This window comes from Salipiger pentaromativorans (genome assembly GCF_024721115.1).
Taxonomy (GTDB): Bacteria; Pseudomonadota; Alphaproteobacteria; order Rhodobacterales; family Rhodobacteraceae; genus Salipiger; species Salipiger pentaromativorans.
Map to the genome: position 1 here is coordinate 406,525 of NZ_JAMDHK010000003.1, position 56,433 is coordinate 462,957.

The 56,433-nt window shown below is 64.1% G+C and carries 54 protein-coding genes and 2 pseudogenes (2 of these 56 cut by a window edge); 10 read left to right on the forward strand and 46 right to left on the reverse strand.

Going from position 1 to position 56,433, the window contains the following annotated elements:
* Positions 1-167, forward strand: partial view of a hypothetical protein gene (locus tag M4578_RS07870; protein ID WP_073033773.1) — the 3' portion only. Its footprint begins 58 nt before the window's first position; the window shows 167 of its 225 coding nt (coding positions 59-225); the start codon falls outside the window, past its left edge; the stop codon is at positions 165-167.
* A gap of 42 nt (positions 168-209) precedes the next feature.
* On the opposite strand, the gene M4578_RS07875 is transcribed toward M4578_RS07870, so the two are convergent.
* The 6 genes from M4578_RS07875 to ftsH all read right to left on the reverse strand — a co-directional run bounded on the left by M4578_RS07875 (position 210) and on the right by ftsH (position 10,309).
* Positions 210-2,414, reverse strand: coding sequence for an amylo-alpha-1,6-glucosidase (locus tag M4578_RS07875; RefSeq protein WP_149884209.1), 2,205 nt, complete (start codon positions 2,412-2,414; stop codon positions 210-212).
* Positions 2,415-2,431: 17 nt separating this feature from the next.
* Positions 2,432-3,532, reverse strand: coding sequence for a glycosyltransferase family 4 protein (locus tag M4578_RS07880; RefSeq protein WP_149884208.1), 1,101 nt, complete (start codon positions 3,530-3,532; stop codon positions 2,432-2,434).
* A 322-nt stretch (positions 3,533-3,854) separates the two neighbouring features.
* Positions 3,855-5,000 carry a cation:proton antiporter gene (locus M4578_RS07885; protein ID WP_093412377.1) on the reverse strand — a complete coding sequence of 382 codons (1,146 nt, stop codon included), beginning with the start codon at positions 4,998-5,000 and terminating at the stop codon, positions 3,855-3,857.
* Positions 5,000-5,584 (reverse strand): NADH dehydrogenase ubiquinone Fe-S protein 4, encoded by a 585-nt coding sequence (locus M4578_RS07890; RefSeq protein WP_338054513.1) that lies wholly within the window; start codon positions 5,582-5,584, stop codon positions 5,000-5,002. The genes M4578_RS07885 and M4578_RS07890 overlap by 1 nt, the downstream gene beginning before the upstream one ends.
* A 59-nt stretch (positions 5,585-5,643) precedes the next feature.
* Entirely contained in the window at positions 5,644-8,424 is a 2,781-nt protein-coding gene (locus tag M4578_RS07895) for an ATP-dependent Clp protease ATP-binding subunit (protein ID WP_258092905.1), read from the reverse strand.
* Positions 8,425-8,476: 52 nt separating this feature from the next.
* Positions 8,477-10,309 carry an ATP-dependent zinc metalloprotease FtsH gene (gene ftsH / locus M4578_RS07900; RefSeq protein ID WP_149884206.1) on the reverse strand — a complete coding sequence of 611 codons (1,833 nt, stop codon included), beginning with the start codon at positions 10,307-10,309 and terminating at the stop codon, positions 8,477-8,479.
* Positions 10,310-10,496: 187 nt separating this feature from the next.
* On the opposite strand from ftsH, the gene M4578_RS07905 reads away from it, so the two are divergent.
* From M4578_RS07905 to M4578_RS07930, 6 genes and pseudogenes are all read left to right on the forward strand, one after another.
* The gene (locus tag M4578_RS07905) at positions 10,497-11,432 is read left to right on the forward strand and encodes a zinc metalloprotease HtpX (RefSeq protein ID WP_096804755.1); all 936 of its coding nucleotides are present in this window, start codon (positions 10,497-10,499) and stop codon (positions 11,430-11,432) included.
* 264 nt (positions 11,433-11,696) lie between these two features.
* Entirely contained in the window at positions 11,697-12,125 is a 429-nt protein-coding gene (locus M4578_RS07910) for an Hsp20/alpha crystallin family protein (protein ID WP_073033766.1), read from the forward strand.
* Positions 12,126-12,140: 15 nt separating this feature from the next.
* Positions 12,141-12,539, forward strand: a complete 399-nt coding sequence (locus M4578_RS07915) for an Hsp20/alpha crystallin family protein (protein ID WP_076625021.1) — start codon at positions 12,141-12,143, stop codon at positions 12,537-12,539.
* Positions 12,540-12,579: 40 nt separating this feature from the next.
* Positions 12,580-13,071, forward strand: coding sequence for an Hsp20/alpha crystallin family protein (locus M4578_RS07920; RefSeq protein ID WP_258092906.1), 492 nt, complete (start codon positions 12,580-12,582; stop codon positions 13,069-13,071).
* Between the two features lie 266 nt (positions 13,072-13,337).
* Positions 13,338-13,484: pseudogene (locus M4578_RS07925) on the forward strand (LysR family transcriptional regulator); the annotation flags it as partial.
* 117 nt (positions 13,485-13,601) lie between these two features.
* Positions 13,602-14,264 carry a LysR family substrate-binding domain-containing protein gene (locus M4578_RS07930; protein WP_258092974.1) on the forward strand — a complete coding sequence of 221 codons (663 nt, stop codon included), beginning with the start codon at positions 13,602-13,604 and terminating at the stop codon, positions 14,262-14,264.
* Here the strand turns inward: M4578_RS07930 and M4578_RS07935 are convergent.
* The 22 genes from M4578_RS07935 to iolE (M4578_RS08040) form a co-directional block, all read right to left on the reverse strand.
* Complete coding sequence (locus tag M4578_RS07935; protein WP_258092907.1) at positions 14,258-14,497, reverse strand: DUF2274 domain-containing protein; 240 nt, start codon at positions 14,495-14,497, stop codon at positions 14,258-14,260. The two genes, M4578_RS07930 and M4578_RS07935, sit on opposite strands and share 7 nt — an antisense overlap.
* 2 nt (positions 14,498-14,499) lie before the next feature.
* The gene (locus M4578_RS07940; protein WP_258092908.1) at positions 14,500-15,621 is read right to left on the reverse strand and encodes a TraB/TrbI/VirB10 family type IV secretion system protein; all 1,122 of its coding nucleotides are present in this window, start codon (positions 15,619-15,621) and stop codon (positions 14,500-14,502) included.
* Positions 15,618-16,595 carry a P-type conjugative transfer protein TrbG gene (gene trbG, locus M4578_RS07945; protein WP_258092909.1) on the reverse strand — a complete coding sequence of 326 codons (978 nt, stop codon included), beginning with the start codon at positions 16,593-16,595 and terminating at the stop codon, positions 15,618-15,620. Before trbG ends, M4578_RS07940 begins: the two co-directional genes overlap by 4 nt.
* Before the next feature lie 47 nt (positions 16,596-16,642).
* Complete coding sequence (gene trbF / locus M4578_RS07950) at positions 16,643-17,332, reverse strand: conjugal transfer protein TrbF (protein ID WP_258092910.1); 690 nt, start codon at positions 17,330-17,332, stop codon at positions 16,643-16,645.
* Complete coding sequence (trbL, locus tag M4578_RS07955) at positions 17,329-18,681, reverse strand: P-type conjugative transfer protein TrbL (protein ID WP_258092911.1); 1,353 nt, start codon at positions 18,679-18,681, stop codon at positions 17,329-17,331. Before trbL ends, trbF begins: the two co-directional genes overlap by 4 nt.
* A 3-nt stretch (positions 18,682-18,684) precedes the next feature.
* Positions 18,685-18,972, reverse strand: coding sequence for a putative entry exclusion protein TrbK-alt (gene trbK-alt / locus M4578_RS07960; RefSeq protein WP_258092912.1), 288 nt, complete (start codon positions 18,970-18,972; stop codon positions 18,685-18,687).
* Between the two features lie 17 nt (positions 18,973-18,989).
* Positions 18,990-19,772 (reverse strand): P-type conjugative transfer protein TrbJ, encoded by a 783-nt coding sequence (gene trbJ / locus M4578_RS07965; RefSeq protein WP_258092913.1) that lies wholly within the window; start codon positions 19,770-19,772, stop codon positions 18,990-18,992.
* Positions 19,769-22,279 carry a conjugal transfer protein TrbE gene (trbE, locus tag M4578_RS07970; protein WP_258092914.1) on the reverse strand — a complete coding sequence of 837 codons (2,511 nt, stop codon included), beginning with the start codon at positions 22,277-22,279 and terminating at the stop codon, positions 19,769-19,771. The genes trbJ and trbE overlap by 4 nt, the downstream gene beginning before the upstream one ends.
* A 6-nt stretch (positions 22,280-22,285) precedes the next feature.
* The gene (locus M4578_RS07975) at positions 22,286-22,579 is read right to left on the reverse strand and encodes a VirB3 family type IV secretion system protein (RefSeq protein WP_258092915.1); all 294 of its coding nucleotides are present in this window, start codon (positions 22,577-22,579) and stop codon (positions 22,286-22,288) included.
* A gap of 66 nt (positions 22,580-22,645) precedes the next feature.
* Positions 22,646-22,978 carry a TrbC/VirB2 family type IV secretion system protein gene (locus tag M4578_RS07980; protein ID WP_258092916.1) on the reverse strand — a complete coding sequence of 111 codons (333 nt, stop codon included), beginning with the start codon at positions 22,976-22,978 and terminating at the stop codon, positions 22,646-22,648.
* Positions 22,975-23,925: a P-type conjugative transfer ATPase TrbB gene (gene trbB, locus M4578_RS07985; protein WP_446276536.1), complete on the reverse strand. Its 951-nt coding sequence runs from the start codon at positions 23,923-23,925 to the stop codon at positions 22,975-22,977. The genes M4578_RS07980 and trbB overlap by 4 nt, the downstream gene beginning before the upstream one ends.
* A gap of 303 nt (positions 23,926-24,228) precedes the next feature.
* Entirely contained in the window at positions 24,229-25,023 is a 795-nt protein-coding gene (gene iolB, locus M4578_RS07990) for a 5-deoxy-glucuronate isomerase (protein ID WP_258092918.1), read from the reverse strand.
* Positions 25,024-25,033: 10 nt separating this feature from the next.
* Positions 25,034-25,930 (reverse strand): myo-inosose-2 dehydratase, encoded by an 897-nt coding sequence (iolE, locus tag M4578_RS07995; RefSeq protein ID WP_258092919.1) that lies wholly within the window; start codon positions 25,928-25,930, stop codon positions 25,034-25,036.
* An 18-nt stretch (positions 25,931-25,948) separates the two neighbouring features.
* A complete protein-coding gene (iolD, locus tag M4578_RS08000) occupies positions 25,949-27,802 on the reverse strand; it encodes a 3D-(3,5/4)-trihydroxycyclohexane-1,2-dione acylhydrolase (decyclizing) (RefSeq protein WP_258092920.1) in 1,854 nt (617 codons plus the stop codon).
* Positions 27,803-27,915: 113 nt separating this feature from the next.
* Positions 27,916-29,829: a bifunctional 5-dehydro-2-deoxygluconokinase/5-dehydro-2-deoxyphosphogluconate aldolase gene (locus tag M4578_RS08005; RefSeq protein ID WP_258092921.1), complete on the reverse strand. Its 1,914-nt coding sequence runs from the start codon at positions 29,827-29,829 to the stop codon at positions 27,916-27,918.
* Positions 29,830-29,928: 99 nt separating this feature from the next.
* Positions 29,929-30,717 carry an ATP-binding cassette domain-containing protein gene (locus tag M4578_RS08010; protein WP_258092922.1) on the reverse strand — a complete coding sequence of 263 codons (789 nt, stop codon included), beginning with the start codon at positions 30,715-30,717 and terminating at the stop codon, positions 29,929-29,931.
* Positions 30,718-30,719: 2 nt separating this feature from the next.
* A complete protein-coding gene (locus tag M4578_RS08015; protein WP_258092923.1) occupies positions 30,720-31,862 on the reverse strand; it encodes an ABC transporter permease in 1,143 nt (380 codons plus the stop codon).
* Between the two features lie 63 nt (positions 31,863-31,925).
* Positions 31,926-32,846: a substrate-binding domain-containing protein gene (locus M4578_RS08020; RefSeq protein ID WP_258092924.1), complete on the reverse strand. Its 921-nt coding sequence runs from the start codon at positions 32,844-32,846 to the stop codon at positions 31,926-31,928.
* A gap of 60 nt (positions 32,847-32,906) precedes the next feature.
* Complete coding sequence (locus tag M4578_RS08025; protein ID WP_258092925.1) at positions 32,907-33,689, reverse strand: SDR family oxidoreductase; 783 nt, start codon at positions 33,687-33,689, stop codon at positions 32,907-32,909.
* Positions 33,686-34,705 (reverse strand): inositol 2-dehydrogenase, encoded by a 1,020-nt coding sequence (iolG, locus tag M4578_RS08030; protein WP_258092926.1) that lies wholly within the window; start codon positions 34,703-34,705, stop codon positions 33,686-33,688. Before iolG ends, M4578_RS08025 begins: the two co-directional genes overlap by 4 nt.
* Before the next feature lies 1 nt (position 34,706).
* Positions 34,707-35,879 carry a Gfo/Idh/MocA family protein gene (locus tag M4578_RS08035; protein WP_258092927.1) on the reverse strand — a complete coding sequence of 391 codons (1,173 nt, stop codon included), beginning with the start codon at positions 35,877-35,879 and terminating at the stop codon, positions 34,707-34,709.
* Positions 35,880-35,901: 22 nt separating this feature from the next.
* Positions 35,902-36,828, reverse strand: a complete 927-nt coding sequence (gene iolE / locus M4578_RS08040) for a myo-inosose-2 dehydratase (RefSeq protein ID WP_258092928.1) — start codon at positions 36,826-36,828, stop codon at positions 35,902-35,904.
* Positions 36,829-36,940: 112 nt separating this feature from the next.
* Between iolE (M4578_RS08040) and M4578_RS08045 the strand changes: the two genes are divergently transcribed.
* Together M4578_RS08045 and M4578_RS08050 are read left to right on the forward strand one after the other, a co-directional pair.
* Positions 36,941-37,966, forward strand: a complete 1,026-nt coding sequence (locus M4578_RS08045) for a LacI family DNA-binding transcriptional regulator (RefSeq protein WP_258092929.1) — start codon at positions 36,941-36,943, stop codon at positions 37,964-37,966.
* Between the two features lie 162 nt (positions 37,967-38,128).
* Positions 38,129-38,600: pseudogene (locus M4578_RS08050) on the forward strand (IS5 family transposase); the annotation flags it as partial.
* Between the two features lie 345 nt (positions 38,601-38,945).
* Here the strand turns inward: M4578_RS08050 and M4578_RS08055 are convergent.
* From M4578_RS08055 to M4578_RS08120, 15 genes are all read right to left on the reverse strand, one after another.
* Positions 38,946-39,380, reverse strand: a complete 435-nt coding sequence (locus M4578_RS08055) for a CopG family transcriptional regulator (RefSeq protein WP_258092930.1) — start codon at positions 39,378-39,380, stop codon at positions 38,946-38,948.
* Positions 39,381-39,382: 2 nt separating this feature from the next.
* On the reverse strand, positions 39,383-41,368 hold the full coding sequence (locus tag M4578_RS08060; protein ID WP_258092931.1) for a conjugal transfer protein TraG: 1,986 nt from the start codon (positions 41,366-41,368) through the stop codon (positions 39,383-39,385).
* A gap of 27 nt (positions 41,369-41,395) precedes the next feature.
* Positions 41,396-43,150, reverse strand: coding sequence for a relaxase/mobilization nuclease domain-containing protein (locus M4578_RS08065; protein WP_258092932.1), 1,755 nt, complete (start codon positions 43,148-43,150; stop codon positions 41,396-41,398).
* Between the two features lie 243 nt (positions 43,151-43,393).
* Entirely contained in the window at positions 43,394-44,158 is a 765-nt protein-coding gene (locus M4578_RS08070) for a lytic transglycosylase domain-containing protein (protein WP_258092933.1), read from the reverse strand.
* Positions 44,159-44,160: 2 nt separating this feature from the next.
* The gene (locus M4578_RS08075) at positions 44,161-44,496 is read right to left on the reverse strand and encodes a DUF736 domain-containing protein (protein ID WP_258092934.1); all 336 of its coding nucleotides are present in this window, start codon (positions 44,494-44,496) and stop codon (positions 44,161-44,163) included.
* 66 nt (positions 44,497-44,562) lie between these two features.
* Positions 44,563-45,105 carry a S26 family signal peptidase gene (locus tag M4578_RS08080; RefSeq protein WP_258092935.1) on the reverse strand — a complete coding sequence of 181 codons (543 nt, stop codon included), beginning with the start codon at positions 45,103-45,105 and terminating at the stop codon, positions 44,563-44,565.
* A complete protein-coding gene (locus M4578_RS08085) occupies positions 45,102-45,623 on the reverse strand; it encodes a DUF2840 domain-containing protein (RefSeq protein WP_258092936.1) in 522 nt (173 codons plus the stop codon). Before M4578_RS08085 ends, M4578_RS08080 begins: the two co-directional genes overlap by 4 nt.
* Positions 45,623-46,795: a replication initiator protein A gene (locus M4578_RS08090; protein ID WP_258092937.1), complete on the reverse strand. Its 1,173-nt coding sequence runs from the start codon at positions 46,793-46,795 to the stop codon at positions 45,623-45,625. Before M4578_RS08090 ends, M4578_RS08085 begins: the two co-directional genes overlap by 1 nt.
* An 18-nt stretch (positions 46,796-46,813) precedes the next feature.
* A complete protein-coding gene (locus M4578_RS08095; protein ID WP_093412520.1) occupies positions 46,814-47,095 on the reverse strand; it encodes a helix-turn-helix transcriptional regulator in 282 nt (93 codons plus the stop codon).
* Between the two features lie 137 nt (positions 47,096-47,232).
* On the reverse strand, positions 47,233-47,742 hold the full coding sequence (locus M4578_RS08100) for a DUF2285 domain-containing protein (protein ID WP_258092938.1): 510 nt from the start codon (positions 47,740-47,742) through the stop codon (positions 47,233-47,235).
* Positions 47,684-48,007: a transcriptional regulator domain-containing protein gene (locus M4578_RS25770; RefSeq protein ID WP_420854801.1), complete on the reverse strand. Its 324-nt coding sequence runs from the start codon at positions 48,005-48,007 to the stop codon at positions 47,684-47,686. Before M4578_RS25770 ends, M4578_RS08100 begins: the two co-directional genes overlap by 59 nt.
* Positions 48,008-48,113: 106 nt before the next feature.
* A complete protein-coding gene (locus M4578_RS08105) occupies positions 48,114-48,383 on the reverse strand; it encodes a DNA -binding domain-containing protein (protein ID WP_258092939.1) in 270 nt (89 codons plus the stop codon).
* A 99-nt stretch (positions 48,384-48,482) separates the two neighbouring features.
* On the reverse strand, positions 48,483-48,731 hold the full coding sequence (locus tag M4578_RS08110; protein ID WP_009573769.1) for a helix-turn-helix domain-containing protein: 249 nt from the start codon (positions 48,729-48,731) through the stop codon (positions 48,483-48,485).
* A 194-nt stretch (positions 48,732-48,925) separates the two neighbouring features.
* A complete protein-coding gene (locus tag M4578_RS08115) occupies positions 48,926-49,249 on the reverse strand; it encodes a DUF736 domain-containing protein (protein WP_078527672.1) in 324 nt (107 codons plus the stop codon).
* A 555-nt stretch (positions 49,250-49,804) separates the two neighbouring features.
* Positions 49,805-50,242, reverse strand: coding sequence for a hypothetical protein (locus tag M4578_RS08120; RefSeq protein ID WP_258092940.1), 438 nt, complete (start codon positions 50,240-50,242; stop codon positions 49,805-49,807).
* 448 nt (positions 50,243-50,690) lie between these two features.
* On the opposite strand from M4578_RS08120, the gene M4578_RS25775 reads away from it, so the two are divergent.
* Positions 50,691-50,996 (forward strand): GNAT family N-acetyltransferase, encoded by a 306-nt coding sequence (locus M4578_RS25775; protein ID WP_420854803.1) that lies wholly within the window; start codon positions 50,691-50,693, stop codon positions 50,994-50,996.
* Positions 50,997-51,087: 91 nt separating this feature from the next.
* Here the strand turns inward: M4578_RS25775 and M4578_RS08125 are convergent, their stop codons facing one another.
* The 3 genes from M4578_RS08125 to M4578_RS08135 form a co-directional block, all read right to left on the reverse strand.
* Positions 51,088-52,014, reverse strand: a complete 927-nt coding sequence (locus tag M4578_RS08125) for a DUF2493 domain-containing protein (RefSeq protein ID WP_258092941.1) — start codon at positions 52,012-52,014, stop codon at positions 51,088-51,090.
* A 350-nt stretch (positions 52,015-52,364) separates the two neighbouring features.
* Entirely contained in the window at positions 52,365-53,411 is a 1,047-nt protein-coding gene (locus M4578_RS08130; RefSeq protein ID WP_258092942.1) for a DUF7146 domain-containing protein, read from the reverse strand.
* Positions 53,411-56,433, reverse strand: the 3' portion of a protein-coding gene (locus tag M4578_RS08135; protein WP_258092943.1) for a strawberry notch family protein. The gene runs 1,312 nt beyond the window's last position; the window shows 3,023 of its 4,335 coding nt (coding positions 1,313-4,335); its start codon lies beyond the right edge, outside the window; its stop codon occupies positions 53,411-53,413. The genes M4578_RS08130 and M4578_RS08135 overlap by 1 nt, the downstream gene beginning before the upstream one ends.

Here is a 56,433-nt window from a genome sequence, read left to right on the forward strand (position 1 = left end):
CTGATATTCTGCGCACCGGCGCTGACGCCTCCGAGCTTGCCCGTGCCAAGGCCTGGGTCGAGGCGGATGAAGCGCAGGTCGATGCCCATAGCCCCTTCCCATCGGGCCGGGTCGCCCGGTTGGTAGAATTGCTCGAAGCCGATCAGGAAGAAGACGATCTACTGTAACAGAAATCGGGCTGGCGCAGAAGATGGCGCCAGCCCGTCCCTTCAGGTGGTTACGATCACCCGAACCGGTCCGTCGCGACGCAGAACATCGGCAACCACGTGGGTGCCCGACCTGCGTAGAGCCACATCGACGGATCCACCATCAAGGCGCAGATTGCGCAGGACGACCTCTCCCAGAAACTCCGGAAGGATCGGTTGCTCGAAGATCACCTGACGCGCCTCAGCATCGAAGCGCAGCCCGAGACAGGCCTGAAGCAGCAACAGCGGCGCTCCCGCCGCCCAGGCCTGCGGCGTACAGGCCACCGGGTAGAAGGTCGGCCCTTGCGTCTCGCGGCGCGGAAAACCGCAGAACAGCTCCGGCAACCGTCTCAGATCGATATAGGTGGCGGCGGAGAAGATGCCCTCGAATATACGCGCGGCCTGTTCACGGAACCCGTAGCGCGCCAGCCCCGCCCCGATCAGCGCATTGTCATGGGGCCAAACCGACCCGTTGTGATAGCTCATCGGATTGTATCGTGCCTGACCCGCGGCAATGGTCCGCACTCCCCATCCGCAGAAAGACGTCGGCCCCATCAGGGCACGAATGACCGTTTCGGCGCGCTCCTCCGGGACGATTCCCGTCCAGAGCAGATGGCCCGCGTTCGAACTGCGTACTCGGCAGGGCCGTTTGTCACCATCGAGGGCAAGCACATAGGTCCCAAGTTCATCGTCCCAGAACGCCGCGTCGAAACGGGACTTGAGTTCCGAGGCCTTTCGCGCCTGCTCTTGCGCGATCCCGTCATGACCGAGTTCCCGTGCGATCTCGGCCGCGGCCAGCCGGGCGGCATAGACGTAGCCCTGCACTTCGCAAAGCGCGATCGGCCCATTGGCCAGCGTCCCATCGGCGTGAAACACCGCATCATGACTGTCCTTCCACCCCTGGTTGGCGAGCCCCTTGTCGCTGCGCCTCCCGTATTCCACGAAACCGTCGCCGTCCCGATCGCCATAGGTCTCGATCCAATCGAGCGCCGCACGGACATGCGGCCAGAGTGTTTCCAGCACCTCCCGATTGCCGGTGCGCTCGAAATACGCCCCGGCGAGCATCACGAACAGCGGTGTCGAATCCACGCTGCCGTAATAGCGCCGGAACGGAACTTCGCCGGTTTCCGCCATTTCGCCATAACGCACTTCATGAAGGATCTTGCCTGGCTCGGCATCGGTATGCGGATCGAATTCCGTCGCCTGGTTGGCCGCAAGATGCAGCAAAACGCCCCGCGCGACCGCCGGGTCGAGCCAGAGCATTTCCCGGGCGGTGATCAGAGCATCGCGACCGAACACGGTGCTGAACCAGGGCACGCCCGCATAGGGATAGGGCCCCTCCTCCGTATCGGTCATGAGCATGTAGAGGTCCGAGACCGAACGGCGCATGGTCTCATTGAAAATCTCGTTGGAGCTTTGCACCGTGGCTGCGCGGGAAGAGGAACGTCTGAGTGCGCGGCGCGCGTCCCGCAAGGAGCGGAAAAACAGGCGCGACGGAGGATCCTCGGCCCCATTCGCGTCGCAGCCGATCTCGATAAAGAGCGAACGCGTTTCGCCGGGGGCGAGGCTCAGACGATAGACGGCTTTCCCCGGCTCAAGCTGCGCAGGCGCAGGATCGAAACGCAGAGCGGTGCTACGTGGATTGTGGTCGAGCCCCCGGTACGACAAGAGTACGTGCGAGCCATCCACCTCCGGCAAGAGCGACGTTCCCCGGCGGGCCCGTACCCGGCCACGGACCTCAAAAATATCCGCAAAATCGGCCTCAAAGGCGATTTCCAAGGTAACTTCATGTGCGACCTCGTCAAAATTGCGTACCGCCAGCCGCTCATAACAGGTGCCTTGCCAGAGAAACCGCGTCCGGCGCATGTGGATGCGATCATGCGCAATCAGACAGCGACCGGTTTCGTCATTAAGATCGGGATTCGTCAGATCGCAGGTCAGCGTCGCGTTATCGTCGCGCAATGTGGACGAGAGCAGCATGGGCCGCTCTCCCCCGATGGTCAGATAGTAATGCGAGAGATACCTGGTGTCGCGATGGAACAGGCCCTCGGGGCTGCCCGGCCCCGAGAGCACATCGCCATTGTGATCGAACACGGCGAAGGTATCGCCGTGCTTCAGGGTTCGTGGCCGCCGTTCCTGCAAGGAGGCTGCCGCCGGGATGAAGAATTGCGCCAGCGGCGCGACCAGTTGCGACGCACGTAAGCCCGTTTGTTGCAGCGCCTCGGTCATCTTATTCTCCTTCGCTCTCATTCCGCTGCATGCAGGACCTGAGCCCCTTGGCCCCCGAGCATATGCGGGAGCGGCATCGTAACAGCGTCGACGCCCGGCAACCCACGATAGATTTCGACATAGTCGCGCGCCATGCGGTCCGCAGTGAAGCGTTCTTCGAACGTCTCGCGCACGATTCGTCTGCTGATTCGGTTCAGTTTCCCCACAGCTGCGGCGGCATCTTCCAGAGAATTCACTACATAGCCAGTCAGCCCAGGCTCTACGATCTCCGGCACGGAGCCATTCGCCCATGCGATCACCGGCGTGCCGCAAGCCATAGCTTCGATCATCACGAGACCGAAAGGTTCAGGCCAGTCGACAGGGAACAACAGCGCCCGCGCGTTCCCGAGAAACTCGGCTTTTTGTTCTTCGTTAATTTCCCCAATGAACTCGACATTGTCATGGGCATCGACCATCGGTGCTATGATCTCGTCCCAATACTTGCGATCCGCATCGCCGATCTTAGCAGCAATTTTCAATGGCATCCCCGCTCGCACCGCTATCTCGATGGCGCGGTCCGGCCGTTTCTCCGGCGAAATCCGTCCGAGAAAAGCAAGATAGTCGCCGTTCGGGCGTTCGGTGAAGGGCAGCAGAGTCTTGGGAAGTCCGTGATAGACGGTCCCTGCCCAGTTCACGAAGGGCAGCGGACGGCGCTGGTCGTCCGAGATCGAAACGAGCGGATAGTTCGGGAAGGTCGCATAGAAGGGACGAAGATCAGGCCCGTCGAGCCGGCCGTGCATGGTCGTCACCATGCGATCGGCGAATGCGCGCGCCATGGGATAATGCAGGAAGTCGATGTGAAAATGCAGCACGTCGAATTCATCGGCCCGCAAGCGGACTTCCTCCAGCATGGCGACATGCCACGGCAGCGAGTTCTTCACGTTCGGATCGAGCCGGAGCGCTTCCTTGCTGCACGGGACCAGGTGGGCCTTGGTCCGGCTGTCGCCGCTGGCGAACAGCGTGACTTCATGGCCCTGCCTGACCAGTTCCTCGGTGAGATAGGAGACGATCCTTTCTGTTCCCCCATAGAGACGCGGCGGGCAACTTTCTTCCAGCGGTGCGATCTGTGCGATCTTCATCGGCAAAACCTCCTCTTCTGAGCGAAGCCTCAACAATGGACGCGAGAAGGTCGTCTACGATCACCCCGCCTGGGCATGACCGCCGGATGTGGCATCTCGAATTCGGACAGTCGTGATACAAGATCACTGCCATCCGCCGGACCATCGTGCCGGAACGCGAGATGGCCTTGCCCGGCAAAACCTCCTGCGCAAAACAGCGATGTCAGATAGCAGGGAACCCCTGCAAAAAGTTCAGTTAGAAATCGGCTTTGGAGTTTCAACCCCTACGATGCCCAAAAATATTATGCGAAGCAGGCAACTGCTGAGTGTGCGTCGGTCGCATTTACGCTGCGCGACGAACCACAACCGCTCCAATCAGCATGCTCAGCCCCAACGCGAGGAACAGAGGCTCGGCGACCTTGGCTTGCAACAGGCCGGAGGCAGTCGTGACAGAGATGAGCATCAAGCTGAATTCGCCGCCATGGGCCAGGATGGCGCCCGCGCGAAGCGCAGTCTCGAGCTGTTCTCCGAACATGCGGGTCAGGGCAACAACAAGCGCGAGTTTCACCACCATGAGCACAAAAAGCCATGCCAACACCGTTGGCCATGTCGACCAAACCGCACCTATATGGAGTTGAGTTCCGATACCGATGAAGAACACCCCGACGAACAAATCCCGGAACGGCCTGATTTCCCGTTCGACAAATTGGCGAGCGTCGCACTCGGCGATCATCATGCCGGCAGTGAATGCACCGAGCGCCGGCGAAAGACCCGCACCCTGCGCAATAATGGCCGCGAGCAAGGCTACGGTCAGGGCCAGAAGCTGTGCGAGTTCAGCCTCGCCCTGGGTTGCGACCCATCCGGCAAGCCGCTGAAGCATTGACCGGGCGATGAAGAGCGCCCCGACGAGCACGCCCATGCCCCCAACCATCTTCAGGACGTCGTGCGCGCTTCCCACGGCTCCGGCTGCGGCGATGACATCGTGAAACGCCAGAAAGCCGACGGCCGCCAGATCCTGAAACAGCAGAACAGCGATCGCGACCCGTCCCTGAGGCGTTCCGAGCGCATCGCCGCCCGCCAGGACCTTGAGGCAAAGCGCGGTCGACGACATCGCGACCGCGCCAGCGATCAGAACCGCCGCCGCCGGCGCGATCTCGGTAAAGACGAGGAGCCCTACGGTGACTAACCCTCCGACTACGAGCACCTGTGCCAGACCGAGCCCGAAGATCAGTCGCCGGAGCGACACGAGCTTGTCGAGGGAGAATTCCAGACCAAGCGCAAAGAGAAGCAGGATCACCCCGACCTCACCGATAAGCGTCAGTGTTGCACCCTCCGCGATGAGCCCCAGACCCGACGGCCCGATCACAATGCCGGACAGCAGGAAACCGACCAGTGCGGGGATGCCAAGCCGTGCGCAGATTGCGACATGGCAAAAAGCCATCATGGCGAGCAACGCGGCGGCCTCCAACAGCCCCTGGTCGGCGTGCATCAACGTCGCCCGCTTCCATAGACAGTCGCCCCGATCCACGCCGGTGGGTCGGACGCGGGGAAGGACTCAGCACTCGCTTCACTGACCGGGTCTGCAGCCGTCGCGAGTTCCGCTGAGAGATCACGAACGCTGGCCGCGTCGATGCCTCGGTGAAGCTGGTGCCCGGAACTCGGTCGGTGGCCTGTCTCGATGCGATGGGCGCCAGGAGCATCGGCTCCCTTGCTGGTTGGCACGGTTTCCCACCAGAAGCGGCGCGGTGGCACGGATCGACGTTTGTCCGGCTCGTGGCGCACGATATACTGCCAGTCGTTTCGTTCCGCGAAGGCGATGGCGCTGTCGAGATCAGGGAATGTCAGGCGGATCGGACGATAGGGATCTTCGGTTGCGGTCCAGCCCATAAGAGGCTCGATGACCGGCGCCCGGGCCGGCTCAAACTCGAGTATCCAATGCTGCCGCCTGATTGGAGCGGAGGTGTGGGACGAGCGAGCTGGCCTGTAGATCAACGCTGTCGGCACGTCTGGAGATGTCAGGTCAGTTCCGGGGATCTTCGGCCGGAATGGGGGGCGGTTATGTCCTTTCATCATGATTTACCTCTCTTCGGATTGCGGCACCGGCGGCGTTACCGTCGCCGGTGCACGGGCCGTCATTCGGCGGCAGGCTCGGTCTCTTCGCTATCGCTATTGCCCGGCTCGCCGAGGGCCTCGGTTTCTCCTGCGCTCTCCAGCTTTTGGAACGTGATCTTCTGATCATCCGCGGTCCAGGCGACGCGCACCTTGTCGCCGTCCTCGATCCGGCCCGAAAGCATCTCGCGGGCGAGCTCGGTCTCCAGCTCCGACCGGATTAGCCGTCGCAACTCGCGGGCGCCGAACTCTGGCCGGAAACCCACCGCTCCGAAATGCTCCGCAACGCTTCCGTCATAGTCGAGCTCGACGCCCTGGGTCATCGCCGTGCGGGCGACGCGGGCCAGCTGCAGCTCGACGATCTGCCGGATTTCCGACTGGTTCAGAGAATGGAAGACGATGATTTCGTCGATCCGGTTGATGAACTCGGGCCGGAAATGAACGCGCAGAACGTCCATCAGTTCGGCCTTCTGCCCGGCCTCGTCGAACTCCTTGGTTCCGCGCTTGCGAAGGTTGCGCTGGATGATGTCGGAACCGAGGTTCGACGTGGCGATGATGATGGTGTTGGTGAAATCCACCACGCGGCCCTTGCCATCGGTCAGGCGGCCATCGTCGAAGACCTGCAGCAGGATGTTATAGACATCCGCATGCGCCTTCTCGATCTCGTCGAGCAGCACGACAGAATAGGGCCGGCGCCGGACCCGTTCCGTCAACTGGCCGCCCTCGTCGTAACCGACATAGCCCGGCGGGGCGCCAACCAGCCGCGCGACCGCGTGACGTTCGCCATATTCGGACATGTCGATGCGGATCATCGCATCCTGATCACCGAAGATCGTCTCCGCCAGAGTCTTGGCCAGCTCGGTCTTGCCAACGCCGGTCGGGCCGAGGAACAGGAAGGTCGCGGTCGGGCCGGAGCCCTCGCGCAGCCCGGCGCGCGCCAGTCGCACGGCGTCGGCAACGGCATGGATGGCCTCTTCCTGGCCGATTACCCGCTCATGCAACTTGTCCTCGAGTTTCAGCAGCTTTTCGCGCTCTTCTGTCGTCAGTTCGCTCACCGGCACGCCGGTCAGTTTCGAGACGATCTGCGCCACGTGATCGGCGCGCACTTCAGCCGTCGCAGAGGCCCGGTCGCGCTTCCAAGTTTCCATCAACTCGTCAAGCTCGACCTGTTTCGTTTCAAGCTCTTTCTTGAGTTCAGCAGCACGGTCGAACTGCTTCCTCCCCGCGGCGTAGTCCTGCTCGCGCCGGATCTGGGCGACCTCAGCCTCGAGCTCCTGGACATCGACGGGACGCGCGGTAGCGCTGATCTTCACGCGCGCGGCAGCCTGGTCGATCAGGTCGATGGCTTTATCGGGCATGAAGCGGCCGGTGACGTAGCGGTCGGAAAGCTCGGCCGCCGCGACGATGGCCTCGTCGGTGATCGTCACCTTGTGGTGGCTTTCCAGCGTGTCGCGCAGGCCCCGCAGGATCATGATCGTCTGCGCCACCGTCGGCTCATCGACATAGACCGGCTGGAAGCGGCGCTCCAGCGCGGCGTCCTTCTCGATGTATTTCTGGTACTCGTTCAGGGTGGTCGCGCCGATCAGGTTCAGCTCGCCGCGGGCCAGCGCCGGCTTGAACGTATTGGCGATGTCGAGCCCGCCTTCGCCGCCGCCCTGTCCGGCTCCGACGATGGTGTGGATCTCGTCGATGAACAGGATCATGTCGGCCTTGTTGGCCTCGATCTCCTTGAGGATCTTCTGGACCCGCTCCTCGAACTCACCGCGATATTTCGATCCGGCCACCATCGAGTTGATGTTGAGTTCGACCAGCCGTTTGTCGCGCAGCGCCTCGGGCACCTCGCCCGCGACGATGCGCTGCGCCAGCCCCTCGATGATCGCGGTCTTGCCGACACCCGGTTCGCCGATCAGCACCGGGTTGTTCTTCTTGCGCCGCGCCAGAACCTCGATCGTCGTTTCGATTTCACGCGCCCGGCCGATCACCGGGTCGAGCCTGCCCTCGCGCGCCAGCTTGGTCAAATCGCGGCTATATTCATCCAGATCAGGCGTGCTCGACGGGGTTTCGACACGGCCTTCCTCGGCCCCCTGACCGACGACCTTCGTCACCTGCTGGCGTAGCGCCTGCGGCGTCAGGCCCAGCCGGTTCAAGATGCTCGACGCCACGCCCTCGCCCTCTTCGGCGAGACCGATTAGAAGGTGTTCGGGGCCGACATAGGAATGGCCCAGCTCGTTCGAGGCGATGAAGGCGCGGTTCAGCGCATCCTTCACCCGCGGGCTGACGCCGATCTCACGGTCCTCCCCCGTTGCGTTGCCCTTCTTCGCTTCGCTCTCGATCTGGCGGCGCAGATCGTCGGCGTCGATCTTGACCTGCCCCAGCACCGTGCGGACAACATCCGAGCCGGTCAGCGCCAGCAGAAGGTGTTCCGTATCAACCTCGGTCCGGCCGAATTCATGCGCCTTCTGGCCCGCCTCCTGCAAAAGCCGGTTGGCCTGTTCGCTCAGGCGGTCAGCGATATTGATGCCGCCGCGCCGCGCGGTGCGCCCCGCCTGTCGGATCGGGACGGGTTGCCCCTGATCTTCGCCAAACCGATCGAAAAGGCCACCGGCATCGCCAAAGAATTCATCGAAGAGCGAGCGCCCTCCGAAAAGCGATTCCAGTGGCGATGCGCTACGCCCCTGCCGTCGGGCGATCCTGCGGTAGTCCTCGTCGCAAAGCTCCATCACCTTGCGTTCACCGTTGACAGAGACCTGCGCACGAAAGCTGGCAGGTCGGGATTTGCAGATATCACAGATGCCGTTTGCCATTTTTCACCTCCGTCATGCTCCCAGCCGGAACGTCCGGACTGGGTCTCTATATTCAGGCCGCCTCGACCTCCTGAGTGCGGACCTTTTCTGCGATGGCCCGAAGGTCGGGCTCGTCCAGCGTCTCGCGGTCGAGCAGATCGCGGGACGTTTCCTCCAGCAGCGCCCGGTTCGCGTCGAGAAGCGCGACCGTACGTGCGAAGATGTCGTCGATGATCGCCTTGACAGCGGTATCCATCCGCTCGGCCGTTGCCTCGCTGTGGCGGCGGTTGAGCCAGGCGGATTGATCCCCCGTGCCAAGGAAGCCGGGCCGCTCGGTGTCATAGCTGACATGGCCCAGATCGGGGTCCATGCCGTAGCGCGCGACCATGCCCCTGGCGATGTCGGTTGCCTTCACCAGGTCGTCGGCGGCACCGGTCGAAAGGTGATCGTATATGACCTTCTCGGCCGCACGCCCGCCCAGAAGAACGGCGATCTTGTTCTCCAGTTCCTCGCGGGTCATCAGGAAGCGGTCTTCGGTCGGGCGCTGGATCGTATAGCCGAGCGCACCGATCCCGCGCGGGATGATCGAGACCTTGTGCACCGGATCGACCCCCGGCAGCGCCATCGCGACCAGCGCGTGCCCCATTTCGTGATGCGCCACGATTTCCCGCTCGCGCGCGTTCAGAACACGATTGCGCTTTTCCAGCCCGGCGACGATACGCTCTACCGCGTTGTTGAAGTCTTCCATGGTCACCGCATCGGCCTTTCGGCGGGTTGCCAATAGCGCCGCCTCATTGACCAGATTTGCCAGGTCCGCTCCGGAAAAGCCCGGGGTCAGCGCGGCGACCTTCTCGGCATCCACATCCGGTGCGAGCGTCACCTTCTTCATGTGTACCCCGAGGATCTGGATGCGGCCCTTCTTGTCGGGCTTGTCCACCAGCACCTGCCGGTCGAAGCGCCCGGCCCTGAGCAGCGCCGGGTCCAGGATTTCCGGCCGGTTGGTGGCCGCCAGCAGCACGATCCCCGACGACGGGTCGAACCCGTCCAGCTCAGTGAGAAGCTGGTTCAGCGTCTGCTCACGCTCGTCATGCCCGCCGGCCATCTGACCGGAGGCGCGGGCGCGACCAAGCGCGTCGAGCTCGTCAATGAAGATGATCGCGGGTGCGTTCTTGCGGGCCTGCTCGAACAGATCGCGCACCCTTGCGGCGCCGACGCCCACGAACATCTCGACGAATTCAGAGCCGGAGATCGAGAAGAAGGTCACGCCCGCCTCGCCCGCCACGGCCCGCGCCAGAAGCGTCTTGCCGGTACCCGGCGGGCCGACCAGCAGGATACCTTTCGGGATCCGCGCGCCGAGCTTGCCGTATTCCTCGGGCGTCTTCAGGAAATCGACCACTTCCTCCAGCTCGGCCTTGGCCTCGTCGACCCCGGCCACATCGGCAAAACTGACGCCGGTTTCCTTCTCCATGTAGACCTTGGCCTTGCTCTTGCCGACCTGCAGGAAGCCGCCAAAACCCTGACGCTCGGCGAACTTGCGAAAGACGAACATCCAGAGACCGAAGAAGACCACTGCCGGCACCACCCAGGAGAGAAGCGCCCCGATCCAGGTGTTTTGCGGAATGCCGGTGATCTCGACATCCGCGTCGTCCAGCCGTTCAAGAATGGCGGGATCGACGATCGTGGTGACGAAGCCCGAGCGCCCGTCGATGGGAGCTCCGAATGTACCGGTGATCGTATCGGACCCGACCGCAACCGAAGCGATGTCGCCGTCGGCTAGATACTGTTCGAATTGGCTATAGCTGATCGGCGCGGTGCTGCGGTAGCTGGCGATCAGATCCTGAATAAAGATCACCGCAAAAAATGCGACGATCCAGTACCAGATATTAAATTCGGTTCTCTTTTCCATCCCCTTATCTCCTCGGCGCCAACCCGTAGAGATGTTGCTGGTTTATCACACCCGGCCAGATTGGTATTGCTTGAGCCGAGTTCAAGAGGGATCCGACATGAAGATCGAAGCTGGCAACGATGCCCAAAATTCTTACATCCCGTGGTGTGCCACTTCCCGTTAGCTGCGAGTGAAGTTTATTGCGATCATGACTGCAACGCCGCGCCACCAATTCCTGAACCTGCTTCAATCCATCCTGCTTTTGGCGGGTATGGCGGTTATCGCCTGGTTCATCGTTTCGGCGATTGCGGGACAGGGCTTGGCGATTGCGATCGTCATCGGATCCTTGCTGGGATTGCTGCTGTCACCCGGCATCCCGAAACGCCTGTTGCTGAACGCCTACGGCGCACGCAGGCTCAGCGGGCGGGAATTTCCAGAGGGCATGGCGATACTGGCCGAACTCGCACGCCGCGCCGGGCTGCCGCGTGTACCGGAACTCTACTATGTACCGAGCCAGATACCGAACGCCTTCGCTATGGGCTCTCCGGATGAAAGCGCCGTCTGCGTCAGCGATGGTCTTCTGCGATTGATGAACCAGCGCGAACTGGCCGGGGTCCTGGCGCACGAGGTCGCTCACATCGCCAACCGCGATCTCTGGATCATGGGTCTGGCCGACGCGATGTCGCGCGCGGTGTCGCTCGCGTCCTGGGTTGGGCAACTCATCCTGCTGCTGAACCTGCCGCTCATCCTGGCCGGCGCGGCTTATGTGCCCTGGCAGGTACCACTTGTCCTGATCTTTTCACCCACGATCATGGCCCTTCTTCAGCTCGCGCTGTCGCGGGCCCGGGAATACGATGCCGACAGGGGCGGCGCCGAGCTGACCGGCGATCCCGATGGCCTCGCTTCGGCCCTCCTCAAGCTGGAACGCCGCATCGGGCGGGTCTGGGAAGAGATGTTCCTGCCCGGCCGCCGCATCCCCGAACCCTCGATCCTGCGCACGCACCCGCCCACCGCCGATCGAGTCCGGCGACTGCGTGCACTTTCCGGACCCCGCCGACCGGTCCCACCGTCCGTTCCCCTGAACGCACCGCGGGCTGTGCGCGTCTCCACGCCGCGTTACGGGCCCTGGGGCGTCTATCGATGAGTACTTTTTTGCGCTGAGGCCTTGAAGTTGCAAACAAGCAACACTTTATCCGCAGCGGAATGCCCAGTTGGGGTTTCACGGATACGCGACAGGTTCGGCTGATTCAGCGGACCGCCTGACGTTCGCCTGAGAGGAACGCATGGCAGACGCGAACGCACCAGACCGCCGCCGAAATGGCGAACCTTGAAGCATGTCCGTTCTCCGCGGGCGTTCAGTGGCGTGGTGACAAATCCACGCCGTCAACTGAAACGACGGAGGCGAAACATGCTCTATCCCACCTACACACGTCGCAGCGATCCGTTTGCGCTGATGCGCTCGATGCTGCGCGATTTTGACAGGACCTCTCCTGGCCGCGTGACCCAGCCCGTTTTCCCCGCCGTGAACGTCTGGCAGGGCGACGAGGCAGTCGCGATCACTGCAGAACTCCCTGGCGTTGACCCGGCCGACATCGACATTTCCGTGAAGGAAAATGTCCTGACGCTCTCTGGCGAGCGCAAGGCGCCCGAAATTCCGGAAGGCGGCCGCTGGCACCGCAACGAACGCGGCTTTGGCAAGTTCGCTCGTTCGGTTCGGCTGCCGTTCGTGGCCGCAGAGGACAAGGTCGAGGCGCGGATGACCAACGGTGTGCTGCGCATCGTGATCGGCCGTCCCGAAGAGGACAAGCCGCGGAAAATCGAGATCAAGGCTGCGTAAGAGGAGGACCGATCCATGACCAACGATGTGACACATACTGCCGACAAGACCGCGGCCGAGACACCGGAAACCACCACCGGCCGTCGTATCTACAGGCCGCTGACCGACATCGTCGAAACGACTGACGGGGTGACGCTGATGCTCGAGATGCCGGGCGTCGCCGCCGAAGACGTGGATATCACGCTCGAAAAGCGCGTGTTGACGATCCGAGGTAAGGTCCATGCCACGCAGCCCGAGAAGCTGCAATTGGCCTATGCCGAATACGGCGAGGGCGATTTCGAGCGAGCCTTCACCATGTCCGACGACTTCGACCCCGACAAGATCGGCGCGCAGGTCTCGAACGGTGTGTTGACCCTGACGCTGCCGCGCGCAGCGGAAGCCCAACCCAAAAAGATCACGGTAACGGCTTCGTAAACCCGACATGTCGCACCCAAAAGAAGAAAGGAGAACTCACATGCAGATCAAGGACCTGATCCCTTGGGCGCGGAAGGATCATGCGCCCGACCCGAAAAGTGATGACCAGAACCCCATCGCCACCCTTCAACGCGACATGAACCGTGTGTTTGAAGGCTTCTGGAACCGCGTCGGCGATTTCGACTGGCCCTGGGGAGGCGGCGACGCGAAATCCGACGTGGTCGAGACCGAAGATCACGTGGAGGTATCGATCGAACTGCCCGGGATGGAAATGAAGGACATCGAGGTCACCGTGACCGACGACATGCTGACCATCAAGGGCGAGAAGAAGATCGAGCGGCAGGAGGAGAAGAAGGGCTATTATCTCTCCGAACGCAGCTATGGCGCGATCTATCGCACGATCCCGCTACCGCCGGGAGTGGACGGTGAGAAGGCCGATGCCAGCTTCAAGAACGGCGTGCTGACGATCAAGCTGCCGCAGACCCCGGAGGCGCAGGCCAAGGTCAAGCGCATCGAGGTGAAAAACGCCTGATGCCAAATGGCGTGCCGGCGGCACCGTGCTGTCGGCACGACGACCTACACTTCTCCAGTCTTGGACGGCTAAATCCAATCGGGAGAGAGCGATGCAGGTCCGGTTGGAACTTCAGGCAGTTGCCCGGGACTGGTCTTCCGCAAAAGTACTTCCTAGCAGTTCACATAGCTAAAATGGACGAACGATCTCGTAAAAAGCACGGCACCAGAACCCTGCACGATCGAGTGCGAGACCCACCTATGGGGGCATCGAGCGGATGACACACGATGAAAAGGAGAGCACGTGACATTGAGTTTCGGCACCTGCGGTGCTTCGTTAATGCAGCCGATCATGGCAGTTTCCGAAAGGCTGGAAGCACGATGGGTGTCCCGCAGTCATCAATCAGTCGATGCATCTGCGATCTCGAAGATCGCCTCGGAACATCCTTGTTCCACCGTCATCGACGCGGTGTGGCCCTAAACCGCGCCGGGCAACAATTTCTACCTCGCGCACGTCAGATAATTCGCGGGCTTGATGAGAGCTTGCACGCGATGGCGGCACTTGGCAGATCGGAAAACGGCCGTATAAGAGTTGGCATTTATTCATCGATTGCCTCGGGCTTTCTGGCCGAATTGCTGCGCTCCTTCGGGGAGCAGCACAATCATGTGCAGATCGAATTGATCGATGGAAACCCGGAAGAACACGTCGCTGCCATTCGCGGGCTCAAACTCGACGTCGCTTTCCTAACCGGAACCCGAACCTGGCAAGATTGCGACAGCGCATTGATGTGGTCGGAAGGTGTTTTCGTTGTCCTGCCTGAACGCCATGAGTTAGCCATCCGGACAGCAGTCGACTGGCGCGAGCTTAGCGGCGAGGCTTTCATGGTCAGCGAAACAGCGCCGGGCCAAGAGATCTATGACTATCTGGTGAGGAAGCTGGCAGACCTCAGTTGGCACCCTGACATACACGTGCAATCCGTAAGTCGAGATAACCTGCTGTCATTGGTTGCCATTGGGCGAGGTTTGACCGTGGTCAGCGAGGCGATGACGGTGACGAACCATCCGGGAGTGGTCTTTCGCCCGATCAAGGGCGAGCGCCTTCCATTTTCTGCAATCTGGTCGCCGAATAACGACAACCCCGCGTTCAGGCGTCTTCTGAGCATGGCGAGGACAAAAGCAGGGTCGGAAAGCGGAAAGAAGCGCGGCTATCAGTGAGCATCTCTGTGGATTTGAGCCGCACGCCTCGCCTTCGCGAACCCGCGATCCGTCGCCATGAACCGCTCCAGCATCGGCACGATCAGCCGGACAGGATCGGCTACAGGCTGGCCTGTCTCCCGCCCTAACACCTCCGCATAGGCGACCAGATCGCGATGAACGGACGCGGGTAATTCCACTGTCACCTTCACCGGCTTGTCATCGGGCAAAGGCCCAAGCTTGAGTTTCGACATGATCAACCTCCTGCCGGTTCGAATACCAGATCGCGGGTGACGATGATCCTGACCGGGAACCCCGGACGGATGGTCAGTGTCGGCGCGACCTGCAACTGACGCTGTACGATCTGCTGACCGGCCTGGTTGATCGTGTCCACCGCGCCATCGCGGATCGCCTGGACCAGGCGGTCTTCGTCATCGGTGGCGATGTCCGCGCCGATCGCGAGCAGTGTGGACAGACCCGCCGCGCGCATCAGATCCCACCAATGGTAGTTGACGCCATCTTCGAGGCCGGCATAGCCGCTCGCATCCGCGCCTGGCAGACGTTCGAGAACGATGGATTGACCACCCGGCAGGATCAGGCGGTTCCAGACCAGCAGAACGCGGCGTCGGCCGAACGTCACACCGTCATCGTATTGGCCGATGATGCGGGTTCCTTGTGGGATCAGCAGCAGCGATCCGGTCGGGCTGTCATAGACATTCTCGGTGACCTGCGCGGTGATCTGCCCCGGGAGATCGGAGCGAATGCCGGTGATGAGCGCGGCGGGTATCACCGCTCCCGCCTGAAGGATGTACGGCGAGGCTGGCGGCTGAATGCGATCCGATGCGACGGTTTGCCGGTCCACCGGACCGTTGAGGAAAGCCGTATGCCGGCTCCCCTCAGGTTGCTCGGAGCCCCCCAGGCCCGGAAGACTCACGCCGACCCCGGCCGTCGCTGCCCTGCCAGACGCCGTCTGGAAGAAGACACCGCTCAGGCGCGCGGTTTCCTCCTCTGCCCGGCGGCGCTCCGCGTCCGGATCGACGGTCGGTCCCACAATCGGCGGAGGGCCTACGGGCACTCCCCGCTCCTGCGCGTCGAGGATCGGCCGCCCGAGGTCACCGGGCAGTGCGGGTCCCAGAACCGGTCCGGTATAGTCGGACGGCAACCCTTCCAGCCCGTCCGCGGCCGGTCGGTTGTCGATGGAATAGAGTTCTCCACCTCCCGGCCCTGCCTCACGGGTCTGGAGAGCATAGATCAGCGCACCCCCAATGCCGAACAGCGCGACCGCTCCGACACCGGCCAGAACCTTGCGCGACAGCCTCGTCACGCGCGGCGGATCGGGGCGCAGACGCATCGGCGCTGCAGGATTGGTGTCACTCATGACGCCCCTCCCCTTTGCGCATCCCCCTCCGTCCGCGCATCCGCCTCGCGCTCCTCCATGCGCACGATCCGGATCACCTGCTGGCGGTCTCCTGCCCCCAGACGGAGCTCCGCCGCACCGAAGAGGCGATCCACGATCAGCACGTTCCGGTGGATACGGCTGTTGACGATCTGCGGTTCTCCGTCGGCGCCGAGCACGAAGAGTGGCGGCATCTCGCCCTGGGCGATGCCAGCCGGGAAGACGACATAAACGCGACGGCCATCGTCGAACACGGAAACCGGGCGCCAGGGCGGGCTCTCCCCCTGGATCTGCAAGCCGTAGCGATGATTGCGGGCAGAGGGCGCCGGAATGGTCGGCGCGGTTGCTACAGCCTGTCGCCCACCACGGGGCGCTGCCGGATAGGCCCAGGCGACCGAGGGCATGTAGAGCGCCTCGCGTGCACGCAGCTCGATCGTATACACCCGCCTGTCAGTGCTGATCACCAGATTGGTCGAGATATCGTCCCGCGTCGGTTTGACGAGGATGTGGACGCGGGCGGTGGATCCGGACCCGCTCTCCGTGTCGCCGATGATCCAGCGCGTGGTATCCCCTGCGGCGATCGGGCCTGCGCCGGTTAGGCGCTCGCCCGGCTCGAGTGCGATATTGGTGATCTGACCCGGCGCGGCATAGACCTGATAGAGAGCACCTTCCGACCAGGGATAGATCTGGATCGCATTGTAATAACCCTCGCGGCGCGGCTCGACTCGGGCGGCCGCATTGGCGTTTTCGATACGGCCAGTCGGTGTGCCTGCCGCCGCTCCGCCATGCGCCACTGTCCAGGCCGGCGGCCTATGCAGCGGCCGAGGACGTTCCTCGGCAGCCGAGGCGGGCGGAGTGGGCAGCGGCGGCACGGACTCGTCGTAGCTGAATTCCGGCACCCGGTTGCTGGCACATCCCGCCAGCACGGATGCGGATAGCAGCAGGGCCACCAACATCGGCCTCCTGACGCTCGAAGACCTGATTGCACGAACATGAGTTTCAGTCATTGGCTCATCTCCCGCGACCAGGAGATCGCATTGACATAGATTCCGAGGGGATTGGCGCGCAGGCGCTCGGCGCGGCGCGGGGTCTGGATCACGACGGTCAGGATCGCGGTCCAGCGCTCGGTCGTGGAAAGCTGACCGTTCTCGTAGTGACGCTCGGTCCAGGCAACGCGGAACGATCCCGGCGAGGCCCGGATGACCGAGGACACCTCGACAGCGATCTGTTGACGACCGACGCGTGTGAACGGGTCGTTCGCGCGAGCGAAGTCGTTGAGCGCGGCCGCCCCTCGATCCGTGGTGAACTCATAGGCGCGCAACCAGTTCTGCCGCACGATAATCGGATCGGCGGGGATCGACCGGACCTGTTCGATGAAACGACCCAAATGGAAGGCGATCTGCGGATCGGTCGGCTCGTAATCGGCGGAGGCCGGAGCGACGGTCTGGGCCTCGCCGAGCGCGTCGACCTGAACGACCCAGGGCACTACCGTGCCGCGTGCGGATTGCCAAACCAGGGCGCCAGCAAAACCCGCCGCGAGGATCAGGCTGCCGAAGGCCATGTAGCGCCAGTTGCGGGCCTGAACACGGGCGGAGCCGATACGCTCATCCCAGACCTGCGCAGCCCTCTGGTAAGGCGTCTCTGGTTGAGGTGTCTTGCCATAATGCGTGGCGGAGCGCCTGAAGAGGTTCATGAGCGATCCCTTTCGGAGAGATTGACGGAGGAGCCCGAGCCGTGGCTGTCACCCGACCGGACGGCGTGGGCGGCAGCGCGCACGCCATGGCTCACGGCCTGGCTATGGCGCATGCGCTTCGCCCAAGCTGGCGGGCCCTCGGAGGCGGACGGGCTGGAGCTGCCAAGCTCAGGTGCCGCGTCGCCGACCGTGCCCATCGAGGTGGTTCCGCCCGTCGCCGCAACACCGCCCTTGACGCCCTCGGCGTAGCTGGACTGGATCCCGCCAGCCGCGCGAGAGGAGGCCTTCTTGAGCGGTGATGCCGCAGCGGCGGCCCCGGCGCGCGCTACACCAGCCATCCCACCGGAGAGACCACCTCCACCCATCGAGCCGAGCGTGTAGGCGCTCGAGGCAGCGCCCGCCGCGGTGGCGCCGCCGCGTGCGAGGGTGGCACCTCCGGAGAGCGCGGACCCGGCCCCGCGCGCTGCGAGCATGGTCGCCCCTCCGGCCCCGATCGCAGCACCACCAACGACAAGGCCGGTGCCTATGGCCGCCCCCGCGCTAAGTTGCGGCCCGCCGGACACCAGACCTGAGGCAATGCCGGGGCCGAAGATACCGAGGCCCAGCAGAGACAGGGCGGCCAGCACAATCGCCATGGCGTCATCGATGGTCGGCGTCACGCCTCCGAAACCCGCGGTGAACTGACCGAAGAGCGTCGATCCGATGCCGATGATCACGGCGAGGACCAGAACCTTGATGCCTGAGGAGATGACGTTGCCCAGCACGCGCTCGGCCATGAAGGCGGTCTTGCCGAAGAGGCCGAAGGGGATCAGCACGAAGCCCGCGAGGGTCGTGAGCTTGAACTCGATCAGGGTGACGAAGAGCTGCACCGCGAGGATGAAGAAGGCGAGGATCACCAGCGCCCAGGCGAAGAACAGGCAGAGGATCTGGACGAGGTTCTCGAAGACAGCGACCCAGCCCATCAGATCGGAGATGCTTTCGAGCAGCGGTCGTCCGGCCTCGAGCCCGGTCTGGGCGACGCGGCCGGGGCGCAGAAGATCAGCAGTTGAGAACCCGGTGCCCGAGGCCATCAGACCGAGGCCCGCGAAGCTCTCGAAGACGATCCGGGCGAGGTTGTTCCAGTTGGAGATGATATAGGCGAAGACGCCGACGAAGAGTGTCTTCTTCACCAGTCGGGCGATGATGTCGTCATCGGCGCCCCAGGCCCAGAACAGCGCGGCCAGCGTCACGTCGATCACGATCAGCGTGGTGGCGATGAAGGCCACCTCGCCCCCGAGCAGGCCGAACCCGCTGTCGATATAGCTGGTGAAGATGCCCAGAAAGTTGTCGATGACGCCGATTCCACCCATGGCTCACTGATCTCCCGGACGCTGCTGCGCTTCGGGTGCAGGCGTCCGGCCGAGGAACCGGTCACGGCTTTCGGCCCAGGCGGCGAGGCAATCGGCATCGCTGGAAGCGGCCACGCCAAGCTGCTGGCACCGGCGCAGCGTCGCGCGGAGAGGATCGGCAGACGGCTGGAGCGCGTGCGCGGTGCTGGCCGGCACGGGAGCTTCCTCGCGTGTGATCTCGATCACCGTGGCGGTGATCGCGATCGCCACGAACACGATGGCCGCGATCCGGGCCAGCGCCTTCCCCTCCATCGTCTCCCCTCCCGGCCTCAGTTGAACATTTGCGCGTTGCCGGGCTGGTAGCCCGCGCCCGGCGTCAGGAAGCGCTCGCGCTGGATGCGGCCCTGTTCCGCAGCGGTGGCGCGCTCGGCCTCGGTCAGCGCATTGGCGCGACCGTTTGCCGAGATCACCGCGATCAGATCCGAGAGCTGCTGCGATTGCAGGGCGAGGAGCTGGTTGCCCGCCTGCGTGGCCTGCAGAGCACCGACCGCGTTCTGGCTCTGCCCCACGAGCGCGGACATCTCGGCACGGTTGGCATCGATGTTGCCGACGACACCGGCCTGCACGCGCATGGCATCCTGCAGGCCACCGACGGTGTTCTCCCAACGGGACCGGGCCTCGGCGATCAGCTGCTGGTCGGTCGCCGTCAGGGAAAGGTTGCCATAGTCCTGCTGGAACATCTGGTCGATGCTCTGCACGTCGAAGGCGATGTTCTGCGCCTGGGCCAGGAGTTGCTGCGTGCGGCTGACGTTCTGCTGGATCTGCTGGAGCGCGGAATACGGCAGGTTGGCGAGATTGCGCGCCTGGTTGATCAGCATCTGCGCTTCGTTCTGGAGCTGTGCGATCTGGTTGTTGATCTGCTCCAGAGCGCGCGCCGCGGTCAGGAGATTTTCCGCGTGGTTGGTCGGGTCATAGACGATGAAAGGCCCGCCGCCGATGCCGAAGAGCGCGTGCGCGGGCGGCGCTGCGATGGGCGACATGGCCATGGGCATCGCCAGCGCGAGGGCGAGCAGCGACGGGCCGGCAAACCGGGGCGTGATCTTGCGTGTCATGGTGTGACTTCCTCTTCTTCAAGGTCGATGTCGGCGTCCTCAACAACAGCGGAGGCCGGAGATGCCCCGTCCGCGTCGATGGCGAGATTGGTGAGGTCGGGGATCAGATCGGCGGCCCAATCGAGGCCATGCGCCTTCAGCCAGGCGGCGAGGAAGCCGTCTTGGCCGTGCCCGGCGCAGATCTCGGCAATCAGCGCCTGATCCGATTTGGACGATGCCGCGCAGAGCGCCAGCCCGACTTCGCTGAGACCCAGCTCGAACAGCCGATTGCCGCGCCGCGACTGGCAGTAGTAGTCGCGTTTGGGCGTCGCCCGCGCGAGGATCTCGATCTGCCGGTCATTGAGGCCGAAGCGGTGATAGATAGCCGTGATCTGCGGCTCGATAGCCCGCTCGTTCGGCAGCAGGAGCCGCGTCGGGCAGCTTTCGATGATAGCAGGCGCGATGGCGCTGCCGTCGATGTCGCTGAGGCTCTGCGTCGCGAAGATCACCGAAGCATTCTTCTTCCTCAGCGTCTTCAGCCACTCGCGGAGCTGCTCCGCGAAGGCATCGTCATCGAGTGCGAGCCAGCCCTCGTCGATGATGAGCAGCGTCGGGCGTCCGTCGAGCCGATCACCGATCCGGTGGAACAGGTATGAGAGGACGGCGGGCGCCGCGCCTGTTCCCACCAGCCCCTCGATCTCGAAGGCCTGCACATCCGCCGAACCCAGCTGTTCGGTCTCGGCATCGAGCAGCCGGCCATAGGGTCCACCCACGCAGTATGCGCGGAGCGCCTGCTTGAGGTCGTTGGACTGCAGCAGGACCGCGAGACCGGTGATGGTCCGCTCGCCCACAGGGGCCGAGGCCAGCGAGGTCAGTGCCGTCCAGATATGTTCCTTCACATCCGGGGTGATCTGGATGTTCTCGCGCGTCAGGATGGCGACGATCCAGTCGGCCGCCCAGGCACGCTCTGACGTCTCGTGAATGCGGGCCAGCGGTTGCAGCGAGACGGAGTTCTCGTCCGCGTCGGTCAGTTCTCCGCCGAGGTCATGCCAGTCGCCGCCCATGGCGAGCGAAGCGGCGCGGATAGAACCGCCGAAGTCGAAGGCGAAGATCTGGCTGCGAGGATACCGGCGGAACTGAAGCGCCATCAGCGCCAGCAACACGGATTTGCCCGCGCCGGTCGGGCCGACGACCAGGGTGTGCCCGACATCCCCCACATGCAGAGAAAACCGGAACGGGGTGGAGCCTTCGGTCCTGGCGTGGAGCAACGGAGCGTCGCCGAAATGCTCATCCTTTTCCGGCCCCGCCCAGACCGCCGAGAGCGGGATCATATGGGCGAGATTCAATGTGCTGATCGGTGGCTGGCGGACATTGGCATAGGCATGGCCGGGCAGACTTCCGAGCCACGCATCGACGGCGTTGACCGTCTCGACCATGACGCTGAAATCGCGGGACTGGACGATCTTCTCGACCAGCCGCAGTTTCTCGTCAGCGCGGCGGACGTCCTCGTCCCAGACCGTGATCGTGGCCGTGACATAGGCCATGCCAGCCACATCAGCCCCAAGTTCCTGCAGGGCTAAGTCCGCATCGGCCGCCTTGTTCGCGGCATCGGTGTCGACCAGCGCGGATTGCTCGTTGGTCATCACCTCCTTGAGGATCGCGGCGATGGACTTACGCTTGGCAAACCACTGGCGGCGTATCCGGGTCAGAAGCTTGGTTGCGTCCAGCTTGTCCATGAGAATGGCCCGGGTCGACCAGCGATAGGGAAAGGCCAGCCGGTTCAGTTCGTCGAGCAGGCCCGGGGTCGTGGCGCCGGGAAAGCCGGTGATCGTCAGGACGCGGAGGTGATGATTACCCAGGCGCGGCTCCAGCCCGCCGGCCAGCGGCTGGTCGGGCAAGAGCGCGTCGAGATAGACCGGCACCTCGGGCACGCGCACGCGGTGCCGGTTGGTCGAAATCGTCGAATGCAGGTAGGTCAGCGTAGCGGCGTCATCGAGCCAGTGGCAGTCCGGCATGAAGCCTTCGAGCAGCGCCAGCACGCGATCGGTACGGTCGATGAAGCCGCGCACCTGTTCCCAGGGGTTCACACCTGAGGTCTCGCGGCCCTCGTAGAGCCAGGACTCCGAACGCGCCGCGTCCTCGGCAGGCGGAAGCCAGAGGAGGGTCAGGAAATAACCGGATACGAAGTGGCTCCCCTCCTCCTCGAAACCGGCCTTGCGCTCGGCATCGACCAGCGCCGATGCCGCATCCGGGAAGGTGCTCACCGGATAGGTCGCGGCCTCAGAGCGCTGTGCTTCCACAAAGATCGCCCACCCGGAACCGAGGCGACGGAAAGCGTTGTTCAGCCGCCCGGCGACCGCGACCAGTTCGGCCGCGACCGCGCTGTCGAGATCGGGCCCCCGAAACTTCGCCGTTCTCTGGAACGAGCCGTCCTTGTTGAGGACCACGCCCTCCCCGACCAGCGCGACCCAGGGCAGGTAGTCGGCAAGGCGCGAGGCGGTGCGGCGGTATTCTGCGAGATTCATCATGGGAGTTCACACCGAGAGATGACCGGAAATGCGCAGATGGCGGCGCGCGACCTCGACGAAGAGCGGATCGCGCCTGGCCGCCCAGACGGCAGCGATGTGGCCGACAGCCCAGATCAGGATCCCTAACAGCCAGAGCTGAAGTCCGAGGCCGACCGCACCGGCGAGCGTGCCATTCAGGATGGCGACCGAGCGCGGGGCTCCGCCGAGGAGGATCGGCTCGGTCAGCGCGCGGTGAACCGGCACGCTGAACCCCGGCACCGTGTCGAGGGCCTCGAAACTCTGCCATTCGCTACCGCTCATGGCGTTCCTCCCTCGAAACGCTCCCCCGGAGCCTTTCGTGTCCCTGCGGGCCAACGGTCGTCACCATCAAATCAGCGCTCCGCCACCAAAGCTGAAGAAGCTCAGGAAGAAGGACGAGGCCGCAAAGGCGATGGAAATCCCGAAGACGATCTGGATCAGCCGCCGGAAGCCGCCGCCGGTATCGCCGAAGGCCAGCGTCAGACCGGTGACGATGATGATGATCACCGCCACGATCTTGGCCACCGGCCCCTCGACGGAGTCGAGAATGGATTGCAGAGGCGCTTCCCAGGGCATGGAAGACCCGGAGGCGTGCGCAGCCGGAGCGATGAACAGGCTGACGTAAGTAGTGGCGGCTGCCGTGGCGATGTGGCGGCGAATGCGCAAGGCGTGACGGATCATTCGAGATCTCCTGGTTCGTGAGGGATGGCGGGTTCTGAAATGGCAGGTGAAATCCTGTAGTCGCCGTCCGACCCGAGGCCCTCGACACAGGCCAGTTCGGCCAGACGGCGTGCGGAACCACGTCCGGACAGGACGGCCACGAGGTTGATGGTCTCCGCGATCATGGCACGGGGCACGGTAACGACGGCTTCCTGGATGAGCTGTTCGAGACGGCGCAGCGCGCCGATCCCGGATCCGGCATGGATGGTGCCGATGCCGCCGGGATGGCCGGTGCCCCAGGCTTTGAGCAGGTCCAGCGCCTCGGCGCCACGCACCTCGCCGATCGGAATACGATCGGGGCGTAGACGCAGCGAGGACCGGACCAGATCGGACAGGCTTGCAACACCGTCCCTGGTGCGCATCGCCACGAGGTTCGGCGCTGAGCATTGCAGCTCTCGGGTGTCCTCGATGATCACGACACGATCGGAGGTCTTGGCCACTTCGGCGAGCAGCGCATTGGTCAGCGTGGTCTTGCCGGTCGAGGTGCCACCGGCGACGAGGATGTTGGCGCGGGTGGCGACCGCCAGGCGCAGCGCCTCGGCCTGCGTCGGGGTCATGATTCCGGCGGTGACGTAATCTTCGAGGGTGAAGACGGCGACGGCGGGTTTGCGGATGGCGAAAGCCGGAGCGGCGACCACGGGCGGAAGCAGCCCCTCAAAGCGTTCGCCTGTTTCCGGCAGTTCTGCGGAAACGCGAGGGGACAGGCTATGAACTTCGACGCCGACATGGTGCGCGACCAGTCGAACGATGCGCTCGCCGTCCGCTGCGCTCAGCATCTTGCCGCTGTCGGCCAGCCCCTCAGAAAGTCGGTCGACCCAGAGCCGCCCATCGGGGTTGAGCATCACCTCGACGGTCATGGGGTCGTCCAGAAACCCGGCGATCGCCGGCCCGAGCGCGGTGCGCAGCATCCGCGCGCCTCTCCGGATCACCTCTGGTCTCTGATCGGTCTTCGCCATGCCGGCCCCGTTCCCTTGCGGGCGCCTCCAACAGGCCGCCCTGGATCGGGGTCGATTAAGAAAGACGTAAAAGCCTAGGACTCAACAGGGTTCCGAGGGGCTTAGTAGCGTGGCGTGCAAAGACAGGGAAACGGCGAGGGTCGTGACGTTCCCGCGCCCCGCCCGCAGGGCCCCGGCTGGCACACTTTGAAGGAGGGAAAGGAAAAAGCCACGCCTTGCCGCCACGTACCGTGCCAAGGCGGATCACTTGCGCGCCTACAACAAATGCTCCACCGGCGGAGCGGCGACAAAGCGCCATTTGCGAAGTGGCCCGGCCATCACATTCAGGTAGTACATCTCAAACCCGTGCGGCGCGCCGCAGGGATGGTGGCCACGCGGCACGCAGACGACATCGCCATCATGCACCGCCATGGTCTCGTTCAGTTGCAGGTCGTCAGTATAGACGCGCTGGATGCCGAAGCCCTCCGCCGGGCTCAGCCGGTGGTAATAGGTCTCTTCGAGGTAGGTGATGCGCGGGAAGTCATCCTCGTCGTGACGGTGGCTGGGATAGGACGACCAGTTGCCCGCCGGGGTGAACACCTCGGTGACCAGCAGGCTGTCGCAATAGTCCTCGTTCTCCATCGCGATATTGTTGATGAAGCGCGTATTACCGCCCTCGCCCCGCTGGGTCAGCGCGATGCCCTCCGGGCCGATGCGCCGTGCCTCGTGGCCGCCATTGCCGGGGGCTGCACAGACCGCGATGGTACAATCGGTCGTGGCCTCCGCGCTCCAGTCGCTGCCATTGGGCAGGTAAAGGCAATGTGGCGAGGTCTTTTCGAAGACATCCATGCGCTCGCCCAGCTCACCCCAGTCGCGCCCTGCGCCTTGTAGCCAAGCCTTGCCTTCGACGATGACGAGAATGACCTCGTTGCTGCCGGTGGCCTCGGAAACGCGCTCCCCCGCCCGCAGCTGATAGAGGCCAAAACCGACGTAGCGCCAGCCAACCGACGTCGGGGTGATCTCGTGTACCTTGCCATGGGTGCCGAAGGGGCGGTGCAGAAGATGGCTCATGTCGGGATCCTCAGATCAGGCCGCTCTCGCGGGCAATGCGTTTCAGGGTGTGAAGCCCAAGGGTTTGGTACAGCAGCGGATTACGAACGGCCGGGTCCTGTTCGGCCTCGATCACGATCCAGCCGTCATAGCCCTGCTCTGCCAGCAGGCGCAGCAGGGGCGCGAACTCGATCGCGCCTTCCTGGTCGCCGGGCACCGTGAACACACCGGCACGGACCCCGTCCATGAACGAGAGGCCCTCATCCGCGACGCGCGCCCGGATCGCCGGACGCAGGTTCTTGGCGTGGAAATGCCTCACGCGCTCGATATGGCGCGCCAGGACATCGGCCGGTTCGCCACCGCCGAACAGGCAGTGCCCGGCGTCGAACAGCAGCGCCGTATCGGGGCCGGTCGCCGCCATGAAGGCGTCGATCTCTTCCGGGCTCTGGACGACGGTGCCCATGTGGTGGTGATAGACCAGTGTGATCCCCTGCGCCGCACAATGGGCCGCGATGTCCTCGACCTTCGCGCCGAAGGCGGTCATCCCGTCACTGTCCAAAACCGGTCTCTCGGACAGCGGCACGGCCAGCCCCTGGATCGAATTCGACGTCTCGCAGACGATGCAGACCTCGCAGCCATTGTGCTTCAGCCGGTCCAGGTGCCGCTGGATCGCGCACTTCTCCTCCTCGACCGACTGCGCCAGCAGGTTCAGCGAATGCCAGCCCGAGATGAAGGCCAGCCCGTGGCCGGCCAGCATCACGCGCAGCGCCTCTGGGTCCTGCGGCCAACGATGCCCGTTCTCGATCCCGTCGAAGCCGACAAGGCGCCCCGCCTCGTCGAGGATCCGGTCGGTCGGTATGTCCGCGCCAAGGCTCTGGTCATCGTCATTGGCCCAGGCGATGGGGTTGGTGCCGAATCTGATCATCATCTTCTTCCGTTCGCCGGCTCAGTTCACCAGCCGCGCACTGGCGATCTGGCCAAGGTATTCCTCGAAGCGGTCGCGCTGCTTCGCGCGCACCGAAACCTCGGGCACGGCGACGTCCCAGAAGAACCCGTGCTCGCCCGCCGAGGTCTCGAGCCCGGTGCCGGGGAAGTCCTTCGCGACGGTCTCGATGACGATGACGGTCGGGATGTCGCGGGACCGCGCCGCCTTCAGCTCCGCCTCGAGCTGGTCGGTGCCCGACGCCTTGACCGCATGCGCGCCCATCGAGGCCGCGTGCATCACGTAGTCGATTTCGGGCTGCACCTCGACGTTGCAGTCGACGTACATGTTGTTGAACGGCTCGCCGCCGCAGCCCATGGTCTGCAGCCGGTTGATGCAGCCGTAGCCACGGTTGTCGGTCAGCACCACGGTGAAGGGAATGCGCCGCATCACCGCCGTCGCGAGCTCGGAGTTGGCGAGCATGTAGCTGCCGTCCCCCACGAAGCAGATCACGTCCCGCTCCGGCGCGCCGAGCTTGAGGCCCATGGCGCCCGCAACCTCGTAACCCATGCAGCTGTAACCGTATTCCATGTGATAGCCGCCCTGGCTCGGCTTCCACAGCAGCTTGAGCGCCCCCGGCATGGTGCCCGCCGCACACATGGCCACGGCGTCCGCGCCGGTGGCGCGCTGAACCGCGCCGATGACCTGCCCGTCGGTGGGCTTGGCAGCCTGATCGTCGGGCCGCGCGCAATAGACATCGACTGCCCGCAGCCAGTCCTCGCGGGCGCCGGCGTCGGGCGCCTCGGCGTGGTAGTCCCCCAGCAGTTCCGACAGCGCCTCGAGCGTCACCTTGGCGTCCCCCACGAGGCTCTCCGCGCCGTGCTTGGCGGCGTCGTAGCCGTGGATATTGATCGAGACGAGCTTTGCCCCGGCCCCGAACAAGGTGCGCGAGCCGGTGGTGAAATCCTGGAACCGCGTGCCCACCCCGATCACCAGATCGGCGGCCTGCGACGCGGCGTTGGCCGCGGCAGAGCCGTCCACGCCGGAAGCGCCGAAATTCATCGGATGCTCCTGCGACAGCCCCGACTTGCCCGCCTGCGTCTCGGCCACCGGGATGCGGTGCTTGCTGGCGAAGGCGCCGAGCGCCTCTTCCGCCTGCGAATAGACCGTGCCGCCCCCGGAGATGATCACCGGGCGCTTCGCGGCGCGCACCAGCGCCGCGACCCTACCCAGCTCATCAAGGTCGGGGCGCGGTCGTCGGATGTGCCAGACGCGCGGCTCGAAGAATTCCTCGGGGTAGTCAAAAGCCTCGCACTGCACGTCCTGGCAGAAGGCCAGCGTCGCGGGGCCGCAATTGGCCGGGTCGGTCATCGTCCGCAACGCACGCGGCAGAGCATAAAGAATGTGTTCCGGCCGCGAGATCCGGTCGAAATAGCGCGACACCGGGCGGAAGCAGTCGTTGGCCGAGACCGTACTGTCGTCGAAATCCTCGACCTGCTGCAACACCGGATCGGGCCGCCGCGTCGCGAAGACATCACCTGCCACGATCAGCAGCGGCAGGCGGTTCACATGCGCCAGCGCCGCCGCCGTCACCACGTTGGTCGACCCCGGCCCGATGGACGAGGTCACCGCCATAGCCCGGGTGCGCCTCGATGCCTTGGCATAGGCGATGGCCGCATGGGCCATGGTCTGCTCGTTCTGCCCGCGCCAGGTCGGGAACACGTCGCGATAGGCGTGCAGGGCCTCGCCGATGCCCGCCACGTTGCCGTGGCCGAAGATCGCCCACATCCCGTCGATGTACCTGTCCCCCTCCGGGGTCATCTGCACCGAGAGCCACTTCACCATGGCCTGCGCTGCGGTCAGCCTGATCGTGCTCATTCCGGCACCCTCCCATTCGAATGGCCAAGGGGTTGCTGCTTCCTCTGGCCAGAAATATCCCGGGGGAGTCCGCGTCAGCGGACGGGGGCAGCGCCCCCTCTCCCCGTCACGTGTCAGGCGGCGGTCCGCCGGGCCTCTGCCCGCGCCGCATCCCAGAGGCCGCAGAGCCGGGCAAAGCGCCCCGCCATCTGTTCCACGGCCTCTGCGTCTTCCATCTCGCCCTTCATCCACGCACGCGCCGCGTCGCCGAAGATCGTGCGGCCCACCGCGAAGCCCTTCACCAGCGGCTGCTGCGCCGCCAGCTCGAAGCTCTGCGCCAGCTCCGCCTCGGGCGCGTCGAGGCCCAGCACCACGATGCCGCGGGTGCGCGGGTCGTTGCGCTCGATGGCGTCGACCGCCCTGGCCCAGGCCGCCTCGGTCTTGAACGGCTCCAGCTTCCACCAGTCGGGGTAGACGCCCGCGTCGTAGAACTGCTGGATCAGCGTCGCGGTGGTGTCGTCGTCGACGGGGCCGACCTTCGAGGGGATGACCTCGAGCAGGAACTCCAGCCCGTTGCGCCGCGCCGCGGTGAAGAGCCGCTTGACGCGCTCCTCCTGCAGCTCGCGCGTCGCCGCGTCGTCGCCCGGGTGGCAGAAGACCAGCAGCTTCACCACGTTCTCCCGCGCCCATTCCCGGAACTGGCCGAGATCCTCGCCGAGCTCGGGCTCGAACCGGATCGGGCGTGCGCCCGGAAGCTCGGTTGGCCGCCCGATCCAGAGCCCGCTGCCGCTGGCCGCATGCAGCGCGGACCGCCCGATGCGGTTGTCGCAGAGGATGCCATAGCCGCCCTGCCCGTCCTGCACCTTGAGCGCCGCCTGCAGGCACAGCTCCTTGAACGCGCCGCCCTTTTCGAGCGTGTAGCCCTGCATTTCCTCGAGCTGCATCCGATGGTCGAAGGCGAAGGTGCGCACCGTCGACCAGTCGCCGTGGCGGTTGGTGGCCCAGTGCACCTGCTCGAGCTCGGCGTCGTTGCGCAGGTCGGGGCGAACGATGCCCCGGTCGAAGAAGAACTGCAGCTCGTCCCAGCTCGGGTAGGCCGGCGTGCAGCCATGGCGTGACACCGCGAAGGCGCCGCAGGCGTTGGCGTATTTCAGCGCCACCGGCCATGTCTCGCCATCGAGCCAGCCCTTGAGCAGACCGGACATGAACCCGTCGCCCGCGCCCAGCACGTTGAACACCTCGATGGGGAAGCCGGGGCCGGTCTGGCCGTCGTCGAGGCTGTCGGGGATCTCGCCCTCGAAGGCCACCGCGCCCATCGGGCCGCGCTTGCAGACCAGCGTCGCGCCCGAAACGGCGCGGACTGCGCGCAGGGCCTCGATGGTGTCGGTCGAGCCGCCCGCGATGTGGAATTCCTCCTCGGTGCCGACGATCAGGTCGAAGAGGTGCAGCACCTCCTGCAGGCTCGCGGTCACCCGCGCGCTCTCGACGAAACGGCTCTCGCCTTCGCCGTGCCCCGCCACGCCCCAGAGGTTCGGCCGGTAGTCGATGTCGAGCGCCGTCTGTCCGCCGTGCTTGCGCGCGAGCGCCAGCGCCTTGAGCACCGCCGCGCGCGGGGTGTCATGCGCAAGATGGGTGCCGGTGGCGACCACGGCGCGGGCCGAGGCCACGAAGGCTTCGTCCACGTCGTCCTCGCACAGCGCCATGTCGGCGCAGTTCTCGCGGTAGAAGATGAGCGGGAACTGCTCCTGATCCCGGATGCCGAGGATCACCAGCGCGCTCAGCCGCTCCGGATCGGTCTTCACGCCCGCGACCTCGACGCCGTGGCGCACCAGCTCCTCGCGGATGAAGCGGCCCATGTGCTCGTCGCCGACGCGCGAGATCAGTGCCGACTTCAGCCCCAGCCGTGCGGTGCCGCAGGCCATGTTGGTGGGCGAGCCGCCGATGTACTTGTCGAACGAGCCCATGTCCTCGAGCCGCCCGCCGATCTGCGCGCCGTAGAGGTCCACCCCCGCGCGGCCGATGGTGATGACGTCCAGTGTCTTTCTCATTTGCGGCTCTCTTTTCTGGTGGCGCCGGAAGGGTGGAAGAAATCCCCTTCCGGCGCTTGCGACCCCTCACTGTGGGAGGAGGTTCGGGGTCATTCCGGTTCAGCCGACCGAAACGGCTGCAAGTTCCTTCGCGAGATCACTGATCTCGGCACCGCCCGCCATCAGGCGGCGGATCTCGTCATGCTCCAGCTCGTCCTTGCCGCCACGCCCGATGACTTCGCCAAGCGCGAGGAAGGTGAAGCTGTCGGCCACAAGCTGAGAATGGATCTCGTTGTGGGTAATGAAGATGATGGCGATGTCGCCTTGGGCGCGCACCTTCATCATCGTCTTGAGCACCCCCATCTGCTGCTTCTGCCCCAGAGCTGAAGTCGGCTCATCAAGGATCAGTACCTTGGCGCCAAAGTAGATTGCCCGCGCGATGGCCAGCGTCTGCCTCTGGCCGCCCGACATGGTGCCGACGGCCTGGCGCGGATCGGACACGTCGATGCCGATCTTGACCATCTCGGCATGGGCAATCTCGTCCATAGTCTTCATGTCCAGCAGCCCGAAGGGACGCGGCCCCTTGTAAAGCTCCCGGCCCATGAAGAAGTTACGTGTCACACTCATCAGCGGGTTGATCGCAAGATCCTGATAAACCGTGCCGATACCCGCTTCGGAGGCATCTCGTGGGGAGTTGAAGGAGACCTCCTTGCCCTCCACGAAGATCTTGCCCGAGGTCGGCTTGTGCACCCCCGACAGGATGCGGATCAGCGTCGACTTACCGGCTCCGTTGTCGCCCAGAAGCGCCAGAACCTGACCTTTCTTCACCTCGAGGTCGATGCCGTTGAGCGCGGTGAATGGCCCGAATTTCTTAACCAGTCCTTCGGTCCGGATGATAGTCTCGGTCATGATCACAACCCTCCTGTGATGCGCTTGCGGACGCTTTCATTGAGGAACACCGCCGTCAGCAGCACCACACCGACGAAGACGCGGTAGTACGAGCCGTCTATGGACGGAATGAAGAACACGGCGTTGGCGACGAGTCCGAAGGTAATTGCGCCGAACACCACGCCCAGCACAGAGCCGAAGCCGCCGGTCATCAGCGTGCCGCCCACGACGGCGATGGCGATGGCTTCGAGCTCCTTAAGGTTGCCTTTGGCGGCGTCTGCAGTGTTGGTCTCGAACACCTGGCAGGCGGCGAAGAGCGTGGCACAGAAGGCGGTGAACATGAACAGCGAGATGCGAACCCGGTCGACCGGAACACCGTTGGCGCGGGCGCTGTCGGCATTGTCACCGGTGGCATAGATCCAGTTTCCGGCCTGGGTGCGGGACAGTACAATATAGGCGACGAAGGCGACGATGATCCACCACAGGAAGCGCGCATCGAATCCGGTGACCCATTGGTTGCCCGCCCGGTTGAGGTTACCGCCCAGCATGAACCAGATGTCATAAGCCCAGCCGAAAACCTCGCCTCCGAAGAGGTCGGCGAACCACGAGGTTTCCTTGAAATCCGGCAGGCCGGAGATCTGCGTCGACTTGTTGATGACCCGGAAGCAAACCTCGGTCAGGCCGCGCAGGAAGAAGAGGAAGGCCAGCGTGACGATGAAGCTCGACAGGCGCGAGCGCACCACGATTGTGCCGATCAGCCAGCCGATGGCCAGCGTCATAACCAGCGTCAGCGCGAAGGCGGTGAGCGGTGTCGCCGGGCCGAGGCCAAAGGGCAGTCCCCATTTCAGCATCATCGACATCGACATGCCCGCAAAGCCGATCATCGAGCCAATCGACAAGTCGAAATCTCCGGCGATCATCAGCAGGCAGGCGCCCGTCGCGATGATCCCAAACTGAGCGATAACCGAGAAGTTGTTCTTGAGCCCCAGCGGGTTGAAGGCATTGCCGTTCGAAGCAAAGGCGATGGCGACGATCACCACCAGCATCACCACGAAGGCACCGATTTCCGGGCGTCGGACCAGCCTCGACAGGCGGCTGCCCTTCTGCAACCGGTCTGCCTCGGTCCGACCGGTGGTACTTCCGGCGGGTGTTGTCGTATCTGTCATGATTTCCTCCCGACCCTGAAACGGGGGGCATGTGCCGCCCCCCGGCGAGTGTGCTCTGCTGGATCAGCGATAAGTGCCGGCCTGTGCCTGCACTGCGGCGGCGTTGCCTTGGTCGACGAATCCCGGCCCTGACGGCACGTCGATCGGCGGCATCATGCCCGACCGCGTGTTATAGAGGTTGAGGAAGATTACCCCGAGATAGCCCTGCATGTACGGCTGCTGATCGATAGTGAAATCGACCTTCCCCGCCTCGATAAGATTGATGACGCCGGTGCTGAGATCGAAACAGACGAGGTTCACATCCTCAGCTCCCACTTCCTCGATTGCCGTTGTGGCCGCTTCGCAGGTGTGAGGTGCCACCGCCAACAGCGTATCGATCTCGGGGTCCGACTGTAGCGCTGCCGCCGTCCGCGTCGTGATCTGTGCGACGTCGTTGGAGACGTCAATCATATTCAGATCCTGGCCAATGGCGTCGAAGAATCCTTCGCAGCGGGTTACGAGATCGGTGTTGAACGCCTCGTGGTTGAGGCAGAGCGCCCGGCCAATCTCCCCTTTTTCCTCCAGCAATCGCTCGCCCGCACCGTGCCCGGCGACGGCTGAACTCTGGCCGATATGCATCATGGCACCGAACTGCTTGGAATACTCCTCGCCCGAGTTGATCGTTATCACCGGAATGCCGGCCTCGGTCGCAGCGGTCACCGCGCCCCCCAGAGCATCGGGGTCAGGAAGTGACACGATTATCCCGTCAGGCTGCGTTGCGGTGGCAGATTCGATCAGCCGTGCCATATCGGCCATGTCGCCGGACGGAGCAAAGTTGTGCTCGAATTCCGCTCCGATCTGTTCGGCCGCTTCACGCCCGCCGGTCTCAACGATGGGCCAGAATGGGTCAGTGCCCATGGTGTGGGTGATCAAGACATAGCGGTCGGCGGATGCTGCCCCCGCGACGAAGGCCAGTGCGGCCGATGCAAACAGAAGTTTCTTCATGGTTCAGGTCTCCTCCCTGGTTATGGAGGCCCCGCTCGCCGGGGCCGGTGATCGCGGGGCCTATTCGGGATAGGCGCCCGGGATGTTCTGGTCATAGTCGATGAGCGCCCCCGTCATGACGCCGCTTTCGGCGCTGAGCAGGTAGGCCGCCAGTCCGGCGAGTTGGTGCGGCTTGGCAAGCTGCCTCATGGGCTGCCCGGCCTCTGCCCGCTCCAGCCAGCCGTCCGTCGCGCCATGGTACTTGCGCTGGGTGCCGTTCTCGCCGGGGGTGTCCATCCAGCCCGGCAGGATCGCGTTGCAGTGGATCCTGTCGAAACGGTGCGCGTTGGCGACGTTCTTGGTCAGCGTCGCCAGCGCCCCCTTGGACGAGGAATAGGGCGACAGATAGGACTGCCCGCAATGGGCGCAGTTCGACAGGATGTTGACGATATGCCCGCCGCCGCCAGCCGTCAGCCGATGCCGCACAAAACCCTGCATCAGGAAGAACGGCCCGCGTACATTTGTGTTGAACATCTCGTCGAACAGTTCGGGCGACGTATCGGTGATGCTGCCCCGCGCCCCCAACGCCGCAGCGTTGACCAGCGCGGTGACATCGCCGAAACGTGCCACGGTCTTTTCGACCAGCGCAAGGCAGCCCGCCGGATCCTGAAGGTCGAGCGACGTGAACTCGGCCTCGACCCCGCGCGCGGCAAAGCCTTCGACGGCCTTCGCGCCCTTGGCCTCACTGCGCCCCGTGAGCATGAGCCGGGTGCAGCCCTCGTCCACGAGGCGCGAGGCGATGGCATGGCCCACGCCCTGCGCGCCGCCGGTGACGATGGCAATGGTGTCTGCGTGGCGGCTCATGCGTCGAACTCCTGATCGAGGCCGGTGAGATGGATGGTCTTGCCCTGCTTGAGCGAGGCGGTTGCGGCCTCGGCCAGATAGGCGGCCATGTGACCATCCAGGGCGTTGACCGGCATATCGCGGCCCTCGCGGGCGCAGTCGAGGAACAGTTTGATCTCGGCCGTGTAGGACGGGCCGTAACGTTCCATGAAGAACTCGAGGATCGGCGCGTCAGTGCCCGGCGCCTCCTTGCTGAAGCTTCGGAAGCCGGACTGGCGCGGGTTGTCTGACATCACCATGCCAAGCGCCCCGAAGGCCTCGATGCGCTGATCGAAACCAAAGGCGCAGCGGCGGGAATTGAGGATCGTCACGATGGTGCCGTCCTCGGCCAGCATGGTGACCGAAGCCGTGTCGACGTCGCCCAGCTTGCCGATTTCGGGATCGACCACCGAAGAGCCATGCGCGGTGACCGACACGATCTCGGATCCGACGATGGAGCGCGCCATGTCGAAATCGTGGATCATCATGTCCCGGAACAGCCCGCCCGAGCGCGGGATGTAGTCGAGATGCGGCGGGAACGGATCGCGGCTGGTGATGGTCAGCTGCTCGAGCCGGCCGATCTGCCCGGCCTTCACCGCCTCGCGGACAGAGGCATGGCCCCGGTCGAAGCGGCGATTGAAGCCAAGAAACACCCGGCGCGCCGCGTCTTCGCCCGCGGCCTCGATAAAGGCCCGCGATTCCGCATAGGAGGCCGCGAGGGGTTTCTCGCACAGTACCGGTTTGCCGGTCAGCCCTGCCAGCGTCAACAGCGCGACATGGGTGTCCGACGAGGTGGCGATCATGATCGCATCCACCGCCGCATCGCCCATCGCATCCTCGGGGGAGGCGGCGACGCGCCCTCCGGTCTCTGCGGCCAGCGCCTCGGCCGAGGCGGCTACGGGATCGTAGATCGTCGCCACATGCGCGCCCGCCTCGGCGATCGAGGCTGCGTGTACACGAGCCATGCGGCCCGCCCCCATGATTGCAATTCCGGTCATCTCACTCTCCCAAAGTGACGCGGCGGCCCTCGGCCACGGATTGTTCCATCGCCGCGATGATGCGCTGGTTCTCATAGCCGAAGGCGAAGTCAGGGAAGCAGCCTTCCTGCCCCGCGATCCCACACACGAGGTCATGCACCTCGATCACTTTCACGTCGAAATAGCCAAGACCGCCGCCGGCGAAATCAAAGCCGAAGAACCCGCCGAACTGTTCGACCTGGCTACCCGCAAGTAGCGTCTTGAAGCCGCGGTCATGCTTGGTGTCGCTGTAGCGCGCGATCTTGAGCTCGTTGAACCGCTCGCCATCCATGACGATGGTGCCCTCGGTGCCCGAGACTTCCCAGAACACGCCAAAGATCTTTCCCGCGGCGATGCGCGAGCTTTCGATGGTACCGCCCGCGCCGTTGGCGAAGGTCACCAGCGCCTGGAACTGGTCCTCGTTCTCGACCTCCATGCGCGCGGCGCTGGCATCGACGGTGGCGCCATAGCCCGAGCCGCCACCCGGCGCAGGGCGCGTCTTGAAGAAGGTCTGCTCCTGCCCCATCACGCTGGCCATGTCGCCCATGAGGTACTGCGCGACGGACACAACGTGACTGCCCAGGTCGCCAAGTGAGCCCGAGCCCGCCTGCTGGCGCGAGCAACGCCACGACCACGGCATCTCGGGGTCGTTGAAGAACCCTTGGTCGAACCAGCCGCGAAACCGAGTCGGCGTGCCGATGTCGCCGCGCTCGATCAGCTTTTTCGCTAGCAGCGCGGCCGGGGTCTTGATGTTGTTGAAGGCAACCATCGTCTTGACGCCCGCCTTGGCCGCCGCCTCCTTGAGTTTGCGCGCATCCTCAAGCGTCACCGTCAGCGGCTTTTCGCAATAGACGTGCTTCCCGGCGGCGATCGCCTCCATCGCCATGTCGAAATGCATGGCGTTGGGGGTGGTGATGTCGATCACGTCGATCTCTGGATCGGCCAGCATCGTGCGCCAGTCGCCGGTCGCATTGGCAAATCCAAAGCGTTTGGCGGCGACAGCGGCCAGATCGTCGGTGGCATCTGCCACCGTGTGCAGCACCGGGCGCAGCGGCAGGTTGCGATAGAGAAGCGCCGCCCGGTGGAACGCATCCGCATGGGCCTGCCCCATGAAACCGGACCCGATCAGGCCGATGTTCAGAGTCTTCTTTGTCATGGTGATCTCCGATCGAACGGCGTCAAACCGTTTCGCGGTTGAAAATGGTGTCACTGATGAAGCGGAAAGCACGGGCCACGGTCTCGGCCGGAGGGGCCTTTGCGGGGTCCTGCTCGGCCTCGACCAGCAGCCAGCCCTCATAGGCACCCGAAGCGAGGAACTCGGCGAGCGCATCGAATCTCACGTTGCCATCGCCCGGCACGGTGAACATGCCCAGGCGTACGCCGTCGTTGAAACTGATCCCCTCGGCGCGCACGCGGGCGAGGAGGTCGGCGCGCACATCCTTGAGGTGGATATGCCGAATGCGCGGGGCGTATTTCTCGAGCAGCAACGCATAGTCGAAGCCGCCGGCAAAGGCGTGGCCGGTGTCCAGCAGCAGCCCCACCGAGGGCCCGGTGCTATCCATGACCGCGCATACCTCATCGTAGGTCTCGGCCACCATCATCAGGTGGTGGTGGTATACTAAGTCGAGCCCCCAGATATCCTTGAGCTTGTCCGCGAATTCCGTCAGCCGCGCGCCATAGGCCTTCATCTCACCGCTCGCCAAGGTCAGCCGGGCAGACAGCGGGACATCCAGAGCGTTCTCGGCCATATGGCCACATTCGCCATAGACCATGACCTTGCACCCCATGGCCTCAAGCTGATCGGCATGGCTGCGTACCTCTTCGAGCTCCTCGGCAACACTGCGCTCCGCGAGAAAGCCGCTGTACCAGCCCGACACCAGAGACAACCCATGCTCCGATAGCATCGCCGTCAGGCGAGCGGCATCGTTCGGGAAGGCGCGGCTCATTTCAACGCCCTCGAAACCTGCGGCCTTCGCCTCCGAGAGGATAGTCTCGGCGCGGGTATCGTGACCCAGATCCTCGAGCACCTCGTTCACCCAGGACAGAGGGCTGACGCCCAGCCGCAGTCCGCTGGCTTGCGCCCGTGCATCGTTCGTTTTCGACATGATAACCTCCCGTGACCGGTGGGTCTCCTCTTGCACCGGTGAAGGTTGGTATAGATGAAGGCTTTCCACCTTCCTACTTGCCGAAATGAAGGGTTTCTGCCATTTATGAAATATGTCCAACAAAACAACGCTCGAAGAGATCGCAAAAGCCGCCGGGGTCAGCGTAACAACGGTTGATCGCGTGGTGAATCGCAGGGGAGGCGTCTCCCCGAAATCGGAAGCGAAGGTCCTGGAATGGGCGTCGCGGCTCAATCTCGACCGCAAGATTTACCGCGCACATGCAAAGACTCTACGCATCGCTGTTCTGCTGCCGTCACCGGACAACCCGTTCTTCGCCGCCATGCGTGATGCCTTCTCGACGCTTGAAGAGCGCAGCGAGGATTTTCGAATCCGCTGCTTCATTCATGATCTCGACCCTGTGAATTCCACTGTGATCGTGCAGCGCATCAACGAACTGGCAAACCTGTACGACGGCTTGGCCATCTGTTGCCCTGCTCATCCTGATGTCGAAAGCTGCCTTTCTGCCGTCAGCAAACGCATTCCCGTCCTCACGTTGGTCAGCGATCTGCCGGAGTCGGGGCGTATTGCCTATATCGGCCCGGACAACCGCCGGATCGGCCGCGCTGCGGGCGACCTGATGGGCAGGTTCATCGGGCGCGAGGGGGGCAAGGTGTTGGTCATGCTTGGCTATCACCGCATTATCGGCCACCAGGAGCGAGAAATGGGCTTTCGCGCAGTTCTTCGCGAGCGCTTTCCCAACGTTACGCTGCTGGACATCGCCGAAAGCGAAGAGAACAGTCAACGGGCCGCAGCCGTGGTGCAGCGAACGCTCAAGGTCGAGAAGGACGTGCGCGGCATCTATAACATCTCTGCCGGCAATTACCGGATCGCAAAGACACTCGAGGAACAGGGGCTTGACGGGAAGGTGGTATTCATAACCCACGAACTGACACCACTGCGTTGCGAGTTACTACGCAAGGGCGTTCTGGATGCAGTGATCGATCAGAACCCCCGGATCGAGGCGAGCAAGACGCTGGAGGTCTTCGCGGCGCATTTCAAGCGTGGCGACACAACCGATTTGCCGGAGACCTACACAGCCTTTGAGATCTTTCTGCGCGAGAACTGCCCAAATTTTTAAGACGAAAACTGCGAATTTCTTCCCTGCGATTTGAGAACCCCTACAACGGTGACTGGGGTCAGGGCCTGTTAGTCGGCTTGATGCTGCGCGGTCTGCGTGATTCACGCACCCGGACTAACGGGGGTGATGATGAGCGGCCTTTTCTAGCTGACAGACGAGCAGATGGATCGGCTGAGGCCATTCTTCCCGAAGAGGCATGGGAAGCTCAGGGTTGACGACCGGCGCGTGCTGAGTGGCATTATCTTCATCAATCGTAATGAGTTGCGGTGGTGTGATGCGCTCAGGGAGTACGGGCCGCCCAAGACACTTTACTACCGATGGAAGCGATGGGGTGACATGGCCGTCTTCGCTCGGATAATGGAGGGGCTGGCACCCAAAGGCACAGAGCAGAAGACCGTGTTGACCGATGCAACCTATCTGAAAGCGCACCGTACGGTTTCGAGGCTGCGGGCGAAAAAGGGGACCCGACGACAAGCGCGGGCGTCTGATCGGGCGAACGAAAGGCGGTCTGAACGCCAAACTGCACGCCGCCACGGACGCAGGGGCATGCCCCATCCGGTTCTTCATGACGGCGGGCCAAGTCAGCAAACACACCGGCGCGGCGGCCCTGCCGGGCAGCCTTGTATCGACTGATTGATTTTTTGCTCATGCTATAGGGAGATGTGTAGCGATGAGTGTGAGTACGGACGAGGGCATCAAGCGGTGGACAGCGAAGGGCAAGTCGGCGCTGGTCGTGTAGATCACTCAGGGCAAGACCACGGTCGCAGAGGCCAGTCGGGCCGACGGCCTGTTGCCCTCTGAGATCGAGGGCTGGGTCGATGACGCAAAGCAGGGGATGGAGAACGCTCTGCGTTCCAGGGCCATAAACGTTGCCATTGTCCTCACACTCATCGTCTTTACAGACCCCCGCCTTTGGGGAGCCTTCCCCGGGCTCCCTCCGGGGGGCCAAACCGCCTATTAGGAAAATCTTCTAGTCTCCTCACATTTGATCTTTTTTGTTGTCCACGTCCTCCGACACCTCCTGCCTCAGCTTCGGCCCCTGGGCCAGGCGCCGACCGAGAGCCGAGACGAATGCCTCGTAACGCTCGCCCGCCATGGCCCGAGCCGCCTTGGCTGCGGGTTCCGGCAGAGCCGGAGTTGTCGCAAGCCAGAAACGGATGAACACGGCCAGGCTTTCGACGGAGATCCCGACATCGCGTTCCAGCCGGGTGATCCGCCTGTCGATCTGATCCAGGCGTCGGGCCAGAACCGCGTCGCGGCGCTCTGCGTCATCCGGGGAGAGGAAGGATGCGATCGCGGCCTCGGCCACCATCGATTGGGATCTGTCGCGCCGGGCGGCAAACTCTGCCAGCATCTGCATGACCTCAGGATCGAGATAGACCGAGATCTTCGTCTTCTTGCGACTCAAGGTCATGATCAAAGCTCCATGCCGTCATCGGGATTGAGGGAGACCTGACGCGCGACACCTCGCATCTGCTGCATGATGCGCCGATTGCGAATGGCGCCGTCCTCGTCATCCTCAGTTGGTTCGAATTCAAACTCGTTCTCAATGGGGGTCTGCCTGTCGACCGGCTGGGGATGCGCCAGCTCCGGCTGAAGACGGCGCTCCGACGCTGTCGGGTCCTCATTGTCCGATCCCGTCTCGGTTACTGACTCCAGTTCGTCGTCCTGCTTTGGGACTGCCAGACTGCTCCAGTCATCCTTTCCGGACGCACCTACATCCACCAGGTCGGGTGGCGGCAAGACCCGCTCGATGAACCGTGCATCTTCGTAATACCGTGCTTTCGTCGCCCGGATCGGTGGTGTGCCGGCCACCATGACGATCTCATCGGACGGCGGCAGTTGCATGATTTCTCCGGGAGTGAGCAAGGCCCGCGCAGTTTCCGACCGGGACACCATGAGATGGCTGAGCCAGGGCGCCAGACGGTGGCCGGCATAGTTCTTCATCGCCTTCATCTCGGTGGCGGTGCCGAGAGCGTCGGACACCCGCTTGGCCGTGCGCTCATCATTGGTCGCGAAGCTCACCCGGACGTGGCAATTGTCGAGGATCGAGTTGTTTGGGCCGTAGGCCTTCTCGATCTGGTTCAGCGACTGGGCGATGAGGAAGCTCTTCAGCCCGTAGCCCGCCATGAAGGCCAGCGCGCTCTCGAAGAAATCCAACCGGCCAAGCGCCGGGAACTCATCAAGCATCAGCAGGAGCCGATGCCGGTCATCCTTGCCCTGCAGGTCTTCGGTCAGGCGTCGGCCGACCTGGTTGAGGATCAGCCGGATGAGCGGCTTGGTGCGATTGATGTCAGAGGGCGGCACCACGAGATACAGCGTGACGGGGCGCACTCCCCCGACAATATCGCCGATCCGCCAGTCGCAGCGGCGCGTGACCTGGGCGACCACGGGGTCTCGATAGAGGCCAAGGAATGACATCGCCGTCGACAGCACACCGGAGCGTTCATTCTCGGACTTGTTGAGCAACTCGCGGGCAGCACTGGCGACCACGGGATGCGGCCCCGCCTCGCCCAGGTGCGGCGTCCGCATCATGGCGCGCAGCGTCGACTCTACAGGACGCCGCGGGTCGGACAGGAAGTTGGCGACACCGGCCAGCGTCTTGTCCTTCTCGGCATAGAGGACGTGCAGGATCGCGCCGACGAGCAGGCTGTGGCTGGTCTTCTCCCAGTGGTTCCGCCGCTCCAGGCTCCCCTCGGGGTCGACGAGGATGTCGGCGATGTTCTGGACATCGCGAACCTCCCACTCACCGCGGCGCACTTCGAGCAGAGGGTTGTAGGCCGAGGAGTTCGGATTGGTCGGATCGAACAGCAGGACCCGACCGTGCCGGGCGCGGAATCCGGCGGTCAGCTGCCAGTTCTCGCCCTTGATGTCATGAACGATGGCCGAGCCGGGCCAGGTGAGAAGAGAGGGAACGACGAGCCCTACCCCCTTGCCGGATCGCGTCGGCGCGAAGCAGAGCACATGCTCCGGCCCATCGTGGCGCAGGTAGTCCCGCTCATAGCGGCCGAGGACCACGCCATCCGGGTCTAGAAGTCCGGCTGCCTTCACCTCGCCCTTCTCGGCCCATCGGGCTGATCCATAGGTCGCGACGTTGCGGGCTTCGCGGGCGCGCCAGACCGACATGGCGATCGCTACGCCTATGGCGATAAATCCCCCCGAGGCGGCGATGATCCCGCCCGTCGCGAAGACCGGTGGCGCGTAGGCCTCGTAGAAGTACCACCACCAGAAGATGGCCGGTGGATAGTAGACGGGCGTCCCGAAAAGCACGAACCAGGGCGGGCCCAGCTGCGCCTGATAGCCGAGGGTTGCAGCCACATATTGCGTCGCGCCCCAGGTGGTGGCCAGAATGATGAGGAAGACGATGGAGATCTGCCCCCAGAGGATCTTGGTCGCGGACATGACTGTCGCTCCTTTCCGGTGTGTTGATCAGAGGCCGAGGCCGCGCTTGCGGCCGAAGTCCCAATCGACCCCGCCGTCCCCGCGTGCGACGCCGGTGACATCCCGGCCGAGGTGCTTTTCGAGGGAGGGGGACCAGGGCACGAGCTGGAAGCCGAGCGCGCCGTCGGCGCCATAGCCCTCGATCATCGCAAAGCGACCCGAGGCCAGCGCGAGACGCTGGCGATAGAGGCCGCTGACGTAGTCGCCAGCATCCGCCTTGTTGAACGGTAACCCGGTCTCCCCCGAGAGCTGCGTGCCAACCGCCTGCAACTCCCGGTCGCGCAAAGTTCCGAGCAGGCGCCGGGCAAAGACCACCCTGCCGCCCCGCCGCTCGGCCAGCCCTTCCGTGACCAGATGCTCGGCCCGGGCTTCCAGGGCCTCCCGGACCTCGGCACCGAAGCCCTGGTCCGACAGGGCGAGCGGGTCGCGCGCGATGGCCTGCCGGTCGAGCCAGGTGGCCCCGGACGCGGTCACCTGCGCAGCAAGCTCCAGGTCGGACCGAGGTGCCAGTGCGACACGACGCTGGCCGCGCGCATCGTCATAGGTGCGGAGTTCCACGATAGAGCCTGGGGCACTGTCGCCGGCGGCGTCGAGATGGGGCAGACGGATATGGTGGCTCCGGCCATCGACACCATCAACGACGGCATAGGCTGTCCCCTTCAGTTCGTCATCGAGACCGCGCTCTACCAGACGACCGATGACGGGAACATCGAGGCTCTCTGCGGCAAGGACGTAACTCGAGGACCCGCGCTCTATCCCCCGGTCCGTCAGGGCACGATGCATCCGCTTGATGATGTCGCCACGCTCCCCCATCTCGCGCAGGACCACTTCGGCATCGTCCCTGATATGCCATTGCGACTGTCCGATTTGCTCGGCGACGCCGAGCACTTCCAGCCGGCGCAACCGCCCGACCTTCAGCGCGTGAAACGCATCCGGCTGCCGATCCGCATCCGACGCCATGTCGAGGATGCGCGAACGCCCCGCATCCCGCAGCAACTGACGGTCGAGCTGCGTCCAGCGCTCGGCCTCGATCTGACGTTCAAGCGTCCGGCGGATGTCGAGATCACTGCGTGGGCCCAGTTCCTGGGTGATGAGATCCCGTGCCCTGTCGCGCATCCCCTCCTTGATGTAATCCCGCGAGATCACGAGATCCTGGCCGTCATCGCGCATACCGCGAACGATCAGATGGACATGCGGATGGGCGGTGTTCCAGTGATCGACGCCTACCCAATCAAGTGACGTGCCGAGGTCTTGCTCCATCCGCCCGACGAGGTCGCGGGTGAAGGATTGCAGGTCGGACATGTCCGGCGCGTCGTCGGGCGAGACGATGAACCGGAAATGATGACGGTCATCGCGACACAGCTCGGCAAAGGTCCGGCCATCGGGATCCTCCGTTCCCGATCCGAAGAGCCTGGCCTTCTCCCCGTCCCGGGTCACGCCGTCCCGGCGCAGGTAATCGAGGTGGGCTCCGAGAGGCGCGGATTTCCCGCTGTGCCGGACCACACGCGCCTTGACTACCGCGCCGCGTGTGCGGGCGGTAATGAGGCGGTTGGCCTGAATGCTGGCACGCTGACCGCGCCCGAAGCGGGACCGATTACCCGGGGTAACGCGCCCGGCCCGCGAGACACCACCACCGGCCTTTTTCGCGGCAGCCAGAGCCTGTGCGATGAAGGGCCGGGCCTGCTGCGCCCGGGTGGAGCGGATACGCCCCGGTCGGATGCGGAACTCGCGATCATCGGGCATGGGAAATCCCCGCACAGTGCGAAACAACGCAAAAGATCAGAGTGTTAGGCACATCTCGCACGCTGCGCGCACGCGCCACACGGTGCGGAACGCAGCAAAAACATGAACAAAAACAACCGCCCAACCGCCGCGCACCGTGCGCCCTTTTATCCTGCCATCCTTCGGTCGAGGTGCCTCCCGCCACCCCTCGCGCCCTCGAAGACACGCCAGAGCACGACGGAATGCGAAGTGTCGTCGCGCGGGTCATGGCCGGGCCTCTCCAGTCTCCCGCCGGACGAAGAGGCCCTCAGGCTGCGGGGTGATGCCCGCCTGCGGCACCGCCGGGACGGGTGAAGGAGCGGCGCCGACCGTCGGGTGGGGCGACACAGGATCGGTCGCAGAGGTCCCGTCGTCGCGGCTGATGAAGAGCGCCGCCTCACGCCAATCGAGCGGCCGGACTGCAGTGATGGCGGTGCCCAATGGCCGCTCGCCAAGCAGCACGGGCGCGAGCGCAGCGACATAGGCACGCGTCTCGGCCGGCAATGGACGATCCGTCAGTAGGTATTCTTCGTAGCGAGCGGGACCGGCGTTATAGGCCGCCAGCATCGCCGCGACATCGCCATAGCGGCCCCACATCTCGCGCAGGTAGGCCGTGCCCGCGAGGATGTTGTCACGCGGGTCGTAAGGGTCTCGGCCAAGGCCATGACGGATGCGCAGCCCGGCCCAGGTTTCGGGCATGACCTGCATCAGCCCCATCGCGCCAGCGGAAGAAACTGCACGCAGATCGCCCGCGCTCTCTGCCCGCATCACGGCCATGATCCATGTCGTCGGTATGCCGAAGCGCTGCGATGCCTCGGTGACCTGGGCGGCGTAGGGATGCGCGGCGATTGCGTGTTCGGCCACATCGGTTTGCGCCAGAAGCGGTTGCGTGGCGGTGACCGGGAGGAAGAGGCCGGAAAGAAGAAGGAAGAGAATGCGGCGGCGAGCGCCGCATCTTCCCGAAGCGGGAGGGGTGCAGGACGCGATCATCGTCAGTCCTGCTCGTCGCGTTTCTTCGGGCGGGTCCAGTGCAACCCCCAGTCCCTGCCCTCCTCATCCGACTGGAACAGGCGGGCGCGGATCGGATGCCGGAAAACCGGATCATCGAGCAGGACCGAAATGAACGCCCCTGCGGTCTCGCCGGTGTGTTTCCAGCCCGCGCCAACCTCCGGACCCTCCTCGTCACCGAGGTGGATACGATAGGCGGGAGCTTTCTCTGAATCGACGTTGTCGGTGGGAACGAAGGTCAGTTCCAGGTCGAGCGAGAGCGTGCGAACCTGTCCGGAATAGCCGGACGGGGTGCGGGTGAATTGGCCGATCTGCGGCATTGGAGGTTCCTTCTTTATGCGGTGAGTGGGATGCGGGCCGCTGGCACGTCCCGCCATGGACGCGCGTCACCGCTCCGGCGCGTGCCAGACGAGGCGACCATCGCCGCGCTCATCGGTGAACAGTGGACTGGCCCGGCCGATCACTGCCGAGGTGGGGAACGGGCCGAAGTAGCGGCCGTCGAAACTGTCAGAGACCGCCGGGTTCATCAGGAAGACCTCGCCCTCTACGATGGTGCGGCAGCCCTGCCAGACGGGAAGATCGCGGCCCTGGCTGTCGCGCTCTCGCGCCTCCCCCAGGTGTCTGCCATCGACGGTGATCGCGGCGCCGTCACGGCAGACCCGTTGTCCCGGAAGCCCGACGACGTGCTTCAGGATCGGCGTATCGCGACCGACATAGCCGCGCGCGGCCATGAAACCCGCAAAGGGTTCGGGCGGCATGACCACGACCAGATCTGGCACCGCGAGCCGGTCCACCGGCGCAATGGCGTAGAAACCAATCGGCACGCTGGCCGAGGCGTTCCAGACCAGCCGTGGCGCAGTCGGAATGCTGCCGGCGATGACGGCGGCGAGCGCGGCAACCGTCACCATGATGTAGCGGGCACGGGTCATTTTCCGATCTCCCGACGCCGGAGCCATGCGGCATGGCGTTCCGCCGTATAGGGTCGCGGCGCTTCGCCCGCCTTCATCCAGTGGGCGACATGGCGCCAGTGATCGGGATCGACGTCGGCGACATCGATGCCGAACCCCTCGATCGCATCGATATGACGCAAGACCTCTTCGACCTTGGGCCAGCCTTCGATCTTCAACAAAATCTCGCCACCTGGGCGCACGAATGGCAGCGTCTGATAGGAACGGCCGGGCGCCATCGTCCGCACGATGTCGATGCGCGAGACGACGGTTCCATAGTCATTCGCCACCCAGCGGACGAATGCAAACACGGAGCCGGGACGGAAGAAGACAATGCGGCGTCTCCGGTCGAGTATTTGCTCCCCTGCCCCGTCGCCGAACCGGATCCAGAACTCGGTCTGCTTCTCCAACCAGATCAATTCGACGCGGGTCATATCGTCGAAGCTGAGCGACGAACCCTCAATCGCGGATGATTTGCCGGGTCTCAGAATGATGCTCATCACCGATCTCCCGGTAGATCGAGTGGAAGGCGTGCCAAGCCGAGGCGACGGACCGTGTCGGAGGCGGGGCTGTCCGGGAGCGATCCGGCAGCACCAGGCATGCTCGATGCGTCCGGGTTCGCAGCCTTTCGAAGCTTCCCGGCTGCACCGCGAATGGTGTTTTCCACACCATCAGCGCGCTCTTCAAAGTTAGAGTCTTCGTTAGATTCTAAGTTAAGGGCGCGAATTCCACTTTTATTTCTGTGCGTTACACCCTGTTTGGGTTCCTGATAGCACGAGACCCCGGTTCCTGATGGCACGATAGTCCGGGTTCCCGATAGCACGAGCGCATTCACAGGTTTTCCACAGCCTGGCGCAGGCTCGAAGGCCAGCAACTTGTGGCCACCAACTTCAGTTTCGAGAAAGAGTGTGTAGCCCGGCAGCGGCTGCCGCCGGATGATGTCGCGAAGCTCGAAGGCAAACCGCTTGAAGGGCGACAGTGCCCCGGACTTCTGGTGAAGATGATGGAAATCGAAACGCCAACCGTCCCGCTGCCGGCCACCGTGCTTGCGCACCAGGCGATAGAGCCAACGGTCGAGCCCGCCGGTCAGGTCGAAATACGCCCGATCAATGGTGAGGACGAGCGCATTGTCGAGCACGGCCTGGTAGAACCAGTCGGGCACGATCAGCTCGATGCCGTCCGGGCGCCCCTCCCTGTCGCTGCGCTCCTGCCATTCGTTGATCCAGGAAAAGCGATGGCGGCGTCCTTCCGCAGGCTGCCGGATCGAGGTGGAGATCGTCGTCGACTGCAGACGATCCAGCGCCGCCTTCAGGCGCTGATAGTCCCGCGCACTGGTTCCGCGACCGACATAGGTGAGGATCTCATATGGGGTGGCGGCCATCAGCCGGGAGGTGCGCAGACCCGCGTCACGCGCCTCGACGATCTGGCTCGCCGCCCAGATCAGGATGTCGGCATCCCAGATTGTGGCCATACCGTGATCGGGAACCGCCTCGACCCGGATGCTGACGTTGCCAGCGGCAAAGTCGATCGGCGCGACCCGCTTCGACTTGGCGAGGGAGAAGAAGGGATAGGCCATGAGGTCCTGCGCATCTCTAGGGGCGAAGTCTCCGGGCAGCGCGCGGAACAGATCGAGCTGTCCACGCTCGGAGCGGGGGTTGCGTCTATCGGTCATGACGGCATTGCCGCTACGTCAGCGCACGAAGCGGCCGGGCTGCGGCAGATTGGCGAGCGTGTGGCGTTTCGCCGGCAGCACCTGCCCGCGCGGGTCGGATGTCGAAGTGACGGCGCCGCGTCCAACCCAGGCCTGGAGGTCCTCGATCGCATAGACCACACGCCCGCCCAGCTTGTGGTAAGCGGGACCGGTGCCGTAGGTCCTGTGCTTTTCCAGCGTGCGAGCGGACAGGCTGAGGAACTGCGCGGCTTCCTTGGTGCGCAGATAGCGCGGGGGAAGTTCGGTTGAGATGGCGGACATCGGGCGTCTCCCTACTGTGTGTGACCAGTGCCGCGAAACAGCGGCTGATGACGGCCACGATGGCGAAGCGCGTCCGGTCAGATGCAGTGGGGACTTGGCAGGGGTAAATTCGCACACCGCGGCGCGGGATCGCCGACCTAGAGGCGGCGCTGGTGACGCAGGAGCTTGCGATAGCCGCCGGCGATCAGGTCACGCCCCTCACGAAGGAGACTGGAGACGGCAAAACGGGCTGAGGAGACCTGCCATTCATCGCGGTCTAGATGACCGGTCCGGAACAGGACCTCGGCGATCTGCTTCTGGGTCGCGCCGTCGAAGGCGGCGTCGGAGGCCTGAAGGACACGCCGCAGGCGCGCTTTCTGCTGCGCTGTGAGGCGAGTGTCGCGGGGGATTGATCGACGGCGGTGCTGGTCCGCCAGGAGCCGCTGGATCGCCTCCATGCGGTCGAGCCCCTCAGGGCCGAGCGGAACGGTAGCCACAAGCCGACCGTGCTGCTTCAGGGGAACGACGAGATGCAGGTATGTTCCGTCCGGCAGCCTGTGGCGCAGGTGCTTGCCAATCGGGGATGTCCTGCCCTTCGGGGCAACTATCTCATCGCCGGGCGCGCCAGTCTCTCCTGCGAGTGCCTCGGGGGCGACCGCGAGGATCACGGCGCTGGTATCGATTTCGGGGCGCCAGAATATCTCTGCAACAGTCGCGCTCAGACCGGGCCGTATCGGGAAAGCACAGACCCCATCGACGGCCGACCTGATCCCTCAGGTCAGCCCTCTCAGGTGGTCCCCCTGCAAGTTCTGCATAGTCATCTTGATATTCGGGATTACGGCGCAGGCATTCCCAGCCGAGGTCCGGCGCGGCCAGATCATCGAGATAGTCGTAGGCGGCCTGGTCACGCCAATTCGAGCGATCAGGTTGCATGGCATCGCCTCTCCCCTGGGTTGATCACAAGAAAGGATTCCAAGAGATCAATCACTTGGGAAGCCCGCCGCAAGGCATCAGGTGATGCGTGAAACGCATCACCTCCTCAGGCGGTTCGCCCCGCCGCCAACTGCCGATACCCTTCCGAGCTCAACCAACGCGCGCGTTCAAGATGGGCGTCATGGACCAGGCGCGCCCGCCCCGGCTCTTTCTGCGTATCGAGGCCCAGGATGATCTGCGCCGCGTCCTGCCAGCTCGCGCCCTCGTCTGCAGCATCGAGCAAACGCATATACTGCGCCATGTGATGACGGTCATACTCCGTCACCACGTCCCCCTGCGGCGGTACATCCTGCAAGCTGCTGATCGTCACGCGCATCCCCACGGCGTTTGCTGCACATCCTTAGCACAGCCAGTTGACAGTTTTGTGAGCACGGCAATAGCGCAATTCGGCTCTCTGCAAAACCTGCCGGAAAGGTCAGGCCTTCGAGGCAGCCTTCGCCTGAACATGCATCACTCCTATCCCCTGGTCGGAGTTCAGGAGCAGAATGCCATTCGCCTCGAAAGCCCGTCGGACCTGATCGCGCGTGGTCTCGTAGACCTCGAGCCCGCTTTCGGACTCGAGGCGCTTGAGCGCGGTCAAAGATACCCGGGCCTCATCCGCAAGCTGCTCCTGTGTCCAGCCAAGAAGCGCGCGCGCGGCCCGTGATTGTCGGGCGGTGATCATGCAGATCACCTCCCATCCGGCCCGGCGCAAACGCCAGAACTACGACTATTATAGTCGCTTATCAGAATTTCACCACCAAAATTCTGACGTGTTTACATCGCGTTTTCGCTTTGGCGTCGCATATTTCGGGAACCGATTCGGTTGCCCGGCTTGGCGGTCGGCCCCGGCCTTTCGACCGGGGCCTCGCGACGGCGTTATTCGCCGCGGCGACCGTTGGGGCGGGACCAGATCAGAGCGTAGCTCTCGCCGTCCTCGTCGTCGAAGAGGTTGGCGTAGATCGGGGCGGTGAAGCTCGGATCGTCCAGCTTGAGGCCCAGATAGTCGCGGCCCTCATTGGACCGCTTGGACCAGGCGGCGCCGATCTCGGCGCGGCCGACCAGGACCCGGTGGCTGGGGGCGTTCTCGCCGGTGGCGCGGGTGTCGGGAACGATGCGCACGCCCTGGACCTGGACGCTGAGGGTGACGATTTCGCCGGTGAATTCGTTGCCGGTCTTCTTGAAGGTGCCGATGGTTGCCATTTTAAGTCTCCGTTTTCCGTTTCCGGGTCCGCACCATTGCGGCCCGATGGCGATCGACAGGCCGGAGACGACCGGCGGCGCACCCCCGGCGTGCTGGGGGCTGGACAGCACAGGCAGAACTTTCTTGTTCCGCGCGGAATGGGCGCAGCCCAGGGGAAGAAAGTTATGGCGGCGCTGTTGCGCCAAGCCGGTCGAGGCACAGCCGGTCTTCGGCCAGATCAGGCCATTGAAAGGGCCGTATGGAGCGGACATGGGACGGGTCAGAACGGAGACGCTGGCAACCGTGGATGCCCCTCAACCTAACCGGCTTTTCACCGGCGAATTGGCTCACCCGCGACAGGCCATACGCATCACTCTCCAGGCGCCCCGCCCGGCGTCCCCCCCGCGATCGCAGGTGCGATTTGCCGCTCGAACGGTCCGCCATTACCACCGCGCAGCCACGGGCAGCGACGCGGGCCTCATGCCGATCCGCACACCGCCCCATACCGGCAATCTGACGATTAGGATGACAGTCCAGCACTGATCAGGCCCCGCCTCATCGGATCGCCTGCAGTGTCAGGTGCTCACGGGAGAGCTGTCCGAAGGCTCGGCTGCCGAACCGGCAATGCGGAGAAAGGCGGAAACGCCTACAGCGCCAGCGCCGATGACGGCGAAGATCATCTGCCATGTCTCCGAGGGCATCATGGTCCTGGCGATCCCGAGGGTTGCGTGGAAGCCAGCGAGCACCGCCGGCACCACGAAGATCAGCGCGATGACAAACCGCGCCCAGAGCGGGCGCACGAGTATGATCAGCGCCTGACCGATGGCAAGCGTCAACCCTGCAGCGAAGCCGCCGACGAGGATTGCACCGAACCAGCCTGCGCCGGTTCCATGGGCCCAAATGCCGGTATGAAGTCCGACGAGGAACGGCAGGGCGAAGACCGCGAGGGTAAACACCAACCAGCACATGGCCGCGATGGCGGCAAAAAATGCAAGGATTCCGAGAACGAACATGGTGGGATCTCCCGTATGAATTGGAACGGTCGCGCCTTCCACCACCACCTTGGCGCAACCGAAAGTTAGCAGAATTCTTTATTCGGGCGACGGAGAAGGTATTTCGCAGGTCGGCAGTTCGGGCGAAGTGGACCTTTGTTACCGATACGAGAGTGTCAGCTTTCTTCTGCATAGCCAGACAGGGGCGAGCATGCCAATATTCCGAAATGACCCGAGAAATTCCAGTGCTTGTGGGCGCGCGCGTCCTTCTGCGTCCCTTCCGTAGCTCCGATATTGCCGGAAGGCTGGCTCTCGGGCGGTCACCGGAGATCGTGCACAGCTTTGGAGGCGACTCGACGGGCCTTCCCCCGTATGAAGAAGGCGATGCCCGGTCATGGGTGGAGCGGAACCTTGCGCATCCCCTTTGTTGGCCGTCGAGGTCGATCGCCGCCTATGAGGGGAGGCTCGTCTGGACGGGCTCGATCTCCATGACAGCCGGGCGCGCCTGGCGATCGGGCTCTACGACCCCTCGCAGCTCGGGAAAGGGTTGGGTCGCGAAGTGATCAAATTAATCTTATCGTATGGCTTCGGAACGTTGAAGCTACACCGGGTTGACTTGCGGGTGCTCTCATACAATGAGCGGGCGATCCGGTGCTATCGCGCCTGCGGCTTTATCGAAGAGGGCCGCGAACGCGAGAGCGCTCGTGTTGGCGATGCTTGGCACGACGACCTCATCATGGGGGTGCTGGCGCAAGAATACCAAGGTCAGACTTGAAAGAGCCGTCTTTCCGGAATGCCGACGTCTCTGCGACTCGCAGCAATGGTCAAGGTGGGCTCGAAGCTTCCATTTCAATGTAGGGCAGCGCTCACGCGCTGCCCTCTGCGAGGCGATAGACCGGAATGCCCATCTTGCGGGCCTTGTCGGCGAGATTTTCCTGGATGCCCGTGCCGGGAAAGACGATGACCCCGATCGGCATGGTATCGAGCATCCGGTCATTGCGCTTGAAGGGCGCGGCCTTGGCGTGTTTCGTCCAGTCGGGCTTGAAGGCGACCTGCGGCACCTTGCGGTTGTTGGCCCAGGTGGCGGCGATGCGTTCGGCGCCTTTGGGCGATCCGCCATGCAGAAGGACCATATCGGGGTGCTTGGCATGAACCTGATCAAGCCTGTCCCAGATCAGGCGGTGATCGGTGGTATCCCCACCCGAGAAGGCAATCTTCGGCCCGGCGGGTAAGAGCACCTCATTGTCGGCCTTGCGTTTGGCGGAGAGGAAGTCGCGACTGTCGATCATGGCCGAGGTCATCTGGCGATGGTTGACCCGTGAACCGGAGCGCGGCGACCAGGGCGTGCCGGTGCTGCGTAGGTAGAGGTCGGCGGCAGTGTCGCGGAAAGTCTCCATGCTGTCGCGGCGCTCGATCAGGCTCTGGCCGATACCAATCAGGGTTTCGAGCTGGACGGATTTGACCTCGCTGCCGTCCTGTTCGCGCTGAAGGCGCTTCTGGGCCTGCTCGTTATCGTCGAGTTTGCGTTCGGTCCGCTCGACGGCACGGTGGAAGGTGTTGACGGTGGACCACAGGATCTCGTCTAGGTCGAAATCGAGGCTGGTGTCGGCCATGGTGGAGATCAGGGCATCGAAGATGTCGGCAACCGCGCCCTGGATGGCGTTGTCCTCGGGTGTGATCCGGGGGTCGGCCTCGCCCTCGGCGGGACGGTAGCCATAGAGTTCGAGCTCTTCGATGACATGGCCGGTGGGAGATGTGCTGTGATCGGGTTCGAATTCGTCATGGGCATACATGGGATGTGTCCTTCGGCTGGACCGCGACCGTCGCGGCCTTCATGGCGACGACAAGCCCACGGGCGCTCCGGCCTGGCAGCCCGAGCCCTTTGGCTCAGGGCCTTGATGGCAAAGCCCGGCTGATTTGCTTCGCGCTGTAAAGGCGGGCAATCCGGGGTCCCCGCGCGACCTGTCGCGTGGGGTGGTTTTCCCGCCGACGGAAATCAGTCGGGCGCCGCCATTGCCGGACCGGAGCGTTTGTGGGCCGCTCGCCCTCTCAGAAGGCCAAGGCGCGGTCCTCCTGCCGATGACAGGATGTAGCCCTCCGCGCATGACCGGATCAGAGTTTCCCGATCCCGGCCCCGTGCCGGCTATGGCGTCAGGGCCATGAAGCGGCCGACGTCCTCGGGGGCAATCTGCACCCGGATCCCGGCCCGAAGCGCCTCCAGCCCGAGGGTGACGAGATCGTCGTTGAAGTCCCCCAGAATGGGCGAGAGCGTGAACGCCTCGATCCCGGCCTCGTGCGCACGGTCCACCAGGCTATCCCGCGCGCCGTCACCTGCCGGATCGTTGTCGCGAACGATATAGAGCCTGCGCAGATGCGGCGGGAACAGGATGGCGGCGAGATGTCCGGCGGAAAGTGCCGAGACCGTCGGCATCGTGGGCAAAGCCTGCCGCAGCGAGAGAATGGTCTCGATGCCTTCCCCTGCGGCGAGCACATCCTGCGGCTCGTCAAACCGGACGGCGTGTCCGAGCAGATCGCCCATCGCCTTCCTCGGCGGATCGAGCGGCGCCTTACCGGAGCCGTCGCGGAGGAGCCAGGTGCGATGCGCGCCGGTGATCTTGCCATCGAGGTCGGTCACCGCGGCAATCATGGCGGGCCATGCCTCTGTCGGCCCATCGCCCTCGGGTCGCCAGTAGCAGCTCGGATGGAAACGCAGATTTGCGGTTCCGCGTAAATCCGCAATGCCGCGTTGCCGTAGATACGTGTCCGCGAGACTGTCGGCGAGCGGTTGCGTCATGCGCCAGAGGCGACGGGCGGCTTCGGATGATCCCGATGGTGCTGGCGATGTTCGGGCCTTGCGGGATTTTGCCTCCAGATAAGGATGCGGCAGGCTGAGGAAGCGGCGCGCTTCTTCGGCAATGTCGGCGAAGTCGATGAGGCCAAGACTTTCGCTGATCACGTCGAGCAGATCGCCATGTTCCCCGCTCTGCGCATCGGTCCATTTTCCAGCCGCGCCCTTACCGGTTTCCGGCCCGGTCAAACGGACGAACATGGAGCGGCCTGGCGTGTTCCGCACATCCCCAACCTGCCAGTAATTGCCCTGCTTGCGCCCGTTCGAGAGATAGTGGCGGCACACCGCCTCGGCCTGGCGACCAAGACGCTGCGCCAGTTCGGAAGCGTTGAGACGTGCCATCACGCAGCCCCCCGCTCGGAGATGCGCTCGACCGGGAAGCGGTCGAGCAGTTTGCCGATGATCTCCGGCCCCGATGCGTCCACCGGCACGAAGAAGCGGAGTTTCCATGAGATGATCTCGCTGAAGAGACCATAGGTTCGCAACCGATCGCGCATGGTATCGGTGAAGCCCATCAGTTCGATACGGTTCGCGCCAATGACGCGGACGCGGCGCAGTTGCAGCCCCTCGGTGAGATCAAGGATCGTTCGGCCTTCGATCAACGCGGCATAGGCGGCATCCGGCGTCAGGCTGCTGGTGACGCCACTGGTCGAAGCATTGGTAGCCCATGCCGACGAGACACGGCGACCGATGATGCGTTCGCCCTCGTCGGTCTGGAGTCGATAGACGCGGGAGGAGTCTTGCGGCAAGCGTTTCCAGATCGGCAGCAGGAGCCCGGTCACCATATGCAGGATGCTGTCGGTGAACTCCGGCACTTCGTCCAACTCGGCCTGCCATGCCGAGGCGAAGGCAGCGCGCTCGGCCTCTACCCAGTGGGTCTCGCCCATCGCCCGCATGGGCAGGTTCATTGCTTCCATCGGCCGGATCAGCCGGACGCGGCGCTCGATCTCGCCATCGTCCAGCATGACGCTGGTGGTCGGGATCTGCACGGCGGCGCGACCGGATCGCTCGTTGACGAGCAGCCTCGCGCGAGGATCGTCCAGTTCCGCCAGAGCGGCATCCAGCGTGACCGGCTGGTTGCGCTTGCGTTCGGTCAGTGTCAGGAGCCGGGTTTCCGCGCCGGTGCCCGGATGGGTGTGGATCACCTCCCGGTCGGTGACGATGAAGCTTTCGGCGCGCAGCGTCTCCAGCCCCATGTCATAGGTGCCTGAGGCAATCGCCCCGTCGATCCGGGCCTCCAGCAATTGCTCGAAGGCAGAGAACAGGATGCCCTGCAACTCGATGGTCAGCGCCAACAGGCGATTGAGGAAGGTGGTGATCGGCGGCAGGTCGTCCTTGATGCCGTTCGCATCCATCAGCTTCAGTCCGGTGGCGGATTCAAACCTCTCCAGCGAGCAGCCCTCGACCTTGCCGCGCACAATCAGCAGATAGAGCTGGCGCAGCGCATCGCGGGCATAGGCGGATTCCAGATTGTCCTCGGGCCGGAACAGGCCCTGGCCGCCGGTCTGGCGCTGCCCGCGCGTGATCGCACCCAGCGTGTCGAGACGACGGGCGATCGTGCTGAGGAACCGCTTCTCGGCCTTCACATCCGTGGCGATGGGCCGGAAGAGCGGTGGTTGCGCCTGATTGGTGCGGTTGGTGCGCCCGAGCCCCTGAATGGCGGCATCGGCCTTCCAGCCCGGCTCCAGCAGGTAGTGCACCCGCAGGCGCTGGTTCCGCACTGTGAGGTCCGCGTGGTAGCTGCGTCCCGTGCCCCCGGCATCCGAAAAGACCAGGATGCGCTTCTGGTCATCCATGAAGGCCGAGGTCTCTGCCAGGTTTGCGGAGGGCGCTCGGTTCTCGACGGCCAGGCGGGCCGATGTGCCATCGCCCTTGCGCACGATCCGGCGCGAGCGGCCCGTGACCTCCGCCACCAGATCGGCGCCAAAGCGCTGGACGATCTGGTCGAGCGCGCCCGGGACAGGCGGAAGCGAACCCAGCTGCTCCAGCATCTCATCGCGTCGGGCTACGGCTTCGCGGCTTTCGACCGGCTGCCCGTCGCGGAACACCGGCCGCGAGGAGAGATTTCCCTCGCTGTCTGTGAAGGGCTCATAAAGCTGCACCGGAAAGGAATGCTGCAAATACGAGCCTACGTACTCCCTGGGCGTGACATCGACGGAAATATCGTTCCATTCCTCGGTCGGGATCTCGGACAGCCGCCGCTCCATCAGGGCTTCGCCCGTCGAGACAATCTGGATGACGGCCGCATGGCCCGCCGCCAGATCGGCGTCAATCGAGCGGATCAGCGTCGGGGTTTTCATCGAGGTCAGCAGATGGCCGAAGAAGCGCTGCTTGGTGCTCTCGAAGGCCGAGCGCGCTGCGGATTTGGCCTGCCGATTCAGCGTCGCCCCACCAGAGTCTGGGCTGCCGGTGATATTGGCCGCTTCCATCGCCGCGTCCAGGTTCCCATGGATCACGGCGAACGCCGCAGCGTAAGCGTCATAGATGCGGCGCTGCTCGTCGGTGAGCTTGTGCTCGACCAGCTCGTATTCGACGCCGTCATAGGAAAGCGAGCGCGCGGTATAGAGGCCGAGGGATCGCAGGTCGCGGGCGAGCACCTCCATGGCCGCGACGCCGCCAGCCTCAATCGCCTCGACAAATTCAGCGCGGGTCTGGAACGGAAAATCCTCGCCACCCCAGAGACCGAGCCGTTGTGCATAGGCGAGGTTGTGGACGGTCGTGGCCCCGGTTGCCGAGACATAGACCACGCGGGCATCCGGCAGGGCATGCTGGAGCCGCAGGCCTGCGCGTCCCTGCTGCGAAGCGGCGATTTCGCCGCGGTCTCCCTTGCCGCCTCCGGCATTCTGCATGGCATGGCTTTCGTCGAAGATGATGACCCCATCGAAATCGGAGCCCAACCATTCGACGATCTGACGCACGCGCGAAACCTTCTCGCCGCGGTCATCGGAGCGTAGGGTGGCATAGGTGGTGAACAGGATGCCTTCCGACAGCGTGATCTTTGCGCCTTGAGGGAAGCGTGACAGAGGCGTGACCAGCAAGCGTTCCATGCCGAGCGCCGACCAGTCACGTTGCGCATCCTCGATCAGCTTGTCGGATTTTGAGATCCAGACCGCCTTGCGGCGACCGCGCAGCCAGTTGTCGAGGATGATCCCGGCCGACTGACGGCCCTTGCCGGCACCGGTGCCGTCACCGAGCATGAAGCCGCGGCGGAAACGGACAGCGCCGGCAGCATCCTCGGCGGCGGCGCTCACCTTGTCGAAATGCTCGTCCACGGTCCAGGCACCTGCGAGGTGATCGAAATGGGCTTCCCCGGCGTAGATAACGGTCTCCAACTGCGCGTCGGAGAGCCGGGTACGGATGTCGG

Excerpts from the sequence above, each read along its gene's own strand:
- M4578_RS08075 (WP_258092934.1), bottom strand. The coding sequence starts at position 44,496 with ATGCCGCAGATCGGCCAATTCACCCGCACCCCGTCCGGCTATTCCGGA.
- M4578_RS07975 (WP_258092915.1), bottom strand. The coding sequence starts at position 22,579 with ATGAGCGGTAGCGAATGGCAGAGTTTCGAGGCCCTCGACACGGTGCCG.
- M4578_RS08070 (WP_258092933.1), bottom strand. The coding sequence starts at position 44,158 with ATGATCGCGTCCTGCACCCCTCCCGCTTCGGGAAGATGCGGCGCTCGC.
- M4578_RS08020 (WP_258092924.1), bottom strand. The coding sequence starts at position 32,846 with ATGAAGAAACTTCTGTTTGCATCGGCCGCACTGGCCTTCGTCGCGGGG.
- iolE (WP_258092928.1), bottom strand. The coding sequence starts at position 36,828 with ATGTCGAAAACGAACGATGCACGGGCGCAAGCCAGCGGACTGCGGCTG.
- M4578_RS08115 (WP_078527672.1), bottom strand. The coding sequence starts at position 49,249 with ATGGCAACCATCGGCACCTTCAAGAAGACCGGCAACGAATTCACCGGC.
- M4578_RS08045 (WP_258092929.1), top strand. The coding sequence starts at position 36,941 with ATGTCCAACAAAACAACGCTCGAAGAGATCGCAAAAGCCGCCGGGGTC.
- M4578_RS08065 (WP_258092932.1), bottom strand. The coding sequence starts at position 43,150 with ATGCCCGATGATCGCGAGTTCCGCATCCGACCGGGGCGTATCCGCTCC.
- M4578_RS07885 (WP_093412377.1), bottom strand. The coding sequence starts at position 5,000 with ATGCACGCCGACCAGGGGCTGTTGGAGGCCGCCGCGTTGCTCGCCATG.
- trbF (WP_258092910.1), bottom strand. The coding sequence starts at position 17,332 with ATGAACCTCTTCAGGCGCTCCGCCACGCATTATGGCAAGACACCTCAA.
- M4578_RS08025 (WP_258092925.1), bottom strand. The coding sequence starts at position 33,689 with ATGAGCCGCCACGCAGACACCATTGCCATCGTCACCGGCGGCGCGCAG.
- M4578_RS07980 (WP_258092916.1), bottom strand. The coding sequence starts at position 22,978 with ATGATCCGTCACGCCTTGCGCATTCGCCGCCACATCGCCACGGCAGCC.
- M4578_RS07935 (WP_258092907.1), bottom strand. The coding sequence starts at position 14,497 with ATGTCGAAACTCAAGCTTGGGCCTTTGCCCGATGACAAGCCGGTGAAG.
- M4578_RS07910 (WP_073033766.1), top strand. The coding sequence starts at position 11,697 with ATGCTCTATCCCACCTACACACGTCGCAGCGATCCGTTTGCGCTGATG.
- M4578_RS07940 (WP_258092908.1), bottom strand. The coding sequence starts at position 15,621 with ATGAGTGACACCAATCCTGCAGCGCCGATGCGTCTGCGCCCCGATCCG.
- trbK-alt (WP_258092912.1), bottom strand. The coding sequence starts at position 18,972 with ATGGAGGGGAAGGCGCTGGCCCGGATCGCGGCCATCGTGTTCGTGGCG.
- M4578_RS08015 (WP_258092923.1), bottom strand. The coding sequence starts at position 31,862 with ATGACAGATACGACAACACCCGCCGGAAGTACCACCGGTCGGACCGAG.
- M4578_RS07915 (WP_076625021.1), top strand. The coding sequence starts at position 12,141 with ATGACCAACGATGTGACACATACTGCCGACAAGACCGCGGCCGAGACA.
- M4578_RS08120 (WP_258092940.1), bottom strand. The coding sequence starts at position 50,242 with ATGTTCGTTCTCGGAATCCTTGCATTTTTTGCCGCCATCGCGGCCATG.
- M4578_RS08105 (WP_258092939.1), bottom strand. The coding sequence starts at position 48,383 with ATGCGCGTGACGATCAGCAGCTTGCAGGATGTACCGCCGCAGGGGGAC.
- M4578_RS07920 (WP_258092906.1), top strand. The coding sequence starts at position 12,580 with ATGCAGATCAAGGACCTGATCCCTTGGGCGCGGAAGGATCATGCGCCC.
- M4578_RS08010 (WP_258092922.1), bottom strand. The coding sequence starts at position 30,717 with ATGACCGAGACTATCATCCGGACCGAAGGACTGGTTAAGAAATTCGGG.
- M4578_RS07895 (WP_258092905.1), bottom strand. The coding sequence starts at position 8,424 with ATGGCAAACGGCATCTGTGATATCTGCAAATCCCGACCTGCCAGCTTT.
- M4578_RS25770 (WP_420854801.1), bottom strand. The coding sequence starts at position 48,007 with ATGCAACCTGATCGCTCGAATTGGCGTGACCAGGCCGCCTACGACTAT.
- M4578_RS08035 (WP_258092927.1), bottom strand. The coding sequence starts at position 35,879 with ATGACAAAGAAGACTCTGAACATCGGCCTGATCGGGTCCGGTTTCATG.
- M4578_RS08130 (WP_258092942.1), bottom strand. The coding sequence starts at position 53,411 with ATGGCACGTCTCAACGCTTCCGAACTGGCGCAGCGTCTTGGTCGCCAG.
- trbG (WP_258092909.1), bottom strand. The coding sequence starts at position 16,595 with ATGTTGGTGGCCCTGCTGCTATCCGCATCCGTGCTGGCGGGATGTGCC.
- iolB (WP_258092918.1), bottom strand. The coding sequence starts at position 25,023 with ATGAGCCATCTTCTGCACCGCCCCTTCGGCACCCATGGCAAGGTACAC.
- M4578_RS08080 (WP_258092935.1), bottom strand. The coding sequence starts at position 45,105 with ATGACCCGTGCCCGCTACATCATGGTGACGGTTGCCGCGCTCGCCGCC.
- trbE (WP_258092914.1), bottom strand. The coding sequence starts at position 22,279 with ATGATGAATCTCGCAGAATACCGCCGCACCGCCTCGCGCCTTGCCGAC.
- M4578_RS08060 (WP_258092931.1), bottom strand. The coding sequence starts at position 41,368 with ATGTCCGCGACCAAGATCCTCTGGGGGCAGATCTCCATCGTCTTCCTC.
- M4578_RS07890 (WP_338054513.1), bottom strand. The coding sequence starts at position 5,584 with ATGATGAAAGGACATAACCGCCCCCCATTCCGGCCGAAGATCCCCGGA.
- ftsH (WP_149884206.1), bottom strand. The coding sequence starts at position 10,309 with ATGGAAAAGAGAACCGAATTTAATATCTGGTACTGGATCGTCGCATTT.
- M4578_RS08005 (WP_258092921.1), bottom strand. The coding sequence starts at position 29,829 with ATGAGAAAGACACTGGACGTCATCACCATCGGCCGCGCGGGGGTGGAC.
- trbJ (WP_258092913.1), bottom strand. The coding sequence starts at position 19,772 with ATGACACGCAAGATCACGCCCCGGTTTGCCGGCCCGTCGCTGCTCGCC.
- trbL (WP_258092911.1), bottom strand. The coding sequence starts at position 18,681 with ATGGGTGGAATCGGCGTCATCGACAACTTTCTGGGCATCTTCACCAGC.
- M4578_RS08095 (WP_093412520.1), bottom strand. The coding sequence starts at position 47,095 with ATGTCCGCCATCTCAACCGAACTTCCCCCGCGCTATCTGCGCACCAAG.
- M4578_RS08085 (WP_258092936.1), bottom strand. The coding sequence starts at position 45,623 with ATGAGCATCATTCTGAGACCCGGCAAATCATCCGCGATTGAGGGTTCG.
- M4578_RS08090 (WP_258092937.1), bottom strand. The coding sequence starts at position 46,795 with ATGACCGATAGACGCAACCCCCGCTCCGAGCGTGGACAGCTCGATCTG.
- M4578_RS07930 (WP_258092974.1), top strand. The coding sequence starts at position 13,602 with ATGGCGGCACTTGGCAGATCGGAAAACGGCCGTATAAGAGTTGGCATT.
- M4578_RS07875 (WP_149884209.1), bottom strand. The coding sequence starts at position 2,414 with ATGACCGAGGCGCTGCAACAAACGGGCTTACGTGCGTCGCAACTGGTC.
- trbB (WP_446276536.1), bottom strand. The coding sequence starts at position 23,925 with ATGCTGCGCACCGCGCTCGGGCCGGCGATCGCCGGGTTTCTGGACGAC.
- iolG (WP_258092926.1), bottom strand. The coding sequence starts at position 34,705 with ATGACCGGAATTGCAATCATGGGGGCGGGCCGCATGGCTCGTGTACAC.
- M4578_RS07880 (WP_149884208.1), bottom strand. The coding sequence starts at position 3,532 with ATGAAGATCGCACAGATCGCACCGCTGGAAGAAAGTTGCCCGCCGCGT.
- iolD (WP_258092920.1), bottom strand. The coding sequence starts at position 27,802 with ATGAGCACGATCAGGCTGACCGCAGCGCAGGCCATGGTGAAGTGGCTC.
- M4578_RS08110 (WP_009573769.1), bottom strand. The coding sequence starts at position 48,731 with ATGATCACCGCCCGACAATCACGGGCCGCGCGCGCGCTTCTTGGCTGG.
- M4578_RS07905 (WP_096804755.1), top strand. The coding sequence starts at position 10,497 with ATGACTGCAACGCCGCGCCACCAATTCCTGAACCTGCTTCAATCCATC.
- M4578_RS08055 (WP_258092930.1), bottom strand. The coding sequence starts at position 39,380 with ATGACCTTGAGTCGCAAGAAGACGAAGATCTCGGTCTATCTCGATCCT.
- iolE (WP_258092919.1), bottom strand. The coding sequence starts at position 25,930 with ATGATGATCAGATTCGGCACCAACCCCATCGCCTGGGCCAATGACGAT.
- M4578_RS08125 (WP_258092941.1), bottom strand. The coding sequence starts at position 52,014 with ATGTATGCCCATGACGAATTCGAACCCGATCACAGCACATCTCCCACC.